This window comes from Bacillus sp. AFS015802 (assembly GCF_002561455.1).
GTDB lineage: Bacteria > Bacillota > Bacilli > Bacillales > Bacillaceae_B > Rossellomorea.
In genome coordinates, this window is the sequence record NZ_NTUP01000007.1 from 1 (window position 1) to 57,671 (window position 57,671).

The following is a 57,671-nucleotide window of genomic DNA, read 5'->3' on the forward strand; positions in this document are numbered from 1 at the left end:
AATTCTTTTCACAGAAAAAGAGCTATGGTCACATAGCCCTCTGATGTCATCAGAAATTTTCCAACGCATGACTATTCATTTTTTCCAAGCGGTGAGGCGGACAAACCTTGATGGTCCCGTTAATGACCTTCTCATCCTCTTCATTTGTGGCCGATACTTGAATGGTTACCAAGTGTTTATCGGGATGTACTTCTGTCACTTCGAACAGGAACTGAACCGTAGCGTAATGGAAGACCGGCTTCGGAAATTCGATGTTTTGCTCTACGATATGGGAACCAGGGCCCGGTAGATACTTGGAAACGGCCGACGTAATGATCCCCGTCAACATGATGGACGGCACGATCGGCTTTTTAAACGGTGTCTGCGAAGCATAGTCGTGCTGGATGTATAATGGATTGGCATCGTTTGTGAGCCCAAGGTATAGAAGCAGTTCATTGTCTTCGATCTTTTCTGTCAGGGTCAGCTTTTCACCAACCGTCATTTCCTCGATTTTTCTTCCCAGTTTTCTCTTTTTCCCCAATAACATAAGAAGCACCTCCACGTATGTAAACGATTACAATTTTAAATAATAAAAATTGTTTTTATTGTCTGTCTATTAGTATTTTATCATTTTTAGGTTTTCCATACAAAGAATTTTTACGCGTGGGGAGGTAATTTCATTTTCTCTTTGAAATCTTTTTTTGATTTGGATGGTAGTGGTTGAATCTATAGTTGATTTTAACGGAGCGAGTGCTGGTTGATTTCCGCTGCAGGTGCTCGCTTTCCGCGGGGCTGGCCGTGAGCCTCCTCGGCAAGCCTGCGGGGTCTCAACTTTCTGAGCATGTTTTTTAAAGAAGCAATTAAAAATCAAAGTCTTTTATCAAACAAACTTAAATTAAGATGTTTGAGAAACCTATTTCTAATTTGTTGATAATCATTTCTTAATATTTAATTACCCAAACAATCATTACGAAAAAAACTGACCTCCCATATGGAAGCCAGTTCTGAAAACATTCTATCTATTAAGCCAATGAAGACATGACGTTTTTGACTGCGTCGGCTGAATTGGAGAGTGCCGCTTTTTCGTCTTCGGTCAGTTCGAGTTCGATGATTTTTTCGAGGCCGTTTCCTCCGAGGATGGTCGGGACACCGAGGTAGATGCCTTCGAATCCGTATTCGCCTTCCAGGTAGGCAATGGCCGGGATGACGCGGCGCTGGTCTTTCAAGATGGCTTCGACCATTTGGACGAGTGAGGCTGCAGGAGCATAGTAGGCACTTCCGTTACCGAGAAGTCCTACGATCTCGCCCCCTCCTTTACGGGTGCGCTCAACGATGGCGTCAAGACGGTCTTTAGGGATCAACGTCTCTAGCGGGATGCCTCCTGCATAAGAGTAGCGAATAAGAGGAACCATGTCGTCTCCATGGCCGCCGAGGACGAATCCAGTGATATCCTTGACGGACAGATTTAATTCCTGTGCGACAAACGTACGGAAGCGTGCTGTATCCAATACGCCGGACTGGCCGATTACGCGCTCTTTAGGAAAGCCGGATTCTTTGAATACGGTATACGTCATGGCATCCACGGGATTTGTCAGCACGATGATATAGCAATCAGGTGAATGCTTGACGATTTGCTGGGTGACTGATTTCATGACCTTTTGATTGGTCTGTACCAGGTCATCACGGCTCATCCCAGGTTTCCGGGCAATCCCTGCAGTGATGACAACGATATCCGAATCCTTTGTATCCTCGTAACTGGATGTGCCGATGATGTTTGCATCAAACCCTTGGACAGGGCTCGCCTCAAGCATATCCAGCGCCTTCCCTTTCGTTGGATCCTCGTTTTGCGGAATATCAACCAATACCACATCTCCAAGTTCTTTCTGAGCGAGCATCAGTGCCGTTGTCGCCCCGGTGAAACCCCCACCAATCACAGATACTTTTCTACGTTTAATGGCCATCATGATTCCTCCTATTCATGTCTTTATGTAAAGGAAGGAGTGCCTCTGTCAGAAGCACCCCATCCTTAGTCAAAATTATTATGCTTCCATGTTTTCGATTAAAGCAGAACCGAACTCAGAGCATTTCACTTCTGTTGCTCCATCCATCAGACGGGCAAAGTCATATGTTACCACTTTAGAAGCGATTGTTTTTTCCATTGATTTCGTGATCAGGTTGGCCGCTTCCGTCCAACCAAGGTGCTCAAGCATTAGTACACCTGAAAGGATGACAGAAGATGGATTTACTTTATCCATACCTGCATATTTAGGAGCCGTACCATGAGTCGCCTCAAAGATGGCATGTCCTGTTTCGTAGTTGATGTTTGCTCCTGGAGCGATACCGATTCCACCTACTTGAGCAGCAAGTGCATCAGAGATGTAATCTCCGTTTAGGTTCATTGTTGCGACAACATCGAACTCAGCTGGACGAGTAAGGATTTGTTGTAGGAAGATATCAGCGATTGAATCCTTCACGATGATTTTACCTGCTGCTTCAGCATCGGATTGAGCTTTATTAGCCGCTTCCAATCCGTCAGCTTCCTTGATCTTGTCATATTGAGCCCAAGTGAATACTTTATCGCCGAATTCTTTCTCAGCAAGCTCGTAACCCCAGTTTTTGAATGCTCCTTCAGTGAACTTCATGATGTTCCCTTTGTGAACAAGCGTTACGGATTTACGGCCTTCAGTGATTGCGTAATTGATCGCAGCACGTACAAGGCGGTTTGTTCCTTCTTCAGAAACAGGCTTGATTCCGATACCTGATGTTTCAGGGAAACGGATTTTGTTAACGCCCATTTCGTCTTGCAGGAAGCTGATTAATTTTTTCACTTCATCAGAACCTTTAGCGTACTCGATCCCTGCATAGATATCTTCTGTGTTTTCACGGAAGATGACCATGTCAGTATCTTCAGGACGCTTAACTGGTGAAGGAACACCTTCGAAGTAGCGTACTGGACGAAGGCATGTGAATAGATCCAATTCCTGGCGAAGCGCAACGTTCAATGAACGGATTCCGCCGCCGACAGGAGTCGTAAGTGGACCCTTGATCGCGATGAAGTATTCACGGATTGCTTCAAGCGTATCGTTTGGAAGCCATTCGCCTGTTTTGTTGAATGCCTTTTCCCCAGCATATACTTCTTTCCATGAAATCTTGCGTTCGCCTTTGTATGCTTTCTCTACAGAAGCATCCAGGACGCGTTGAGCCGCTGCCCAAATATCTGGACCCGTTCCGTCACCTTCAATGAATGGGACGATTGGATTGTTAGGCACATTAAGTTGGCCATTCTGGTTTGTAATTTTTTCACCTTGTGTCATTATGTAACCTCCATTTTTTCATTATCAAAGGGGATGACCCATAAGTTATGCATGTTGAGTCATTCCCCTTCTCTTATTATTACACCAATATTTTTACTATTTGTAAATATTGATGATTAACCTCTTTGATCAACCGGCACATATTCCTGCTTGCCAGGTCCCACATAATCAGCACGAGGACGGATTAAACGGTTGTTTGAATACTGCTCTAAAATGTGTGCCAACCAGCCGGATACACGGCTTACCGCAAAGATCGGCGTGAACAGGTCATGATCGATGCCTAAGCTATGGTATACGGATGCCGAGTAGAAATCAACATTTGGCGGCAGGCCTTTATTGGACGTAAATACGTCTTCTACCTTAACGGACATTTCGTAGTATTTACTTTGTCCCGTTAATTCAGTTAATTTCTTGGACATTTCTTTAAGATGCTTCGCACGTGGATCCCCTTGACGGTAAACACGGTGACCGAAGCCCATGATTTTTTCCTTCTTCTCTAACTTGTCCAGGATATATTCTTCTGCTTTATCGACAGAACCGATTTCAGTAAGCATCTTCATAACCTGCTCGTTTGCCCCACCGTGAAGAGGTCCTTTTAGAGCACCAATCGCAGCAGTGACACCTGAATAGACATCTGATAGAGTCGCGACGCAAACACGCGCTGTGAACGTGGAAGCGTTTAATTCATGGTCCGCATGAAGCACAAGTGCTTTATTGAATGCTTCAACTTCAACAGGCTCAGGATCTTTCCCTGTCAGCATATATAAGAAGTTAGCGGCAAAGCCAAGGTCCTTACGGGGTGCAACCGGTTCCTGACCGTTGCGGATGCGGGCAAAGCTTGTAACGATCGTCGGGATCTTCGCTTGAAGGCGAACGGCTTTCAAGTAGTTTTCCTTCTCTTCCATCACGTCTGCTTTGTCATCATATAATCCAAGTAAGGATACAGCTGAACGTAAAGCGGCCATTGGATGAACTTCTTTGATGTTATACATCTTGAAGTGCTCAAGGACTTCTTTAGGCAGTTCAGCGTTGGCTGCTAACAGCTCTGTAAATTCCTGAAGTTCCGATGCGTTAGGTAATTTCAGATGCCATAATAGGTAGATTACCTCTTCGAAGCTTGCATTGTTTGCTAAATCATCAATGTTGTAGCCAACATATGTAAGAGTGTCGTCAATGATCGAACTGATGGACGATGTCGTTGCTACAACTCCTTCTAATCCGCGAGTTGCTGTCATAATAACCTCTCCTTTTGTTAAGTATTTCTCTTTTACCCATTTTCATATGAGTATAAAACCCTACAAAACGATCAAGTAGTCTAGTAGGCTTGTTTAAAAAGAACGTAAAAAGAACGCTGAGCGATTGCTCAATTCCTATACAAAAAATGATTCCCGGCCCTTCCTATGATATCACGAGAGCTTGGGATGCGCTTACATTTCCTATTATAAACAATTATCTGACTTTTGTGAATGAAAACGCATCAATTTCTATAAAAATTATTTTTCTAGAAAAATAAACCATCGGATAAATAGGGATCGAACGCGGCGACCCCAGGTCATTCTTTACAGAAAGAATTCATAAACTTTCATGGCGAGATACGCGATGCCTGCGCCGATCAGAGGCCCCACGGCAACCCCTTTGAATAACGCAACAGCCAAGACGGTTCCAAGGACCAGTGCCGTCGTGAGATGAGGATCATCCTCCAATAGGATCAACCCGCTCTTTGCGATTAATGCGACTGCCATACCGGAAGCGAGGGCGATCCACGCATAAGGGGATTTCAATGAATCAAACAGATCCCTGAAGCCGATTTCACCCGTTGCAATCGGTGCGAGTACCGCGATCGTAATGATGGTGACCCCCCAATTGATGCCTTTCGACTGGATCGTGGCGAATACTTTTTCGTCAAGGCCCACTAGCCTCAGTACGATTAAAAATGCTACAGCTATAATAATGGATTGATTTTTCGCAATCATACCGATTCCGAGTAAAAGCAGTAAAAACATGAATGGCTGTGTCATATCTTTTTCCTGCCTCCTTCTTATGTACTCCAATCATTATCCTACCATATCAACCTTTCAAATCTTTTATAAAAACCACCTCAAATTAATCTTCCTTTCATTTCCTGTCTCCTATAAAATAGAATTACTAGACCCGGTAGGAGGGAAGCCCTTGAATTTAGACTATGTTTATCGAACGATCCGTTTTCTGGTCGTTGTAGCGATCATCATTCTCTCATTGATTTCACTCTATTACATATGGAAGCTTGCATACCCATTCATCATTGCCGTTGCCATTGCATTGCTGATCAATCCACTGGTGAACGGGCTTGAAAAATGGCTTCCGAGGATATGGGCAGTGACCCTTTCCCTCATTCTGATCGTCGCCATATTTGCCGGACTCATCACATTATTGATTGCCGAAATCGTTTCCGGTGCCAATTACTTAGCAGAAGAACTGCCTAAGCATGTTCAAACCCTTGTTACATATGCAGAGGACATCATCGTCGGCCAGGTCATCCCGCTTTATAATCAACTCGCCGGTATATTTAAAAACCTTGAAGCCGGACAACAGGATACGATACTCGAAAATATCCAGACTGCCGGAACCAAGATTGCCACATCCGCAGGCGATTTCCTGCAAAACTTTTTCACCAAATTACCTCAGCTGATCTCGTGGATCCCAAATGCCGCATCCGTCCTGATATTCGCCGCATTGGCGACATTTTTTATCAGTAAGGATTGGTATACATTATCTGCTAAAGCAGAGAAAATCATTCCCGGGAAAGCCATGAGCAGCGGAAGGAAAGTATTCATCGACTTGAAACGGGCCCTGTTCGGTTTCATCCGGGCCCAATTCACGCTCATCTCGATCACAGCGATCATCGTCCTGATCGGGTTGATCATCCTGAGAGTAGATTACGCAATCACCATTGCCCTTGTGACAGGTCTCGTTGACATCCTGCCGTATCTCGGGACCGGAGCGGTATTTGTGCCATGGATTGCCTATGAATTCATCACAGGAAACGTCGGCCTTGGAATCGGGTTGTCGGTTCTCTACTTGGTCGTCGTCGTCCAACGGCAGATCATGGAGCCGAAAGTGTTATCATCAAGCATCGGGCTCGACCCCCTCGCCACATTGATCGCGCTGTTTGTCGGTTTTAAATTAATTGGATTTTTAGGTTTGATTGTTGGACCCGTGGTACTCGTGATCCTTTCCACTTTAAAGCGTGCAGGTGTGTTTGAGGATACGTGGAAGTTCATAATGGGAGTAAAATAGCATGAAGCACTGCTCATCATTGGTAACGAGTTTAAATTAGAGGTGCAAACATCGTAGATCAATGCACAAGGTGTGGAATAATGATTAGAAAGCGTGTGCATGCTTGGTGATTTCGTTAGTGGCTTATTTCGAGAGATAGAATAAGCGGAGTTATTACGGTTAACCTTCAGAAATGAGATTGAATCGAGGTAAATAGGCGGAGTTTTTCCGTTTAAGTAAAGGAAAATCCCACTTTTCCGTATTTTATGAGTAAATAGACGGAATATTTCCGTCTATTCAACTTATATTCAGGACTATTTTCTCAATAAGCGGAATTTCTCCGCTTATTTATCGGACATGCTTTAGAATCTCCCAATTTTGTACAACTTACAGGTGGTTTCTATAAAAAAGGCTTAGAGATACTAGTATCTCTAAGCCTTTTTGGATTGTGAATTTTACCGTATTGCACCTCACAAATAAACCCGTTATCTTCACTGTGCAGTGCTTTGTCACTATCTGTATATAATGACATTCCCATTATTGATCCAGCGTTTGAATAACCGGTAGATGAATGGTTTGAACATTTTCCTTGTGGCAGGCAGCAGTAATAAGAAACCAAGAGCATCCGTAATGAAGCCTGGCGTCAATAGAACGACCCCTCCGACAAGGATGCACAGTCCATCCATGATGGCATCTCCCGGAAGCTGACCATACTGCATATCCCGCTGGGCCTTCCGTATCGTCTCGATTCCCTGCTTCTTCGCAAGGTACGCTCCGAGGATACCGGTCGTAATGATCAATAACACGGTCGGAACAAGACCAATGGCCTGTCCGGAAAGAACCAATAAGCCGATTTCAAGGGCCGGTATAATAATCAAAAGTAATAGCATATATCTCATGATGGATTCCTCCATTTGATTTAGAGTGCTTGCTTCAATCTATTATAGCATATTAGAGAGTTTGTGTATTATGTGAGGGAATTTAGGTGAGGCAGCGTCAGCTTTGTTTGCGGCAGTTGGAGTCCATGTTCCGGCACTTTCGCCATCCGTTAAAACTGATTATCATCAAACTTGTGCCATAGCCTTAAATCCACACCCAACCGAAACACCATACCACTAAATATATACAAAAAAACCAGAGCCCGCAAAAGGCTCTGGTTCCCCTCAACTATCTACTTACAATACACTTGCATACCCGTTATAAATCACGCCATGTGTCGCATCCACCGTGATTTCCTGGCCATTCTTGAATAGGGAAGTGGCATGGTCAACACCGACCACGACAGGAATTCCAAGGTTGATTCCGACTACTGCTGCATGACTTGTCAGTCCGCCTTCTTCCACGATCAGTGCAGAACACTTCTCCAGGGCAGGCATCATTTCTTTATCCGTGCCGATTGTCACGAGGACAGAGCCTTCAGTCGTATTCTTCACGGCTTCTTCAGCAGAAGTCGCGACAACAGCTTTCCCGTAAGCCGATTTACGTCCGATTCCTTGACCTTTAGCAACGATGTCACCGACTACATGAATTTTCATGAGGTTCGTCGTGCCTGATTCACCGATTGGAACACCAGCTGTGATGACAATGCGGTCTCCGTGCTTTGTCATGCCTGAGTTGACGCTCTCTTCTACTGCCATATCAAGCATTTCATCCGTAGTCGTCACTTTGCGGCCGACAGTCGGGTAAACGCCCCATACAAGTGCCAGGCGGCGTGATACAGAGTCTGTACCCGTCACAGCTACGATTGGTGCTTTTGGACGGTATTTAGAGATCATGCGTGCCGTGTGACCACTCTCAGTTGGAGCCACAATCGCATTCACATCAAGATTAAGAGCTGTATAAGCAACGGATTGACCGATGGCATCCGTCATGTTGTGCTCGCTGTCTTTGCTGCGTGAAGATAAGATCGCGTTGTAATCAAGGGCCGTTTCTGCTCTTGATGCGATGTTATGCATTGTTTGCACCGCTTCTACAGGGTACGAACCTGCTGCCGTCTCACCAGAAAGCATGATCGCATCCGTACCATCAAAGATGGCGTTGGCTACGTCACTTGCCTCCGCTCTTGTCGGTCTTGGGTTGCGCTGCATAGAATCAAGCATTTGAGTCGCTGTGATGACAGGCTTACCAAGTGAATTACATTTCTTAATCAGCATCTTCTGTACAAGTGGTACTTCCTCCGCAGGGATCTCAACACCAAGGTCTCCACGTGCAACCATCAAACCATCGGATACTTCAAGGATTTCATCGATATTGTCTACACCCTCTTGGTTCTCGATCTTAGGGATGATTTGGATATGAGACGCATTGTGCTCTTCCAATAATTGACGGATTTCCAGAACGTCTGATGCACGACGTACGAATGAAGCGGCAATAAAGTCTACACCTTGTCCAATACCGAATACGATATCACTTGCATCTTTATCCGTGATCCCCGGCAGGTTTACCGATACCCCAGGTACGTTTACACCTTTTTTGTTCTTAAGTGTTCCACTGTTGGCAACATATGTGTGGATTTCACCGTTCGCTTTGTCGATTTCCGTTACTTCCAAACCGATTAAACCGTCATCAAGAAGAATTTTAGAACCAACGTGAACATCATCGATCAATCCTTCGTATGTAACGGAGAATTTTTCAGTTGTTCCCAGTACTTCCTTCATGGAAACGATGATGTTTGAACCTTGAGTTAGTTCGATGGCACCATCTTCCATATTGTTCGTACGGATTTCCGGACCTTTAGTATCAAGAAGGATTCCGACTGTTTTTCCGGCTTTTTCCGCTGCTTCACGGATATTGACGATACGCTGACCGTGCTCTTCATGGTCTCCATGTGAAAAGTTCAAGCGGGAAACGTTCATTCCGGCTTCGATCAGTTGTGATAACTTCTCTACACTTTCACTGGCAGGACCGATCGTACATACTATTTTCGTTTTTCTCATTTTCTTTACCTCCTGAAATCTTACAACAATTTAGATTGAAAGCTCTTTGGAAAGTCTGTACATGTTCAAGTCAATTTGATGTGGCTTGGCAAGTGCTTCAATGATATCGTAATCAACTAGTTGATTTTTCTCAATTCCTACCGCTCTGCCGCCTTTTCCGGCTGACAATAACTCAACGGCATGCGCCCCTAAGCGGCTCGCTAATACACGGTCTGCAGCAGTCGGCGTTCCACCCCGCTGAATATGACCAAGAACGGAAACACGTGTATCCATTCCCGTCGCTTCAGTGAAGCGGTTCGCGAATTCATTTCCTGACATGACCCCTTCTGCGACAATGATGACGCTGTGCTTCTTCCCGCGTTCCTGACCTTTTTTCAAGCGGTTCACGACATCGTCAAGGTCGAATTTCTCTTCAGGAATCAGGATCGTTTCAGCTCCACCGGCAAGTCCCGCCCATAAAGCGATATCCCCTGCATTGCGTCCCATAACCTCGATGATGAATGTTCTCTCATGGGAAGTCGCCGTATCGCGGATTTTATCGATCGCATCGATGACAGTATTCAGGGCCGTATCGAATCCGATGGTATATTCTGTACCCGGGATATCATTATCGATTGTACCCGGTACACCGACACATGGGTAACCCCATTCCGTTAAGGCTTTTGCCCCTTGGTAAGAACCGTCTCCACCAATGACAACCAAGCCTTCGATACCGTGTTTCTCTAATTGCTCGATACCTTTTTTCTGTCCTTCTTTTGTCTTGAATTCTTCACAGCGGGCAGTATACAGCATCGTTCCGCCGCGGTGGATGATATCGCCGACGGAACCGAGCTCAAGCTTCTTGATGTTCCCGTTGATCAATCCATTATACCCTTGATAAATGCCGTACACTTCTATGTCCATGAAGATAGCTTTACGCACAACTGCACGGACCGCTGCATTCATCCCTGGTGAATCTCCACCACTTGTTAATACACCAATCTTTTTCACTTCGATCACCTCATTAAGAAATATGCCTTTATATGTAACTGAATGGTTCAACTTGTTAATCGTTTCACATACATCAAAGAAAAGGAAAATTCCAGGTTTCATTCATTACATTATTATGGACCAATAGACTTTGGATTATTTCTAAAATAACACGAAGATTCAAGGTTCTCAACAAGTTACCAGCAGGAAACGCAAAAGACGAAATAATCTATTAAATGGAAGCGTTTTAATTGTTAAAACCTTCAAAATATCGTCACAAAGCCCTTCATTTGTGCGAAAGAATGAAAAAGACTGACAAAAGGTTTTTCCTATTTGTCAGTCCATCGTCTGTTATGATTTTACCCCGATTAAATCATTTAAAACGGAATATTCACCCATCGCTTTGAATTTTTCATAACGATGCTGGATCAATTCGTCCTTTTTCATCGGAATCAGCTCTTTCAGAGAGGCTTTCAGGACATCATTGATATACTTCGCCTGTTCCTCCACACCCTTATGTGCGCCGCCTTTGACTTCCGTAATGATTTCATCGATGATTCCAAGCTCCTTTAAATCCGGAGCTGTGATCTTCATGGATTCAGCCGCGCGTTTTGCCTGGGTCGAATCCTTCCATAGGATCGCCGCTGCCCCTTCAGGTGAGATGACAGAGTACGTGGAGTTTTCAAGCATATGAATATGATTTCCCACTCCAAGTGCCAGGGCACCACCACTACCGCCTTCACCGATGACGATGCAGATGACCGGGACAGTCAACCCAGCCATTTCAACAAGATTCCGGGCAATGGCTTCACTCTGACCGCGCTCCTCGGCCGCTTTCCCAGGATACGCACCCTTTGTGTCGATAAAGCAGATTATCGGACGGTTGAACTTGTCCGCCTGCTTCATCAAGCGTAACGCTTTCCGGTATCCTTCAGGATGAGGCATCCCGAAGTTCCGGCGGATGTTTTCTTTCGTATCTTTCCCTCTTTGGTGACCGATGATCGTCACTGGGACATCATGAAATTTCCCTACTCCCGATACAATCGCTTCGTCATCCCCATATAGGCGGTCTCCGTGCATTTCGATGAAGTCCGTAAAGAGATACTTGATATAATCAAGGGTCGTCGGACGCTCCGGATGACGGGCAACCTGGACCCTTTCCCACGGCTTCATGTTTTCGTAGATATCATCTTGAAGCTTTGTGAGACGGTTCTCGAGCTTCTCGATTTCCTTTGATAAATCGACGTCTGAATTCTGGGTGAACTCCTTCAGCTCGGCAATTTTCTTCTTGAGCTCATATACAGGCTTTTCAAATTCCATCTCATTTACCATGGCAGATCACCGTCCCACTGATGTATATCAAGTACTGTCCCGATCTTCTCTTTTAGTTCGAGTCTCGAGATGACTCCGTCAAGTTGTCCGTGTTTGAGTAAAAATTCGGATGTCTGGAAGTCTTCCGGCAGGTCTTCCCGGATCGTCTGCTCGATGATCCTTCTGCCTGCGAAGCCAATCAGTGCTCCCGGCTCGGCAAAATTATAGTCACCGACGGATGCGAAACTCGCCGATACCCCGCCTGTCGTCGGGTGCGTCATGATCGAGATGAAGAGTCCACCGTTCTCGCTCAAGCGGTTCAGGGCTACGCTGGTCTTCGCCATCTGCATCAAGCTAAGGACGCCTTCCTGCATCCTTGCCCCGCCTGAAGCGGTGAAGATAATGAACGGGACCTTCCGTTTGTCGGCTTCTTCGATGGCTCTCGTGATTTTCTCTCCGACCACGGATCCCATGCTTCCCATTCTGAATCGGGAATCCATGATGGCTGTCACCACTTCGATTCCATTCACCTTCCCGGATCCGGTCAGAACGGCTTCATTCATCCCCGTCTTCTTCCGGTCCTTTTCCACTTTACTCTCATAATCAGGAAAGTTCAGGGGGTTACCTGAGGTCAACTCCTGGTCAAGCTCCTTGAAGGTGCCTTCATCTATAAAACTATCGACTCTCTCAGGTGAGCTCATGCCATGATGATATCCGCAGTGGATGCACACCTTTAAGTTTTTTTGAAGTTCTTTCGTGTACATGATTTTTTTGCAATCAGGACATTTCGTCATGATGCCTTCCGGAACGTCATGTTTGGCCGCTTCAGAAGGAATCGTTGCATATTTTTTCTTTTTTGATTTGTTAAAAAGTTCCTTTAGCAAGGTGAAACCTCCTTACCGAATGACAGTATCTACCTTCAGCAGGGAATATTCCCTTCCATGACAGCTGCCCATTCGCTTCTCTATAGTAAATGCATGATATAAAACTGCTTGACTATCAGTTTAATGGAAGTGTTTAAAAAAAGATGTTGGAAATTGTCGCGTCTTCATCGACAATTTTCCTGACCCTTTTATACGTCTCTTGCACAGTCTCTTTCTCTTGTTGATCGATGCCGTGAAGCATCCCGATCACCTCTTCTTTCATAGGTGCCGTCAGCTTCTTCTCACCGCAGATCAAGGTTTCGAAATCATTCAGGATATTCCAGATGCGCTGGGATAAGAAATTGGAGCTCATCATCACGATTTCCCTGAACACATCGTCCAGGTTCTCACTTTCAGAGAGTTTCTCCCGTAAGGCATCCATTTTCTTTTTCTCTGAAAACAGGGCCTTCAACGCTTCTTTTTCTATCATCATCTTCGTCTGAAGAATGTCTTCCTGGGCCATATCGTCCTGCAGGATGAACATGCCGAGAAGGTCGATCAGATGATGATCCCTGAAATCCCTCAAAAAGGTACCTTCCCCCCGGCGTGTTTCAATCAGTCCCAACAGTTCCAGTGCCCGTAGTGCCTCCCTGACCGAAGAGCGCCCGACATTCAACCGCTCGGACAGCTCCCTTTCGGATGGGATCTTATCTCCAGGCTGAAGCCCGTCTTTTGTTATCATTTCTCGCAATTGGTGAACAATTCCAATATATACCTTAGCGTGAGTATGGAGAGAGTTCACTTCTGTCATCATTCACTCTTCCCGATTACCGCTAAATCTTCTGTCTTCTTACGGATTTCTTCCGGGTCCACCTTTAAGCGGGCAACCCCGGTTTCCATGGCCGTTTTCGCTACGGCAGCTGCAACGGCTGGTGCTACACGCTTATCAAACGGAGCGGGGATGACATAATCAGCGTTCAATTCGTCTTCCGTGATCAAATCAGCGATCGCTTCAACGGCAGCCTGCTTCATTTTTTCATTGATGTGAGTCGCACGTACATCCAGTGCCCCCCTGAAGATCCCGGGGAACGCCAGGACATTATTGACCTGGTTAGGGAAATCAGAACGTCCTGTCCCGATTACCTTGGCTCCCGCCGCTTTCGCAAGCTCCGGCATGATTTCCGGTACCGGGTTCGCCATGGCAAAGATGATTGGATCCTGTTTCATGGAAGAAACCATCTCTTCCGTCAGAGCACCGGCAACGGATACACCGATGAATACGTCGGCATCCTTCAATACTTCCCCTAAGCCGCCCTTGATATGGTCACGATTCGTAAACTTCGCCACTTCATCTTTCGTGCTGTTCATCCCTTCAGGACGCCCTTCATAAATCGCACCCTTGGAATCACACATGATGATATCTCTCACACCGTAACGGTAGAGAAGCTTAATGATGGCCATGCCGGCTGCACCGGCTCCGTTCGCCACGACCTTGATTTCGGACATTTTCTTGCCGACGATCTTAAGGGCGTTCACAAGTCCTGCTACGGTCACGATGGCCGTACCATGCTGATCATCGTGGAAAACAGGGATATTCGTTTCTTTCTTCAAGCGCTCTTCGATTTCAAAGCAGTTCGGAGCAGCGATATCTTCAAGGTTCACGCCACCGAACGTTGGCTCTAGAAGCTTGACGGTTTCAACGATCTTGTCCACATCAGTCGTGTTCAAACAGATCGGGAATGCGTCGACTCCTGCAAAGCTCTTGAACAGCACCGCTTTTCCTTCCATGACAGGGAGAGCCGCTTCCGGTCCGATATTCCCAAGACCCAGAACAGCGGTACCATCTGAAACGACGGCGACCATATTCCCTTTCATCGTATAATCATAAACCGTTTCAGGCTTGTCATAGATCACCTTACAAGGCTCCGCCACCCCGGGGGAGTAAGCCAGACTCAAGTCATCGGCGTTCCGGACTTCCACCTTGGATTTAGACTCTAATTTCCCTTTATTCACTCGATGCATATGCAGAGCTTCTTCACGTAATGACAAATTGACTCACTCCTTCTGATTCTTTTACATGCTATGGTTCGATCCGTTCTCAGACGAATCCTCTAAATGTAAAAATATATAGTAAAAATAATAAGTTCAGAGGTGGTCAGACCACCTTTTTCTATTAAACAATAATATAAATATGGATTTTAGTAAAGTATGTTATTGTAATATGACATTTGCCTCACCAAGAATTCGGTACAATTCCCTAAGAGCCTCCTGTGACGGACTGATGCGCAGATGGTCCGATAGTCTTACACTCTTTTTTTCCTGCTCATAGTAAACGATGACCGGGTTCTTCCCTATGAATCGCTTGATCGTTTCATGGATCCTCTCCATACAGGCTTCCTCATCCTGATCCACGGCAATTTTCAAATAAAGCTTCTGGCTGCTCTCTTTAACCCTGGCCTGCACGTCCTCCATCGTCTCCAGCTGGTTCACGATGAACTGCAGCTTATCATTTCGATCTTCTACATTACCCCCAAATAGGAGGATATTCCCTTCTTTTAAAAGAGGCATGTGGTTTCGATACACATTCGGAAACACCACCGCTTCCATCTCTCCGCTTTCATCACCGATCTCAAGGAAGGCCATCACTTCCCCTTTTTTGGTCCGGATGGATTTCACGCTGGTGATATAACCGCCCAACGTGATTTTCAATCCCTTCTGAAGATCGGCTATTTGCTGCAATCCGAGTTCCTTAAACAGGGGCCGATAGGAAGAAACCGGATGATCCGATAAGTAAAGACCAAGGACTTGCTTCTCAAACTGAAGCTTCGTATCAATCGTCATCTCTTCCACTTCGACGTATTTAGGCTTCAACATAAACGCCTCTTCTTCATGAAACAAGTCAGGATCATCTTCAGGATTTACAAGCTCTGCATGCTGAGCTGCGACATCGAGACTCGCAAGCAATGTAGCACGATCAATCCCGAATTCATCAAACGCCCCTGAAAGGACCAGATTCTCAAGGATCTTCCGATTGATTGTTTTCGACGACACCCTCATGCAAAAATCAAACAGATCCTGAAACGGCTTTTCTTTTCTCGCACGGATGATCTCCTTCAATGCTGCCGCTCCGATTCCTTTAATCGCGCCTATGCTGTAGCGGATCCGATCTTTTCCTTCCACTGTAAACACAAACTGACTGTTATTGATGGACGGAGGCAGGATCTCAATATCATACTGTACGGCTTCCCTTATGTATTGAGCCACCTTCGTTTCATTCCCTACGACGGACGTCAGGAGTGACGATAAGAAAAACGCCGGATAATGGGCTTTCAAGTAAGCCAGCTGGTAGGCGATCATGCTGTACGCAACGGCATGTGACCGGTTGAAACCATAATCGGCGAATCGGACGATCAAATCATAAATCGTATGGGCGACGTCTTCCCTATAGCCTTTCCCGATGGAGCCGGAAACAAAATGCTCCCGCTCCTGATCGAGGACATCCTTCTTCTTCTTGGAAACGGCCCTTCTTAGGAGATCCGCTTCCCCTAGGGAGAATCCCGCCATTTTCGAAGCGATCTGCATGATCTGCTCCTGATACACAATGACGCCATAGGTCATTTCCAGAATCGGTTTCAGATCCGGATGAGGGTACTGCACCTGTTCTTTCCCGTGCTTCCGGTTGATATACGTCGGGATATTCTCCATCGGACCCGGACGATACAAGGCGTTCACTGCCACGATGTCTTCAAAGGAGTTGGGCTTTAGCCGTTTTAATACATTCCGCATCCCTTCCGATTCAAGCTGGAAGATTCCATTCGTCTGCCCTTTACTCAACAGCTCGAACGTTTGGGCATCATTCATGGGAATCGATTCGATGGAGAACGATTTATCCGTCCCAAGCTGCACGTTCTTCACGATCCGTTCCAATATACTCAAATTGCGGAGTCCAAGGAAATCCATTTTCAACAAGCCGATTTCTTCCAGAATATCCATAGAGAACTGGGTGAGATGAATGCCGGATGAACTTCCCTGTATCGGTACCCACTGTACTAATGGTCCTTCACTCATCACGACTCCCGCCGCATGGGTGGAGGTATGCCTTGGAAGACCTTCGAGCTTGCAGGCCGTCTGAAACAATTTCTTATAATGATCAGAGCCCGTCACAAAGTCGCGGAACCCCTTCGACTTTTCATACGCTTCTTTCAAGGTGATCCCCAGCTGATTCGGCACAAGCTTGGATAATTGCTCCTGCTCCTTCATATTGAGTCCGAACACCCGTCCCGTATCCCGGAGCGCCGCTTTGGCTGCAAACGTTCCGAACGTGATGATCTGGGCGACGTGAAGACTGCCATATTTCCCTTCCACATATTCAATCACTTCGTCGCGCCGGTGATCCGGGAAATCGATATCGATATCCGGCATGGTCACCCGTTCAGGATTCAGGAATCGTTCAAACAGCAGATGATGCTCCAGGGGATCCACGTCTGTAATCCTGAGGGCGTAGGATACGAGGGAACCAGCGGCCGACCCCCGTCCCGGTCCGGTCAGGATCTTTTTTTCCTTCGCGTATTTCATAAAATCCCACACGATCAGGAAGTAGTCGCTGAACCCCATCCTGCCGATGACTTCAAGCTCATAATCGAGCCGCTCGATGTACTCATCAGTTACCGTTTCGACCCGCTCGCTTAACCCTTTTTCACAAAGATGGGTCAATTCCTCGAGGGCGGTGACTCCTTCAGGCAGAGGATATTTTGGAAGGAGCTGTTGATGAAAAGGAATGGTCAAGTGGCAGCGGTCCGCGATCTTCATCGTATTTTCAAGGGCCGTGACGTGATCAGAGAATAATTCCACCATCTGATCTTTGTGTTTAAAATAATACTCCTGTGACCCCAGCACATCCCGGTCATCCTCTGACAGTTTCACTCCGTCGCGGATCGCCCCCATGCACTCATGGGCAAAATGATCTTCCTGATCGAGGTACTGCACATCATTGGTCGCTACCACTTCCGTCCCAGTCTCTTCTGCCACCTGCTGGAGTAAGGGGATAAGGGTATCCTCTGCCGGAATCCCGTGCTTTTGAATACTTAAATAAAAGGAGTCCCGTCCGAACACCTGCTGATAGGTGCGGATACATTCTGTTGCTTTTTCTCTTTCATCATTCAATAGGTGGGTTTCAATCTCCCCCACGACTCCAGGAGTGATGGCAATCAGACCCTCGCTATAAGAAGCGAGCCACTTCAACGGAAGCCCGTCCTTCGACTTCGCCCCGATGGCACTCGAGATTTTTAATAGATTCTGATAGCCCGTTTGATTTTTCACAAGGAGAACAAGGGGATGGGAGCCTTCCTCTGAGGCAATATCTGCGGTCAATCCGATGATAGGCTTAATGCCTTCTTTTAAACACGCCTTATAAAAAGGGATGGCGGCATACATCATATTTTTATCGGTTAAGGCAAGCGCCTTATACCCTGAATTCTTCGCTTTATGTACAAGTCCATTTATCGAAATCGTGCTAGACAAGAGACTATAGGCACTCGCTACTTGTAAATGAACAAATGACATGTTATGCACAACCTTTTTCTCAATATACCTTTATTATAGGTAAGAAACCGAAAAAAAGAAAATATGTTCTCCCTCATATCTTGTCCCCGAATCCCATATAGTTATCGTAAAGACACGTAATAGATGGAGATGATGAAATGGCGGAAGCTTTCTTTCCGGAATTATTCAAAAGCTTCTTTATCGCTATGGGGGTACTGCTCGGCGGTTCACTGCTCGGTGGATTGGCCTCGTTTGCCATGGGGCAGCCCCTGTTCATTGAAATGAGAAGACTATCCGATTTCCTGCGCATCTGGGCCATCATCGCAGCGATCGGCGGCACATTCGATACAGTGTACAGCTTTGAAAAAGGCTTTCTGAACGGGGAGACGAAAGAGCTCTTCAAACAATTCCTCTGGATCCTGTCTGCTCTCGGCGGGGCCAACACGGCTGCCATGATCATCACCTGGCTCACCCAGGAGCATATGCCATCATGAGGATCCCGCCCTTTTACAGGCTTCCCTCCTGGCAGCGGTTCTTTGCAGGGATGGTCGTGGGAGGCATCATCAGCTGGATGATCTTCCTCTTCATGTTCGGCACCATGCATGAAAAACAGGCCCTGAAGATTGCCGAACAGAAGAACGATATCAGCAAACTCAAAAATACCCTGTCCTACTTACAGGAAGAATACAAACAACTGAACAAAGAAAACGAAAACGAACTCACCATCCAGGAAGTCAAAGTGAAAATCATCAACAACACGAAAACAAAAGTGGAATTGCTCAGTATACACGAAACCGAGGACCGGCTGAGCGAAGACTTGCGGAGCCTGTTGACCAAAGACCTGGAAACAGTGTACGGAAATAAGGAACTCATCAAGAAGATCATCGAAAATAAAACCGTCAAATTGAATGATAAAAACTTTCGGTTGAAAGTGAAGGAAATGTACTTCTATACGACCACGCAGATTACGTTGGAGTTGAGGTATGAGGAGTGAAGAGATTAGTTTTGTTGTGAACCTGTCGAGTGGCAGGTTCTTTTTTGTTCGATTGGTGCACTATTTTATTGAAAACGACATTTGAAGCTTACAATTTCCTTTTACCTCCCGTCTGAATCCCTCTTTTAACAGGGATTTTGGGTTAGACTTTATCTACTCTTTCACCGTGATTGCGTCATTTTCCACCACAATTGCGTCAAAATTTTATTTATTGCGTAATTATTTTGATAATTGCGTCAAAAATCATTTTAATTGCGTCATTTACCATAATAATCCATTTCCTCTCTATGCCTTCCAATGAAGTGATCGAAACTCCACGTGCCTATCCCAATGATGAAGACGGGCTCTATTCACAGGGATCACCTGACCTTGTATTGGTACCAAATAGAAAAATAGACTTTCACTTTATGACTTTCGCTAGTCCTAAAGCTAGATGCTCCCAAAGGATTTTCTCGACGATCTGAGATTTTGTTTCGTCACACTCCACAATGAGAATGACTTCAGATTGTTTTCCCTTTAATCTATCCGTTTCCCGATTGTTGACAAAGACAAGGAACAACCGAATCACCAATCCAACCACAAAGCCTCCGATTGCACCAATTAACCCCCAATAGATGGGACCCCACTTCAGTTCAAAGCCGATGCTAGCCGTGACGACCGCAGATGCCGTGGCCAGAGGCATCGCAATATCAATAAGGGATAATCCGTCGGACCGGTGCAACGTATCAAATAGTTTCCTGCTTTCTTTCCGATTATCAAGCGGGACTGCATATATATCTTCCTTTTTGATCCCTATTTTCTCTAAATTTGCGATAGCGATTTCTAAAAAGATATGATTTTCGAAAGTTGAAAACAATTGCATCGTCATATACGTTTTTTTCCTTTCAGAATGTGAAATGTTCTTTTTTGATAATGTTCTTTTAAAAAACGCCTCTGTTCTTTCTCGTAAAGTTTATTATTTTCGACTGTATTCATATAGGCATCGACTATAGCAAACCCATACAGGGAGGGAAACATCAGCAACCACTCAGGATTCAATACCTCAGTCGCTCTTTCGATTTCCCCCATAAAAAGCAGTGATACTCCTTCCAACATGTGAGAGTAATAAAAGAACACAACACTCCAAACGATCACGACAAGGGCCGTCACGATCCGATGAATGTAAAGCTGTCCTAACCCAGGCATAAATAAGGACCATAATGCTGCTAATAAGGGGTTTCTTTTATCTAAATAATTCATTTCCAATGCCCCGATACTAAAGGTGTTTATTTTGTGATCCTCTCGTTCAGAGAGAATATACACGTTATTCAAATCCACGGTCGTGCGGTAGCTATCCCAGATTGCAAAGATGTAAACAGGAATATATATCAAGAGCCAACGGGTATCCAATACCTCTTTTGCCATAGGTACGTTCCCCTGGAAAGAATAAATCATGGCCAGGTTGACGTGGGCTTTCAGATTTATCACCACTTCCCAAGTCAACAAAAGGTATCCCCTTATATACTTAGAAAGCAATAAATGGCCAAACCCCGGAAAAGACACTGACCACCATGCAATAATATACGGGTTCCTTAAATGTATTTGGGTAGTTCCAAGTATACTGACATGAGCGGTGTATCTCCTTGCAGTGTTATCGTTCGAATAATTATCCAATAAGAGCCCATCCCCAAAGTTCAATGATACTTTTATTTTTCCATACTTTTGAAGATTTATGATAAATGTTTCCTTAAGTCCTGGATTCTAGACGAGCCCAACCGCCATAAATACATATATACTGATCATAGTAAACTATTCTTTCTTATTTCCCCATCACTCAAAAAAAACATGAGAATAACTCCAACATCCATTCGTTGTACATCATGTAAAGGCCTTTCAACCATATAAGGAGCGAAGTAAATGAAAAGTTCACCCACCAATTTCATTAAAAGGTTAAAAAAGAAAAAAGAAGATGCATTGGAATATGTGATTGACGCTTATATGCCGCTTGTGAAAACCATTGCTATGAAAATACTGCACAATCGAAATCGCCTGGATGTCGATGAATGTATCAACGACGTATTCCTGACCGTCTGGCAAAATGCCCATCAGTTTAAAGGAGAGCCTGAGGACTTCAAAAAATGGATCGGGATGATCACGAAATACAAAGCAATCGACCGATACCGGCAGGCAGAAAAACGCCACACCCGTGAGCAGTCGGACAAATCCCTTCTTCAAACAGAAAGTCCTCTCGAAACCGATACCTCTGTACTGCGGTGGGAAGAAAAAAATGAATTATTAGCTGCGATCAGTCAGCTTGAGGAACTGGACCGGGATATTTTCGTGATGAAGTATTATTTAGATCTAACCAATAAGGAAATTGCGGACCAACTAAACCTTTCAAAAGCGGCGGTGGATAACAGTTTATACCGTGGAAAGAAAAAGTTAGCGTCAAACGTGAAATTAAAGGAGCGACTGGTATGAGCATGAAGGAATGGATGGAGTTGGATATAGATTCACTTGAGCTCGAAGAAGTGACAGATTTGGAAAAAAAGCGTGTGAAACAGCATGTACTGAAGAAACGCGAAAAGAAGCACGTATGGAGAAATATCGGGGTGGCATCCGTTATGCTGATCGGTATCTCCACTGCTGCAGGTTATGCCTACCCTTCCCTGGCATCGCAGGTTCCTTTCATGGATGATGTTATACAGTATTTCAGTAATGACGAGACATACAAAGAATTTGACGAATTCTCAACTGACATCGGTCTGACAGAAACGAGTAACGGTGTGACCATCCTGATCGATGATGCCGTATATGACGGCACGAATATTACCGTCTCCTATGCGATCGAAACAGATAAAGACTTCGGGGAAGACATTCACAGTGGAGGTCATTGGTTTGACATCAAAGGGGCGAATGGAAGCGGCGGAAGCAGTCAACTTACGAAGATCAGCGATAACCGGTATGTCGGTCTGGCCACCATCACCCCAAGCTTTAAACGCGGTGAATTTCCGGAAAAGGTGGAGATTACATGGGAACCAGAGAAGCTTTACAGCACGTCCAATGATGTAGAGGTCGAGGGGGATTGGTCCTTCGCCTTTTCACTGAAACGTCTGGAGGGAGACGTAAGGCTGGTAAACGAAACAACGAAAACAGAAGACATTCAATTCACTTTAAAATCCGTTGAGGTCACTGATGTTTCAACGGTGATCGCATATGAGCAGGGAGTATCAGACTCACTTCTCGAAGAGTGGTCGGAAGTATCACCCGTGTTCAAGGTGACGGATGACCTCGGTCATGTTTACTTGGATGGAACGGGTGGCGGCGGATTCTCAAAGGATGACGGAAAAACGCTGGAAGGAACAACGGCTTTCGGCACCATACAGGAAGGAGCCACTAAGCTCATTATCGAGCCCGTTGAAATCGCCAGTTTTGGGTCCGGAAAAGGACACACCGAAATTCAACTCGACAGAATCGTTATTGATTTAGAAGAATAAATGATCACTCCCCTATTCAAGTTGAAGTTCGGACTTTTATAGGGGATTTATTTATTCATCCACTCACGAATTTCTCTCGCCACTCGTTCAGGAAAATCCCAATGCACATTATGTTTCGTATTCTCGATCCCAACTACCTTAACCTTCATGATGGAATTCTGCATTTTCTCAATGGCTTTCTGCCTTGCAGGATCTGAGACGGGAATCGTAGCATGAAAGAATAACACAGGGCACTCAATCTCTTGATAGGTTGTGGAGCACGGTTCATGATAAAAAGCTTTGATCGTCGCCAAAAGACTGTCCCGGTCCGCTCTCAACTGGTAATGGCCATCCATCACTACAAAGTTTGAAGAAATAATCCCTTCTAGCTGAGGATCCCAAGGTCTTGTCGTGTACTCCTGATAAATCTTCACTACATCAGCCCAGGACTGATACCTGCTGAAATCTATGTATTCTGCCCAATCCGAAAGAGCTGTTTCCTCCGTGTATCCCTCAACCATTTCAGGGAACACATACCCTCCGTCTATTAAAATAAGTCCCTTTATTTGATGAGGGTATTGCTTGGCGATATGAAGTGACAGATCAGCTCCCCAGGAATGCCCCAATACATATACGGGTTCAGTCGTAAATTTGGTGATGACGCCCATGATCCGTTTTGCAAGTGATGAAAAAAGGTAGTCTTCATCGCTTTCCAAAGGCTCAGTTTCTCCGTGCCCCGGTAGGTCCAAAAGAATGAGATGAAAATCGTTGCGGAGATATCCTGCAAGTTCAATGAAACTATTGGAGTCTCCTGTCATTCCATGCAGGCATACAAGAGTGGGTAGGTGTTGGTCACCTATTTCATATGTTGTAAAAGTGTGGTGGTCTAACGTAAATCTTACTAGATCCATATTCACCCCTCCCATATCCTTTCACACCTAAACCGCTCGACCCCCGGATACTTCTCCCCTAAACTCTCAACCTCAAACCCTATCTTTTTATAAAACAACACCGCATCCCGATCCGTTTCAGCAACCATGCTCGATATGGAATAATTCTGGATGGTATTATCCAGCATCTTTTTACCAACACCCGCACCACGGTGGCCTGGCATTACGGCTACGAGTTTAATTTCACACCTGCCATCTTCCAAGAACTCGACCCCAATACATGCAACGATTCCCTCACCTCTCCTGAATCCAAATAGCTTACGCCTGTTAGAGTGAAGGTAAGAAGCATACTCTTCGTTTACTTTCACATGGGAGGTTGCGAAGGACAATAATGTCTTGATGTCAGGGTGAATACATCTCGAGACGATTTCTTCCATGAGCTCATTCCTCATAAAATATCCCCTTCTCTATTTTCCATTGCCAATATGTTTTTTTCATCTATACCCCTTCATCCCATTCTCAAATGCTTCCGGATCATCATTCTCAATTCCGTGGAGTGCTTCCTGCAATGCAAAAGTCCCCCGGTAAAAGTTTATTCTGTCAAAAATTCTATCCCCATTAGGATACATTTCCAGGCAACTTCTGACGAAGTGTTCGCCGTAACTGGATAATAGTCCGGCAAAGTCATAGGCGGGATCCCCCACTTCCGATTCACCAAAATCGATGATTCCGGCTACTTCATTCCGCTCCCTATCCCAGAGAATATTCGATGCGCCAAAGTCTCCATGTGTGAGGACCGGTTCGAAATCCAGAAGTTCACTTTGAGATAAAAACGAATCAAAATGCCTGCTGACTTCAAGCTTAGCTTTCTCATTCATATGGGGAAAGAGTTTTTCTATGAATCTTTCGTATAAGTCTTCAATCGAGCTCCGAATATCAGCGATGCTTTTCTTTTCAATCTCTAAATCTTCGACAGACCGGGAGTGCAATTCAGTTAGAAATTTCACCAATTGGGTAGCAATTTTCAGACTATGTTCTTCATTGTCTTTAAAGACTCCTGACCATAAAGGTTCCCCTTCAATCAGCCTGTATCCCGTAAATACTTTTCCCACTTCTTCGGGCTCCATGGATTGGTAAAGGGGGTATGGGACCGGCAATGAGAGGTTTCCCTTAATACTTTCCAATACGCTCGTTTCTTTCTTCAACTTCCTGATCCCTTCCACATACTTCGGAAATCTGAACACGAGGGAATCGTTAACGATCAGAACATCATTATTCTGCCCGATTTCATTCACTTCACATGAGGTGATCTCAAACTCAGGGTAGACTTCTCTAATTCTTTTTTCATGAATGGACACTGCATTTCTACCTCCTCTATTTCCTATTCTTTAAAAACAACCCGTACTCCTCTGCAAACCGGTATGCCTCTTCAAGGAACGGGTAGTGGTTACTCTCCTCAAAGACGACCAGTCTGGAGTCCGGTATCCCCTCAGCCATTTCAATTGAGTACTTCAATGGACATTGCACATCAAAGCGGCCACACATAATTAGCGCCGGGACCCCAATAAATTCCAGTTTTCTCGTCACATCATATATTTGCAGTTCTCGGATAAAGAAGTTCATTCGTGTTGCGGACATCCCTTTATGAATATCGAGGGAAAATAACTCACTATATCTTTCAGGTTTATGTAGAGAAAACTTTGTCCTTTCCACTGATAGCTCTTTTCTTTCTTCAAGTGATAAATCCGATTTTTTCAACGCTTCAATCAAATCCTGCATTCTGCTAAAATCAGGGTGCGCTTCGTTATATATGCAGTCCTCCGAAAAGGTCATATACTCTCTCGCAGCACCTCCGACAATCACAGCGAAATCCAGACTTATTGAGAAGTGAATCCCGTAAAGGATCCCTAACATCCCACCAGTGGAATGTCCGGCAAATCCCCAATGAGGTAACCCTAATGCTTCCCGGATCGCCTCCAGGTCAAATACGGTTTCCAGCATACTCAGATGATACGATTCATTTGCTTTGTCAGAGCCCCCTGCTTCCCGTAAGTTAATCAAGAAGACTTGGTTGGTACCTGTGAACGTCTCTGCGAAATAGTCCCCGGTCTCATTGAACTCGGAATAATGGTGGGTGACACATAGAGGATTACCCACTCCCTTCATGAATATCTCAAATACTCCTCGTGCTGTATGCAGTAACTTTCTTTCCCACACCTTCATCCTTACACCCCTTTTCACCTGTAAAAAAGGCTTCCCGAAATGGGAAACCTGATAAATCACGATTCTTCAAATCGAACGCTTAAAGGCTTGTTTAAATTTCTCAACTTAGGATTCACCCTGAAATACAGGGCAAAGACCAGGTAACCCACACCTGATATCACCAAGAGGAATCTTCCCGAAGTGAACTCTCCGATCACACCGCCGAGCAGGTATCCTAAAGGACTCAGTGACCCGAGCAGCGACGAAGTGAAGGCAAAACCGATTCCTATATATCCTTTTGGAAGATTGACCTGAATCAACGTTTGCACATATATCCCTATGATGCCGATCCCCATCCAGGATAAAGCAAACAATAGATAAGGCATAATCGACGAGTCCTTTAATGCAAACGCCAGCATCCAACACAAACCGGACCAAAGAGACAGTAGCGGCAGAATGCGATTTAGCGCTATTTTCTCTAACTTACTGGATATGGCGGTCCCTGTCAGAGTGCCTAAAGACATGGCGGTCAACCAGAATCCGTATTCCGCAGAAGAATCGGAAATGACCGGAAGCATAGCCATCCCCATCGTCGCCATCACATTCATAACGATGATGCCGAATACCATGCTTAGAAGTGTATGACGTCTTTTCACAACCAGGAATCCTTCTTTGAAATCTTCCCTGTACTGCCTTATTAAACGGACGGTCCGTACTTCCGTTTCCTTTTTCGACCTTGGGACGCTTAAATAGAATAAAAACAGCATTCCCGTCCCGATCAATAAAACGCTATTCGTCACATAAATCAAACCCAACCCAACAAAAGCGATCAAGATCCCCGATGCAGCATCACATAAAATATCGAGGGTTTGATAAGAAAAGGCAAAAATAGAGTTCACCTTTGTAAGCTGTTCACGTGGGGTCAGGCTTTCAATCAGGGCACTTTCCGTCGGATACGTGCATTCTGATAACGAAAGAGCTACGAACATCATTGTGAACAGCAGTGGCAGCCATAAGAGATTCGTATAATACAAGATAGAAATGGCACTGACCAGCACACCCTGCCCGAGCATAGCGACATAAAGAATCTTCTTCTTTGAAAACCGGTCAATAATGGGACCGTATAGAAATTGAATGGTGACGGGCAGGATGGCCACTGCACTTGTCAATCCGATTAACAAAGGCGAAGACGTAGTCGATTTCACGTACCAGATCGTTGCAATCATGTAAAAGCTGTCAGCAAAATTAGTGATGATCCTGCCTGTCAACAGAATCATTAATTGTTTATTCATATATGAAAATCCTCCTTTCATCATCAGCAAATAACACGTGGTCATTCGCTAACCTTAAGGCGGTTTCCACACAATGAATGAGTTCTAATGATCGAATGGATTTTGAAAGCGTATGAGAATCATAGACTCTTTCCTTTCTTATACTAGTATTGGTAATTATTTCATAAACATTCCGAATCTTCAAGCTAAAAAAACATCCCTGCAATGGCAGGACTTCTCCGCTGCAAGAATGTTTTACTATATACCTTATCTATTCATTTATCTTTTTAATATCACTTGCCCTTACCCTTCCAGGAGAACCTTCCTCCAACACCTCATCGACTTTCATGACAATTTTGTCTCCCTCTGAAAATTCTTCGGCGTCTTCCGTTTCTACATATAAAAAGGTAATGTTAAAATTCGCTAAATCTTCCCCTTTTACTCTTTCCAGGGACACTAAATCAGCAGCCGTCAAATCTTCTCCAATCAGGATCTGATTTTCCTTCACCTCCAAGATGTAACCGTAGACGACATTTTCACTGGTTTTTGTAGGATGTTTGGATGCATAAATAATGTACTCAGCAATATCAGTGAACGGTTTCGAGCTTTCATGAGATCCGCAGGCATTCCAGTTAAGCGTGCGGCCTCCTCCATTTATCTTCACTTTCATCAGATAGTTGTCCGCCTGTTTTCCTTTAGGGCACTCATCACTCGTAGGCTTGGAGTTTAGATAATTCGCCAACACCAACTGCTTATAGACCTCCTGCTTATCCTCATCATTCAGTTGAATCGTTTGTTTTTCTCCTTCTTTGGCGCCGTACCTTAACTCCACTTCAAAAACATCCTGGCGCATTACGTCATAAGAAGTCTCGAGAACCCCCCAGGTTTCACCCTTTACACCCTCACAACCTGTCAGATAATAGGACAGATTGGTAGGATTCTCTTCCCTTTTCAATTTTCCGCATTGAAAGGACTTCACCCCGCCATTGCCATACTGGTCTCTTGTGTAGTCGAATGTCACATCGATGTGTTTCCCATCGTAAGCTAAATCCGTGAGTATGGGATCTCCCTCGATCGTGTAGGATACGACTCTCAAATCTCCTTTTTTCTGCTTCTTTATCTCCTGAAAATAGTTCTCCATTTTATCCAATCCTGAAATTCCACCATGCATGTCCACCACATCCGCATTCAGTTCAGAATCGTTTTCTTCAGTAGGTTTTGCGGTAGGTTCTGCGGTCTGATTTGATTCATTGCATGCTGTGAGAAAGACCAAGATAATGGCAAGTATCCATAACCATTTTGAATGTTGCATCGAATCCCCCCTATATATTCTAAAATTGACTTACATACAGTTTCCTGCTTTAAACGGTTTGCTATTACACAAAAAACTGAGACATCCAGGCAATATAATATGAACCCGGGATAAAGATCAGTTGAGCGAGAAGTGTCCCGAACAGCCTGGAGGTGACCATCATGATAGAAAGGCCTTTTAGCTCTTGGTAATTCCCCTTCCCATTTGCCACATCATCCGCCAGGACGGAAATCTTTGGATCTATGAACAAGGTTAATAGAATGGTTGCAATCCCGTTGATTAAGCCCGAGGCCATGGTGGCACTGTGGCCTCTATCAGGAACAATGATAGCAGCATACAGCGCAGATAGAACGCCAATCGTGTAAACCGCTGTAATCATCATATTGATGAAAAACAATCTTTTTGGAATGGCCCTGAAATTAATTCCCTCTAAATATCTTCTACCAGGCTTAGCTAGATGATTGACCCCTCTTTTATAAAGGTCATTTTTAAATCCAAGCTTGATTAACCGGGGTACGGAACCCCCTTGCTCTGAAAGATGGATAATTCCTCTGGAAAACAGAGCGACAAACGTAGGTAATAACACGATTCCTATGATTGTTCCAAGAGTCGATGCACCAATCAACACCCTGAACTGTCCTTCTATCACTTCTAATTCCCTGCCCTCAGGCGCAGCATCAATGAGACCGCCTGTAAAAGGCTGCTGCATCATATTCGACATCCTTGAAACAATGACCATCATATTAAACAGGGAAAGACCGGAAGCAATTAACTTCACCCTTGCCCCGGACAACCTGACTGCATAAGCAAGCGTTTCAATGCTATGTATAATCAGAATGAATAGTGCAATCGATATGACCGGTAACGAAATAAACTCCACCACGACAACTCCCTTTTTTATCCAAACATATTATAGCATTTAAAAAAGGAACATTTCGTATTTTTGAAATGTTCCTTTAATTTACTTTCTATAGGCTTCATACCAATGAAAGGGCTGTACTTCTTTTAACGTTTTAAATTGGAGATCGTGTTCTGGATGGTAAATACCCACTTGAACTTGTGGTCCCCAATAGAAGAGTCGTTCCTGGCAAATTCCACAAGGTGTTAATACTTTGTACTCGGAGTTTTCATCATCACGTACGACACAAATCGAATGAGTCACTTCTGTATCCAATTTGTGCGCCTCCAATATGGCTCCCGTTTCAATACAAAGCTCTGTGGACGCATTGATGATTTCCGGGGAAACGCTGGTCAGGATTTTCCCGCTTTTTGTATACATGGCTGCAGCACCGCCCCAGCCTGTTGGATATCGTTTTTCAATTAAATCCACTGCAGCTTTGAATAGTGTTTGTTCAATGTTCATGTACCGGCCCCCATAATCAATACTATGATTTTCATAATACTGCGAAACCTTTCATAATACCAGATGTATTCAAGAGAAAGCTCGCTCCCGTTATGAAGACAAAAAAACCTCAAGTCATTAAATCAATGGCTTGAGGTCTTACTTAATTCACTTTTGACTATTCATACGTTTTTTCAGACTGTCTTCCGTTCAATTCCGCGAAGCCAAGCGGTTAACAGAACAGCTCCTGCCACCATGATGGCACCGATCCAAGGGGTATGAATCAAACCGATTCCATCCACAATGAGTCCTCCGACGAAGGAACCGATGGCGATCCCGACGTTGAATGCGGCGATGTTCAGGGCAGATGCGACATTGACCGCTGAAGGGACATATTTCTCTGCCAGGTTCACTACAAGGATCTGCAGTCCAGGCACGTTCATGAAGGCGAATAATCCCATCAGGAAGATCGCGATAAGTCCTGCTACTTTAAATGGTGCTGCAAATGTAAGAGCTACTAGAATGATGGCTTGCAGAACAAACATCCAGAATAACGCTTTTAACGGATTCTTGTCAGATGCTTTCCCTCCGACAACATTTCCGATCGCAACGGCAATTCCGTAAACTAGAAGGATGATACTCACCCATTTCGCGCTGAATCCTGTTACATCTTGCAATAAAGGTGTTAAATATGTGAACGCGACGAATGTTCCGCCATATCCAAGGGCTGTGATGGCAAAAGCTAATAATAATCGACCGTTTGTAAGAATCTTCAATTGTTCACTGAACTTGGCTGGTGGTGCTTCTTTCAGGTTTTTCGGTACAAGAATGGAACTGGCAATGATTCCGACAATACCGAGAAGAGCAACTCCCCAGAATGTGGCTCTCCATCCGAAAGCCTGTCCGATGAATGTTCCAAGTGGTACTCCTGTAACGGTCGCAACCGTTAATCCTGTAAACATAAAGGCAATGGCACTCGCCCGCTTGTGGGCAGGCACTAGATCGGCCGCAATGGTCGATCCGATGGAGAAGAAAATCCCGTGTGAAAAGGCTGTGATAAAACGGGCTACAAGCAACAGTCCAAAGCTTGTGGACATAGCCGCAACCGAGTTTCCGACAATGAATAAGAGCATCAAGGACATGAGCAGCGATTTCCGGCTCATCTTACTGGTGAGTGCTGTCAACACCGGTGCCCCGATGGCCACTCCAATGGCATAGCCTGAAATCAATAATCCTGCTAGTGTGATCGATATCGATAAATCATCTGCAATCGATGATAATAATCCAACGGGAACAAATTCTGTCGTTCCGATTCCAAAGGCACTAATGGCAAGGGCAAGTAACGCCGGTGTGCCGCCTTTCGTTTTTGACTGATGTATAGTAGCTGAAGTTGAACTCATAACATAACTTCCTCCTTAAATGATTGAATGAAATGAGAAACGAAGGCGCCTTCCGTTTCTCTGTACACATATGATAATGGGTACAACTTTTTATGAGAAGTACGCACTTTAAAGTCATGTAGGTACTTTTTTGTAACCTAGGGACTTTCGAGTGCCTATACGCCTTTCAAACCTCTTCGATGAAAATAGGCAGGTACTGTTTGAAAAGCTAAATTGAATTATGAGGGCTGGCTACCTTTTTGGGAAGAACGCACTTTGAAGTGGCATAGGCACCTGGAAGTACCCTAGTTTTAAAGTGAAAACTTTAAATTAGCATTGCTTCTCGCACAGTGAAATTCAGTAGAATCAGTAGAACATTTCAGGAGTGAAATGAACACGTAAAAAAGCTCGGAGCCTTATGCTTCGAGCTTTTTTTATCAGTTCTAAAGATCAGCGGAGAACCGCTCCCCTGGCGTTTGAAAATAAGCGGAAAAATTCCGTCTAAACCGGAAAATCTGGCTATTTCACGATAATTAGCCGGAGTTTTTCCGCTTATGGAACGATATTCGTTGAATATTGTTCCATATAGAGCCCGTTAAGCGGAATTTTTCCGCTTAAATCAGCGTTGTAACCCTCCTCCAGCTGCCTTAACCGGAATTTCTCCGCTTATAAATCTGTCGCCATTATCTAAGCATTATGCTTTATTGAATTTAGATACATTACTGATCTACTTGTTTTTCATTTACTTTTCTAAGTACATGTTGAGCTTCTAAAAAAATTTCTCTTTGATCATCAGAAAGTTTATCGATTTCATCGGATTCTTTCATTCCACTTTTGGCCATGGTTTGCTCATATATCATGATTGCTTCGATATATTCTTCATATTCGCCGGATGACAATACCTCATTGCTTGATTTCTGTCCATTAAGTCGATCAAAGAAAGGTTGTATCTCATATAAAGTATTTTTCAGTTCATTCAGCTGTTTAGCAGGAACTTCTGAATAATCAATGTTTCCATTTTCATCTCCATATTCTAACTTAGCGCTTGTTACGGTTTTTAATAATTCTTTAAAGCGCTTGAACTCTTCTTTTTTCATATCCCCTTGGGCTTGCGTCAATTTTGCATCCAGAAGCAGGTATCCTTCCATTGTGGCACTGGATAGGTGAGCCTTCACATTTTCAAATGAGCCATAGAACTCATCGGCAAGAAAGGTTTGATAAGCAATGGCTCCTGTTGGAAGAATGAAAGAAGCTGCAATAATAGCTGATACAATGTTTTTCTTGATAAACCTGTTAACTCTTCCACCTTTTTCGAGGCATGCTTTTCTCACTCCCATTTTTGATCGTTCGTACAGTGTTGGTGGAATGACAATTTTGTTTATCTCCTGCTTGATATTACTCACACGTATCAGCCTCCCTCATGTGCATTCGAAGTTTTCCTAACGCACGGTACAAGATCGTTTTTGCAGTGCCTAAGGGTATCTCTACTATCTCTGCAATTTCTTTAAAGGAATACCCTTCATAGAATCTCAGGGTAACGACGCTTTTCTCCTCTTCACTTAATTTCTCCAATAGCTCATGAAGAGTGATGCTAAGAAGAGTATCCTGGTCTTCCAATCCGATCACTTCCTCATATTCCGCTTTAAGTTGAACCACTTTTTTATTTTTTTTCAATATATTTAATGCAGTAGTTATCGCAATTTTAATTAACCAGGTTTTAAAATACGCAGGATTCTTTAACGTTTCAATATTCTTAAAAGCACGGTATGCGACCTCTTGTACTACATCTAACGCATCATTTTCATTTTTCACATACACATAGGCCATTCTGTAAATATCTTCTTCATATTGTTTAAAAAGTTTTAAAAACGCCTTATCATCGCCTTTTTGAGCTTTCTTAACTAATCGATCGATTTTCTTCACCCCTTATTATCTTCTTTCATCAATTAGACAACTGAAAAGACGAATTGGCTTTCATTTTTTTATAAAAGTTAAAACAATAGAGAACTATGAATTGCTGTAGATTATTAAACCAACGCTCTATTCCAGTATTATACATTACATCCCATTAGTCTTGGGCTTTGTATCAATAAGCTCTTCCCTAGTCAAAAACCAAACAACTGGTTACACTAAAAGAGAATGATGTTAAAGAGGAGAGTACATAATGAAAGCACTTGTATTTGAAAAGTTTGGCGGACCGGATGTCCTCCACTATCAGGAGATTGATTCTCCCCAAATAGGACCGGATGAAATGGTAGTGGAAATGAAGGCAATCGGTCTGAATTTCGCTGATGTATATAGAAGAAAAGGAAATTATCACTTAGCAGGAGATCCACCGTACATTTGTGGATATGAAGGAGCGGGAATCGTCAAACAGGTAGGAGCAAACGTGAAGGGAATGGATGTTGGGGACCGCATCGCTTTTGCCGATGTACCTTATGCAAATGCTGAACTGGTGGCCGTCCCAAAGGATAAAGCCATCCCATTGCCGGATGACATATCGTATGAAACGGCTGCATCCCTACTGTTACAAGGACTTACAGCTCATTACTTAACGAAAGACAGCTATAGCATTAAGAGCGGGGATACCGTTTTAGTCCATGCAGCTGCAGGCGGAGTCGGGCAGCTGCTTGTCCAGATCATCAAGATATTGGGCGGCACAGTCATCGGGTTAACGTCTACGGAAGAAAAAAGACAGGCAGCGCTGGCTGTTGGAGCGGACCATATGTTTTTATACAGTGAAGACTGGAAACAGAGCGTGCAGGATGTGACAGATGGTAACGGCGTGGACGTGGTATATGAATCAGTCGGTTCGACTCTGATGGACAGTTTCGAATCAACTCGCATCGGAGGGACCGTCGTCTTCTTCGGTATGGCGGGAGGCGATCCGGTTTCCGTTGATCCCCGTATGCTGATGGATACTTCTAAAACCCTGACTGGCGGGGAGTTATGGAATGTATTGACGTCTCACGAAGAACGGGTGAACCGCTCCCACGAATTGTTCGGTTGGATTCAAGAAGGAAAGTTAAAGGTCTCTGAACCAACGGTCTTTCCTTTAAGCGAGGGAGCAAAAGCTCATGAGTATTTAGAAAGCAGGAAAAGCACAGGGAAGATACTATTGATCCCTTAAACAAATTGAAAGAGACCCTTTCCAACTCGGAAGGGGTCTCTTCTTATAAATCCTGCGACAACCGGATCATATCCCTGCACTGAATTCCATTTTCATAAATTTCTTCAGGATAATGCCTTACGAAAAAATCCACATCCACTCCAACCATCCTGAAACCACATTTTTGATAAAGGGCCAATTGGCCAACACCTGAATTCCCGGTCCCCACTTCGATGGTTTTGTACCCTTTCTCCCTTGCAACCTTCACAGCATCCATGACCAGCTGTTTTCCAATCCCCTGACCATGCCTTTCTTCTGCAACGGCCACATTTACGAGCTCGATGGTTTCCGGTCTTGTTGGGAGCAGAACATATACTCCAATTATGCGCTCTTCAAGCTCCGCTACATAGCATTCTCCCCTGTAAGTATATTCTTTTACCATCTTCTCTGAAGGATCTGCCAACAGAAGCAGCTCCATTGGAAGTCGTTCATCTGGTTTTTGTTTTCTGATGATCATGTCTATACCTCCTTTCAAATATGGTTGGCACCACAACAGGGGAAGAAAAAATATTCATCTAAGCATAACCCCTTTACTCACCTTGATTAAGTAGTATACTAAGCATATATTCTTCATCTTGAAGATAGTGGTTTAGGCAGGACCCCTTAGTAAATTGAAAAATTCCTTGTAGGGCTTACCGATTTTGTGGGTAAGCTATTTTTTTTGGTGTTTAACAGCCTAAGGAAGAAACTTAGTATAAGGCTTCAAACTCTTTTTCGCTCATTAAGAATTCCGAAACAACTTTTTCGGTTGTATCTTCCATTTTATTCGCTAAACCTACTAACTTCAGACCGGAATATTCTATTCCATCATGACGATAGTCGAATACAAGCTCCCCATTCTCTACGTCGCTCAACTTATCTCCCCTTTTACCAACCACTTTCTTAATGGACTCCCTTTGTAGATGAGGATAAAGCATAACCTTGACGATATATTCTTTATCTCTTTGAAGCCGGTCAGTTGCAAACTGAAAATAGCCGTCTGAATCTGTCGTTACTTTTTCTCTCCTAATAAGCGTGACACCATCTCTTTTGTATTGCTCAATCATGAGCATTGCCCCTTCAGGTAATGAGGTCTCTCCCTTTATAACGACTTGGTTAGGGAAATTGTACACCTTACCTGACATCTCGTAACTTTCTTCATGATCCTCCAAGGACTGAGCCGATCGTGTATCCTCTCCTGGACTGATGAAGTAGTAACCTGCAAGAGGGGTGATTATTAGAAGGATCATAAGGAAGGCCATATTAGGAACAGCCGATTGGTAGACTCGTCGTTTCCAGTCCCTTCTATGCGCTTTCCTCCATACTGTTTGAAATTCCACTGTTGACTTTTCCTGTTCATCTATATGATCAAATAATGTCTTTAACTTAGCTTTCTTCATATAATCCCGCCTTGGTTAGGTCAATTTCCCCCTTCGATTCGAGACGCCTCAATTGCTTCAGTGCAGTATTCAACCTGGATTTCGCTGTCCCGATTGGTATCCGGAGAATCTGAGAACATTCTTTCAACGTGAACTCCGAGTAAAAGTGGAGGACAATGATCTCTTTACTTTTCCATGAAAGAGAATGAACGATCTTCCACAGTTCTCTGTTACCATCTGATTTCAAGAAACTCTGTTCGACCGAATCAACTTGATCATGTAGGTTGTCATCAGAAAAGAACGAAAAACATTTTATGATTCTTTGTTTGTTCATAACCGTCTTGGCCACATTCATGGTGATGGTGTAGATCCAAGGTTTGATCGGTTTTGTGTCGTCGTACTTATCGTAATGACTTAAGAGTCTGATGAACGTCTCTTGGGTGACATCATCCGCTAAACTCCTGGACTTCGTCAAAAGCAGCGCTGCTCGGTAAACATACTCTCTATATGTTTTGAAAATCTCTTCTGCTTTTGCCTCTTCAATAAACACTGACGTCACTCCCCTCCACTGTTGGGGTGATCAAAGTAATCCAGCAGGAAGGTACTTTGTCTCGGACTCCCTTTCTCAACCTTATAAATAAAATCAAACATTTGGATACGTGCATATTCCTCTCCGTCTTTACGATTCTTTATCAAGCCTGGTGAACCTTCCCGGATGTTTTCACCACTGGAACCGTATATTTTTTGTATAGCGTCAGGTTGCTCATCTGGATTAAACGTGACAACTAATTTATGTTCTTCGTCTTTTTCATCTCTTTTGAAACTTGCACTGTAAGTATGGTCCTTATTCACTTTTGCCACAGCTTCCTCCAGAACGGCATCCGTTTCAATATCCTTCAGCTCTATCTTAATCTTTGAGTCTGCTTCCAGTGTGCTAGTCCCGTTAACTGAAACGGTATTGCCGACCGTCTTCACATCGCCTGCGATTTTCACCTCTTTTTTTGAAGCAGCACATCCACTGAGCACTAGAGCCAAAAGTCCAAACATGATTAGTAAATTATACTTATTCAACTCTTCTCCCCCTTTATCTATTAATGATTTACTATTATTACTAGCAAACCAGCAAAAGGGTTCGATGTTTTTTAAAAATTGTAAAAAAATAGAACTCGCACCAGTTGCGAGTTTCTTTATGAGGAATGCACAATCTTTCAGCGCACTCTTTTATTGAAGAACCTCTAACAGAAATAAGCGGAATTACTCCGGTTAAAATTAGAATGGAACGTGTTTTGAGGTAATTAACCGGAGTTTTTCCGCTTATGGACAGAAAAATTTCCGATATTTTGTATTTTCAAGTAAATAGGCGGAATTTTTCCGTCTATTTACTCCTTTTTTTACCGCGATGACTAATTAAGCGGAATTATTCCGTCTATTGATCAACTCTAGGACTTAACCTGATCTCCCGAACTCTTACTGTCTGTCATCATAAATTTGTCCCTTAAAAAAATGCAGCCGAAAACTGAGCCTCTGCTGTAAATGGGGGAACCTCTCAGCTCATTTCCTCTACCCTAAATCCTTCTTCCCATCAGAACTCTTAATGAACCTGACCAGAAACACAGTCCCCGTACAATTTAGTACGATACTTGCACTCAGGACGACCGCCCACAGTGGAGTCGGGAGCGGGAGAATAAAAGATAATAACATGAAGACAATCCCTCCTAATACGAATAGGAGACCTTTTGAAACATTGTTCATGATTGTTCCTCCAAAAAATAATAAGTGCATTCATTTTAACATAAATACCCATTATTGGCGGGTACTTTTTTATCTGGAATCACCCTGTTTTCCAAATAATCTAACCCCCATATCGACTTTTCTTTATGTAACACAAAAAGGTCAAGCACCCTGCTTTAGGATGCTTGACCCACCATTTCCCGCTTTCTAACAAGATTAGTACTCCTCATTCACAACCGAAAATTCATCAATCACATCACCCTCTGATGTACGGGTAGTAAATGTGATGGTATCCTTCTCTACCTTTGCACTCATATACACCGCGATGTTTTCCATATTAACGTATTCAAATTTTTCGTCTGCCACTGCATCATAGTGCTTTCTGCCGGTGGTGCCCGCCACTACATAGACGGTTCCATTTTCATCTTCTTGGCCATCTTTAAGTTTCTTTGTCCGGCCGTACGCATGGTCGTGCCCGGAGAAGACGATGTCGATCCCGAGTTCATCGGCCACTGGAGGCAGCTTTTCCTTCATGATTTCATTGCCTCCAAATGGATTGGTGTAATAAGGAGGTTTATGGGTCACAAGGATTTTCCAAGGTTTATCCGAGTTCTTCATGTCTGTCTTCAGCCATTCAAGTTGCTGATTCAGTACCTCGGTTTCACTGGTAAAGCCAAGCACACTGATGTGCATGTTTTGGTAATCAACCGAATACGTACCGCCTTTGTCTGCATCAGGACCATTGTCGGGTGAGCCAAGAATCGCTTTGGCCAGACTTGCGTCATTGTCTCCCATGTATTCATGATTCCCGAGAGCCGCAATGAGATTCGTGGTTCGGATGTTTTCATACTGACTCATGATTCCTAATGTGTCATCCCATTGATTGAATTTAGACGCTTCATCGATAATGTCGCCAACGTGGATCATAAACGCCGGTTCCTGGTCGTTGACCTTCGATAGAATCTGATCAAACAAACTCAAGTCCGACGGCGACTGTGTGTCACCCAGGACGGCAAACTCGAAGGAATGGCTTCGTTTTAACGTGGTGAATTCCTGCATGTCACTCCAGGTTTCTCCGTTTCCTACCCGGTACACATATGTCGTGTCCTGTTTAAGTTTCTTCAGTGTGACTTGATTGACCCGAGCGATGCCATTTTTCGTAATGTCCAGTTCTCCATTGAACACCTCATCGCTCCACGAGCCTTTTTCCGTTTTTAGGCTCTTGTCACCCTTTTTATCATAATCCTTTTTCCTGGCGTATTGGATGATAGGAGCTTCTTCTTTGCCCAGGGGACTGGACATCCAAGTGAACGTCTTGTCTTTATAAGGATCATCTGTTGTGGGCGAGATGATATTTTTCAGCTCTTCTCCTTCCACGAGTGCCGGATAGGATTGTGTATCAAGCTTAAATGAATAGTGACCGTCTTTTACAGAGTAAAGGGTGATGTCACTTATATCATTTGTAATGGAATCCACAACGAGTGATCCGTCTTCCCCCGTTTTCCCAAGCGAGAAAGGCTCGTCTCCGGTAGAGGCAAAGATTTCAGCCCCACTTACAGAATTCCCCTCCTGATCCAATACCATCATCGTTGCAGGCTTTCCTATTAATATCGGATCTGCTTCCACTTCTAATGCTGCGTCCACTTCAACACTTAGAGGCTTCATTGAATAGGTGGAGATGAACGTCTCTTCAACAGGCTGGGCATAGGTGATTTCCCCCTGTGTCATGTCTACGTTCAGCTTGCTGCCTTCACCTGTTGATGGTGGAATGGAAATGTGGATCTTTGCCGCATCGGCTGTATTTTCTGTTTCCCCACTATTCACCAGATGGATGGTAAGAAGTCCCGACTCACTGTCATAGTTAAATGTACTTCCCGTGAATCCTTCTCCGAATGTAACGTCAGCCACTGGGAACGTTTTATCCACTTGCAGTTTCAACGTAGATTCAGAGATATCACCTGGATTGGCCGCTTTTACCGTCAGTTCGAATGCATCCCCTAAGAGTGCTTTTTCTTGATCCTGCATGATCTCAATCTTGGCAGCTCCAGTATTCACTGTAAAAAAGCCTGTTTTCACTGTCTGATTTCCAAATTTATCAGGCACCATCAGGGTAAATTGGTGCGTACCATCTGCCCACTGTAATCCGCTCAGGGACACAGAGCCGTCCATGTCATAAGAGAAATGGCCCTCTCGCTTGGAGTAATCCTTACCATCCACAAACCATTTGATTTTATCCCAATCGATACCTGTTTTGAATGGATCGTCTTCATACTCATGCACGTTTGCTTTTAAATTCACTGAGCTCGTTGTATATTCCTTGTCTTCTGCATTTACGGACTCGATGACCGGTGGATATAAGTCATCCACTTTTTCGCCGTAAACCGCACGGATATTATCGACATAAAGAGATCCCTTTGTCATTGGTCCTGTTATGCCGGACTTCGTGGACATCATTCGGATTGCCTGCGTGCCTGATAGTTTAAAAGGCCCTGTAAAAGAGTCCGGGATATCGGCTTCGATATATTTCCATCCGACCCAGTCGATCCCCGGTTTCTCACCGGTCAGGTTAATCGTTTGATTCTTATTGTTTCCATCCACAATCATCATTCTAAGCCAGTACCCCTCGGCTTCAGGTGTTCCATACACCCACATTCCTATGCTCTGTGGATCTCCTTCAATTTCCCTATTCACTCCCGGTCCGGCATATACTCCAAGGGTCGTTCCGGTTTGGGCATCAGTGAAATCAAAGTCAAGCTTTAAGGAATGATCTCCAAATCGGACCGGAGCAGGATAGGTTGATCGATTCAATGTCGCCTTCTCTCCCCGATTCGCCGTCGAAGTCTTCCACGTACCTAAATCATTCTCAAAGTCAAACAACACTTTTGGAAGAGTTCCTACTGAAATTTTCACCTGAGCTGACAGGTCGGTATTTTTCAGTCGGGCTGTAATCGTTCCTTTTGCACTTTGGTCTTTCGTGTGAAGGACACCTTCCTCATCAATCGTACCCAGTCCTTCCGGAATATCAAACTCGATGTCCTTAAGGTTCCAATCGACTACCCGCTTTTCAAATGTGGTGATCAGTCCCAATGGAATCTCACTGTTTCTGGCTGCTGTCAGTTCCGGTGAAGAAAAAGAGATGGCATCAGGTGTGGCCATTTCAATGATGCTTTTACCGACCTCTTTTCCTTGATGCTTTAACACGACGTGCAACTGACCTGTTTTTCCGTTTGATTGGAAGACCCCATTTTCATCAATGGTCCCAAATGACGGATCTGATAGTTCCCACGTCAGCCCGGAGTCTGGCAGAGGAGCCGAGGCCATTGCCTTATCTCTCCCTTTTGCACTGAACTGGACGGTAGATCCAGGAGTGAAGGATGTGTCATAAGGGGAGACGTAGGCTGAATCAAAGACATGATCAGAAGGCTCCTTTGACACTACCAGCCATGAGTTGGCCACACTTCTCTCACCGCGGTCAGAAGGCATATTATCAACCTCGAGATCATCCCCTCCTAGTGTACGGGTGGTAAAAGTAGAGGATCCTCCACCATCCAGGTTAAGAGCCGAAACCGCCCCTAAATCAATCATCAGTTGAGCTAGATCAGGCATGGAGATGCCGCTGGAATACGGCTCCTGCCTGCCGTCGATCACTGCGAAGAACACATCTCCATCAGCCTTGATTCCGACAGCTGTCCGAGGCTCTTTTTCCTCTCCCGTTTGGGGAGTTTGGTAGACTTGACTGTTCTTGACGAGAATCGCATTCCCACCGAGGGCTTCCTGCAAATCATCCTTGACCCCATCATACTCGGCCGTGCTTCCGATGACGGCTTCACCGGACTTTTTCACACCAAAGAATCCCCACCCCTGACGAAGCTGAGCTTTGACAGCATTTCCATCCTTGAACACAATCCCGGTCGGTTCCCCTGTCGCCATGTTATAAAAATCGGCATTCACGGCAGACACCACTTTATGGTTTTCGCCATCTGCGGCACTTGCCTGCTGCCTGACAGGCTGCAGTCCAAACGCCGTCCCGTCATTCGGAGTTCCCGCTTCAATCGAGACACTTGGGTTCTGTACATCTACATCCACTACGAAACTCTCAATCTTCTTCCCGTCACTGCCTTCAAAGCTGTAATGCTTCTCCATGACACCCGGAGCAAGATCAGCACGGTACTCGTTAATAGGAATCTGCACTACCTGTGACTGGAGGTCAAACTCCCCCAACGCTTCTGCCATATTCGGTAAAATGACGCTTCCCGCGACGGCAATGGATAAAACCACAGGCCAAACCTTCTTCTTGAATCTCCTCATCTTTAAGCCTCCCAATCTCGTATTCGCTAAAATCCATCAGCATTAGACAGGTTTATCATAACGGAAAATGTTTAATGAAAAGTAAATTATTTGTAATTTTTAGATAATGAAACAAAAAGGGGAAATAGGGCCCATTACTTTCATAACAATAGAAAAGAAGCTGAAAATCCGGTTCGCGATTTTCAGCTTCATAAAATTGAAAAAATCCCCATATCTATCCGTAAAGATAAATAAGGGGGAGATAAGTATGAAGAAACTAGCTATAACATTATTATAAGGTGGATGTGGAAAACAGTAAGAATGGTGAAACGAGCACGGCGACCGTAGCGGCAAGAATAAATCTAAATGAAGACGGGAAGATTGTCTCCATTCGAAATATGGATGTGGGTGGATTATTGGAAAAATTAAATCAGTAAACTCTTGGACACAATCATGGGAACTTCTAATCTAAGAAGTTCCCATTCGTTTATTAAATAAAATAATAAGAGCCTGCTAAATTAATGCCTTTCCACCTTCAATACATCCTCAGAAGGAGACAGATACTCTTTATCCCCCAGTGTGAAATCCCCTTTTTGACGATTGATTTCAGCATACTGAACAGCTTTACCCTCGTTAAGAAAAACAAGTAAGTAAATATCATCTCTACTACTGATATTGCTCCGATCTTCATATTCAACCCCCAACTGCTTTTCAATATGCTCTTCGGGTGAATAGGGTTCAAACAGGTAAGCTTTGTCCCACTTGAAGTCTGCTATTGAATTGACCTCAATTTCCCTGTTGTTACGATCTTTAACCATAGAATATACGGACTTCTCGAAGTCTTTATTATGCTTAACATCATTGTTATTACAGCCAACTACCATAACTACTACGAGAAAGAGGGAGAAAGGCAGGCTTCTCACGGCAAACATCTCACTTTCTTTTCATGAAAATTAAGCTGATGGCCCCCCACCACCACCTGTTTGATGATTGGCATTCGTGGCTTGTTGAGAATGTTGAGCCGACTTTTGATAAGCTTCATCTCTTGGATCTGACGAATTCTTTTTGATGCTGTCTCCATAAAACTCCATTTTCCTTGAACCGATGAAAATACGGATGGCAAAATATAAGATGACGATCCCCAGAAAAATCAAGAAATACATGATCACACCTCCAGCATTTAGGACTTTCCTTATATTTACTGTAACATAAATGATTTATGAGTTTTTAATTAACTCATGTTTCAAATACTCGATCTTCCCCAAATCCTTATGATTATTCTGATCTGCCCGATAACTGTCTTGGGAGGAAGCTTCGTACACACGTAAATACTGCTCCGGATTTAACAGATAATAGTTCACTTCTCCTATTCGATGAATCTCTAAATCTTCTATTCTCACCCCAGAGAAGTCCGGCAACGTGTCAATGATACCGAATTCCACAGATTGTCCCTCCTTCCAAAATTCATGTTCATGCAGATCAATCAGTGTATAGTCCATTGACTCCATGATCTCTACAATCTCACTCCAGTTATGTATGGAAGTTTCAGCCGGCACTTCCCAGCCCCTCTTATCACCAGGCACGTGAATGTCCAGATCCTGTGCATCCCAGCTTCTGCCGGTGACCACTTCCAATCCCACCGAGCCCATTAGCAGTGGCGTAATTCCAATCCCATTTAGTTTCCCGGCAATCTCAATAAACTCATTAAACTTTTGATTCATAGACAAACTCCTCTCTAAGAATACTCATCCGCAGACGGTCTACGAACTCTCCGTTTCTCAATCGATCCTGCCTTAAAATGCCTTCTTCCACATATCCCATTTTTCTGTACGATTTGATGGCTTTTTCATTATCGATCTCCACCCTGAGCCAAATCTTGTTCAGCCCGAGCTCCTCGAATCCCCATTGAAGCATCTCGCGCATGGCGGCTAACCCATAGCCTTTGCCCCAGTAGGCTTTATCCCCGATCGCAATCCCCATTTCTGCATGCTTATTTAAGCGGTCAATATTTTTCAAATCGATCCAGCCGATGTGTTTGCCATCATCAGTCATGATTGCCTTTTGTTCATATCCATTGGTTTTATTGATGCACATGTCGATCCAGGCACGGGTTTCTTCCAAGCTGAAGGGAGGATATTTTTCCGGCATATTCAAATGCTTGGTTACTTCTCTGTCCAGACACCACTGATAACGGTCTTCTGCATCGTCATACGTTAATTCTCTTAATGATACGGTTGGCCTTTGAGGTGTTTTCATTGTCGTTTTCTCCTTCATGCTTGAATGCTTCTGTAATGCTTTAATATTTCGATTAGAATTGCTTCGTTGTATCCCGTTTTCCCATGAATCCTTTCAGCCCACTCGGACACCGTTTCAAGCTTCGAGTCTTTCATCAAACCTTTTGTTGTACTGAGAAAGCTTTCCCAATTATAAAACTCCCAATGGGCCGTTTCGGATTGGTACGGGATTCTGCACTCCAATAATGGATGGTTCTTTATCATATGTTGAGAATGCTCAGCAGCCTTAAGAAAAGTATCCATCTCGATTCGTTCAGTCTGAAAAACTTGTTTGGATACTTTTCCATTCGGTCGATGGTACAGAATTTCAGTCCCTTCTGCATGAGCTTGAACCTGCACCCCTGCAGCAGGAAAGAAACCATCTAATTTTTCGTTCGAGTAATCGGGACTCTGCGTATCTATTAATATCGGATTCAACCATTGATCGCCCAGGTCACAAAGAAACCGTTCCCCTTTTTCATTCAGAGCGATGACGGCCGCATGAGCCTCCTCCGTTCCAAGGTTATGACCGATGGGATACGCCTCGATTCCATCCCTTTTAAACTCATCCAGTAGCCAGAGTGCCAAATCGAAGCAATTCCCCGACATGCCAAATTGTTCCCGATGCTCCCGCATGAGAGATACATCCCGCTGTTTCTTCACGCTTCCCTGGTGATAAAACCAGACTTTCGTTAGCGTCTCCATTGGGAAATCATTAAACCTGTTCCATGTGTTTAAAATGCTATCTGAAGCAATCATACTTTCACCCCGGATTCTATGTATGACATGATATATCTTTTATATTCATCCGTCAGCCCATCCGGCAGTTCATTCAGTTTGAAATATTGGACTGCAACCGATTCGGATTCATCCACTTCCATTTGTCCGCCCACGTCCTTTGTGACGTAGACAGCCGTGACAGAATATAACTCATCCCCATTTGATACTTTGAAGTAATAGTCCTGTCCTGAGAAGATATTTACCAGGGTCAGTTCCCCAATATCAAATCCGGTTTCTTCCTTCACTTCTCTCCTTGCCGTCTCCTCTAAACTTTCACCAAGCTCCATCAATCCTCCGGGAAGTCCCCAGCCACCGTCTGTCCGATGTTGCAATAGCAGTTCATTGTTTCCGTTTAGGATGATGACGACAGAACCAGGGAGAATTAAAGGTCTGGTGCCGACGAGTTTTCGCAGATCTTTGACGTAGTTCATTATCTTTCCTCCCTTGACACGTGTCTCAATCATATTTTCATGCGATATGAATACAATCCAGCCTTTTTTTAATCTTTTGCCAGAGTAAATGTTTCCTCCTGATCATCCCACTTCACCGTGACCTCGACCTCAGTATCTTCACTCATTTGGGCATTAGTGGGATCGGATTCACTGCTATGACGAATCACACCATTCTCCTCGAGGGTCACACCTGTTCTGCCAAATCCGCCAACTTCTTCTACGGCATAGGCAACGTTACCCACAGAATCAATGTCCTCCCCTTTATACTTCAGGACAAAATCCTTCTTTTCAAAGTCACTGGACTGTTTGACGTTTAGTTCGGCATGCCAGTGATCGGATTCTCCCGAGAAGGAGAAATCTTTGGTGTTGCAGGCTGTTAAAAGAAGTATCGTTCCAACTAAGAAAAGCATTTTCTTCAGCATGTACTCATCCCCTTAACTTGATTTTTCCCGATGTGTTAAATCCCCCTCCATCACAATCTTGCATCCATCTTCAAATAATTCAACAACCGTAAGACTGGTATCATGAATAAATGGTGGATCCCATAATCTCTCCATTTAAGCGGGTATAAACTAAATAACACTAAATTTCTCCAACGCAAATGAGATCCCATCTTCCCCAGATGTTTTCGTGACATAATCAGCAACCCTTTTCAATCTGTCACTTCCATTCCCCATCGCAACCCCCAGGCCGGCCAATTCCAGCATATCCACATCATTATCCCCGTCACCGAAAGCGATGGCTTCTGATGGATGAAGACCGTAGTATGCTAATACTTTCTTTATGGCCAATGACTTTGATACGTCTTCTTGTAACACGTTTAAAACGTATGGGTGCCATCTTCTGAAGGTTAAGTGTGGAAACTTCTGCTGATAGGATTTCACCACTTCATCACGTGCAAATAAACACATCAGGTAGACATCCTGTTCACCAATAAGATCGTCCCTCTCTGGATATTCATCCAACGACAACGTTTCCTTCAATGCCCTGGCTATTTCTTCTTCCTCTACCCCATTCATACTGAAACGTTCTGTATAGAAAGAAAGGCCATGCTTGCCATGGGCAAACCCCACAATCTCCTTCACCAGGTTCCGGTCCATGGGAACCTTATGAATGACTTCTTCTCCATGTTTCACATATCCGCCATTTGCTGTGATGAACGTATCGATTCCTAAATCTTTTATTTCCTGGCACATGGATAATGGCCGGCCTGTTGCCGCCACCAGTTTGAACCCTTTGTTCTTTAGTGTGCCTATGGCAGCTTTTGTTTTATCGGGTATACTTCCATTTTCGTGGTGTGTAATCGTTCCATCGATGTCAAAGAAAACGATTTTGTATCTCATTTGTTTCCTCCTGTACCAACAGTCTTATTACTGACAATTCCAATTATTCCATTTTATTGACAGTAACTCAATAACTAGTTATAAAAAAAGAAGCTTCTCCTTCGAAAGGGATAAGCTTCTCCACTCCTCACACTTGATGAATGTTCCTTGTTTCTTCAATCTGTTCAAGATGACCTTTAGCATGACCTGCCACCATTTTGATCATTCTCCTGACGGTCAGTTCACCCTGGTCTTCGGTTTGGATCTTTCTATTAAGGGAGTCCGGTATACTCTCGCAAAGATTGAGTATGTGTTGCCTTATCAATTTAAATAGAGCAACTTCCGTCTCAATGGATCGATGTGTATAATGGGTACCCGATTCCCATTCGTTCGGATCATATGGATTGTTCTTATAATTCCTGCCATCTTCAGCAAGGGCGAACTTCATGCGATGGAACATGGTGAGATCCGAATCAATGAAGTGCAGCACAGTTTGGCGGATCGACCATTTCCCTTCAGCCCTAACCAGATCTAAATCAGCTTCAGATACTCCCTTTAGCACGGTATCGATTCGATCAATCCCACTTTTATAAAGTGACAGTATCTCTTCATCTGTCATAAACAGCTCTTCCCAATGGGAGACAATGTAGCCATCTGGATCCTTTACCATGATTAATTGACCAAACCCAGGATCTACTTCCAGGTCAAAATCAAGCTCTTCTCCCTTGAATGTCTCCTTCAGTTTCTCCACTTCCTCACCCATCACATAAAATCGCTGGCCGGGATCAGGTTTGACAAACGCAACATCCGTATACTGCTTGAAATCCCCATTGTCACCCTCTGTGAATAATACAGCTCCCCCACTTGGAAGATTACACTGGGCAATAGACCCCTTTCGCCACTCCTCAGTCCAACCAAATACGTGACGATAGAATGAAAGAGACCGTTCAAGATCATCCACCTTTAAAACCAATCTTGGCTTTGCACGTTGCATATTTTCACCCCTATAAAAAAATTAACGTTCATTCATTACTAACCCTGGTACCTTGATGAAAAACCATCTGCCATCTTTCATCTATCACTTTCCAAATGGAACTCCTTAATGAATACTGCTGCGTTTCCTCATTGAAAATTCTATAGGTAGCCAATACGATTTCATCGGATAAGGGATGGATGACGAAGTGGTCCATTGTCATCCGTACTGACCCTATGCCTCCATCACTGATTTCCTCGTCTTTATAAAGAATCTTACCCGAGCTGCCTACTTCAAAAAAATCTGTTGCAAGAAGCCGGGTAAGCTCTGTTTTGGATGCACGGATTTCAGGTTTTAAAAGATCCAATTCCAGTTGATGAAGTTTCTTTTTTAGTTCTTCATTTACCACTATCTATTTCTCCTTTCGACTTGTCTAATTGAATCTCATACTTACCTAGAATCTCCTTTATAACGTCGTGATCCGAGACAACAATGTGATAAATCCATCTATAATGATCTCTCTGCAAAAAATTCACTACTTCTTCGTACTCGCTTTTCTCCAAAAATACAGAAAGAGCATTAAGCTCGAGCCAATTGATGATGATATGAAGATAGGTGGAAAACTCGTCCCTTGCACCATTTGGATACCCAACTGGAACTTTTGGATATATAATTTTCAGCTCTTCTATTGCTAATTTAATTCTATGAAAATGCTGAACGGCAAACCAATGGATTTGTTCATGGATAAATGTAGAAAGTAGAATATTTTCTTTCCCAAAGTGTCTGGTATTTAATGATAACACCGGGTGGCTATGAGGATAATCGGCAGATTCGTTAATGATTACAACATCTGTAAAGAAATAATTCTTTAAATTGTACTTTCTTATTAAGAAGTCCAACTCTGTTCTAACCCGAATCTCATTAACCGTGTTGTTTTTACAAGTTATTTGAATGCTCACTGAACTATTTCCCACTGCTACCCACCAAAATCTCTCTTATTTCCATAATGGAAGACACAATGGCATACGGAGTATGATCCGTTGGTTTTTCTTCCTCTCTAACATTGACCCATATCGCTTCCATTCCTGCTTCGATGGGGCCCACTACATCATGCGTCCACGAGTCACCTATGAATATCGTCTCTTCAGGTTTCTTATTAAATGCTTCTAGAGCAATAGTATATATTCTTGAATCAGGCTTTCTAATACCTAATGGTTCTGCATGAATGATCTTATCTTGGCTGAATATATCCCCTAATCCCATGTTGTTTACTTTTTGTTGAGGGTCATAAAGTCCGTTTGTAACAATTCCAACTTCAAAATGTTTATTCAGTTCATTCATTAAATGTAATACGGATTCATCGGCAGTAATAAAGTTCATACTTGTGTTAAGAAAGAGTGATTCAAGCTGATCGATTTCCTCAATGTCTGCTTTCACTTCAAAGGAATCAAGAGCACTCTTCCACCTTTCTCTTTTGAATTCAAATGTATTTAGTTCACCACTTACAAGTTTATCTATTAGAAATCTTGGAGGTTGTTTTATTTTCTTCAAAAATTGTTGTTCATCCATTCCCATTGTCAACGGATGCTCCGCTAGCGTCTGTACCAGTCCATCATCAAACCAGGACGAATTTTCAAGCAGCGTGTCATCCAGGTCAAATAAAAGAAGGCTGAACTTTTTCATTGGCTTATATGTCAGTTTCATAGTAATCACTCCTTACGAATGAAACCGTCCCATCACCACGGTATCGTAGTAACGTCCATCCGCTAATAATTTATCTCTTTTCAAAACTCCCTCAACTTCAAAACCATTGTTTTTATAAAGCATGATGGCTTTTTCATTGGTTTCGAGCACATTCAATGTCATTTTCTTAATGTCGTTGCTGTCTGCCCAGCGTATGCTCTCTTTTAGTAGATTTTTCCCGATGCCGTATCCCCAGAATTCCCTTAATATGCATACCCCGAACTCCACCTTATGAGCGGCACGCTTTAATGATGTCCCCTCACATCTGGAGAAACCGGCAATCCTGTCATCGACTTCACAAACGAGGAAGAGATTTCTCGGACTCTCTGAATCTTCTTTGATGATTTGAATGAAGCCCTCTTTATCTATGTACGCCTCTCCTCTATCCCTGTCCATGTTTTCCGTTTCCCCATCGACCTGCAGCCGGACTTCTGACAGTTTCTGTGCATCACCAACGTTAGCCGCTCTGATGACATAGGTTAGATGACGAATATGAAATTCTTTTGGATGAATGATAATATCGATCCACTCCCCGCTCTGGTGCTTATTATTCTCCAAAACTATTATCCATTAATTTCTAATTCCTAACAATAGTGAACTTCAAGAAGTAGCACTCGAATACCTCCCCAGCCCTTTCCTCCACAAGAATCTCGTAAATAGCGAGATCATTAAAGTCACCAACAACATTCCCACCATCTGCACCCATGAAACCCCATGAAACAGAGCATACGTCGGAACCGCCGCCACAATTCCAACGGGAACGAGTGTATAGAGTAGCCACTTAATCATAGGTGGATACAGATCAACCGGATACTTCCCCATCGTTCAAATACTCGAAAACAGGATGAAGCCACCGCCAGTTCTTCCGAGCCAGAATGATAATGTTCCGATCCACATCCTGAAGGAGTAGCTGATGATAAGAGAGCACGATAACAAAAGGAGAAACTGAATAAAATGAAGAAGCACCACCTCATCCAAATGGAAAAAGATTGCTCCCGCTACTACCGTGAACCCGAGTATGATGTCTGTGAGTGCCCATACATTGCAGCTCCCGAAGCTCGACAAGAACTGGGCATTCTCCGGTAGTAAAAGCGTTTCATCCAAGTGACCGTCCACGACCTTGTCTGGTAGGGATTCAATATTACTCATGACGAAAAGGGAAAGGACACCTGCCACCAATTGGTAGACTCCTAATAACGTGATGATTTCTAAAAATGTCCATCCTGCCAGTGAATCTGTAAACTGAAACACAATGCGGAGGCCAAATACCCCGCTTGCGAAATAGAAGAGTGTTGAGACTGCCTGAGTGAGAAAATTCACCCGGTAAGGCAGCTGGGTCATGAGCGACGTTCTAAAGAAAAGAAATACTAAAGCAAGCTTTTTTCTCATCTTATCAACCTCCAAGAGCAGAATATCTCTTAATGCCTTTATTATATAAAAAGGTACTGAAAAGATTCAGAATGATAATCCAACCATACTGCAGAGAGAGCCCGTGAATGATAGAGATACCCCTGGTCCCGGTCAGGACTTCAGCAGGGAAGCCCAACATCCCATAAAAAGGAAGGGAGTATAACCAATCACTGAAACCTCCCTGTATGAGAAACAGCGGAGCCACTTCTCCCCCGATAAAAAAGATGGCCACTTCACCTGCATTGACTACTGATTGTGTTTTTTCTGTCCAGAAGGCAGCAAGGGTCAACAAGTAAAGCCATAGAAAACGAAGGATGCAGGCATTGATCACAGTCAGGATAAAAAGACATACCCTTGTAAAAGACGGTGTATTGTCAGGGGCTAACCAGACCCAAAGGGCGATGATCAGGGGGATGGAAACCGTATAGGACACCATTTTCACAGCGAGGTTTTCCCCAATGACGACATACAGCAGGTGATGGTGCTTCAAAAGCAGGTTGGTCAATTCACCGTTGTAAATCTGCATGCCAAGCATATGGTGTTCATACGAGACCGTCAGCTGTCGCACCATGACAATCGCTAAATAATAGATCAGAAACTGACTGGATCCCCAGCCTCCAACCTCCTGCCCTTCTGCTGTGACCGTTTGCCACACAAATAACGAAACCAACGGTGTGATCAAATGAGAAAATACGAGAAGGTAAATGAATGACCTCCAGCTAAACACATCCATCGTCTTCCATATCGTGTAGCCTTTAAGGAGACGCACTGAGTTGAGAACTCCGATTCTATTCATCGATCACACCACCTCATTTGCATATAATTGCTGGATCGTATGTTCAAAAGGCGGATGCTCGACAGTTAAGTCAAGAATAGAATAATCCGCCAGTAAGCGGGCGGTCACGGAAGGAACGTGTTGATTTGAAACGCGCATGGTGTATTTACCATCCTTTCTCTCTACGATCATCTGAGATAAGTCAACAGGCAACACGCTGGATTGATTGAGACTAAACACAATAAATTTATAGGGTGTCAAACGGGCGACTAAGTGGGCGATCCCCCCATCGAATAACAGCCTTCCTTTATCAATGACCAACATTCTTTTACAAAGCTGAGTCACATCCTCCATGTAATGAGAGGTCAACAGGATCGTTGCATTGGTTTCCCGGTTATATTCTTTCAAGAAATGCCGGATGCGCTGCTGGGCATTGGAATCAAGACCGATCGTCGGTTCATCCAGAAAAAGGACCTCGGGATTGTACACGAGTGAACAGGCTAAACCACAGCGCATTCTCTCCCCTAACGAAAGAGTTCTAAGCGGCTTTTTATAATAAGGCTCGATCTGTAACCAATCGACGATTTTATATAAATCCCTGGTGAATTCCCTATAATCGATATCATAGATAATCCTCTGCATGTGAAGTGCGTCCAATGCCGTCAAATCAGCCGGTGCAAAGAGAGGCTTGCTTCCCCTGATCAGGGCGATTTTCTTCAAATAATCATGTTGTCGCTGATGAGGTTTGTATCCAAGAACCTTCACTTCTCCATGTGATGGATGCAGAATCCCGCTGAGCATCTTCAAGGTGGTGCTCTTCCCTGCTCCGTTCGGCCCGATAAAACCCACCATTTCCCCTCTCTGAATGTCAAACGAAAGATCCTTTACAGCACTAACCTCCTTTTTTTCTCGTTTAATAAAACTGGATATGGCTCCTTTGAGTCCTGATTCCCTGACAGGGACTTCATAGACCTTCCCTACATTTTGAACCTGCAGCATCGTATCTCTCCTTTTTTATCGATTGAAAATTCCCCATTATTTACCTATACTTTAATGGTAGCACTCTGTTGCAAGGTTCGAGGGTTAAGTAAAATAGACGTTGAAAGAGCATTGAATAATCATCATAAAGTCGGATTGAGACTTTCATGTTTTACATCAATGTTTTGAGGGGGATCTGATGAACTCGCGGATTTATAGAGGAATCGAAATCACCAGGCCATTTAACTTAAGTGCAGACCTGCTGAGAAAATATGAAACGTGGGGATTCATCCCCGATGCCCCAAGAGGCAAAAACAATTATCGCCAATACACCGAAATACATAAACGATTTTTTGAAGCATCACGTCTTATGATGGCTGGCTACTCATGGACAGAAGTAGCGAAAATAATGAGGCTCGTTGTAAACAAGGACCGGGAAGCAGCCATCATCCTAGCAGTGGAGTTCCAGGCAGAACTGGTTAAAAACTATAAAGAAAGCACGTTGGTCTTAGAGCAGCTGCAATCAACGTTAAGCAGTCAGGAAACCATCTCAATCGTGCAAGCAGACGGCCCCGTTACGTACAAAGAGGTGTCAAAGCGATTGAGCCTTCCGATTTCCACGTTAAGGGTGTGGGAACAGCAAGAATTATTTGAAGCCAGCAGAGGAGAAAATAATTACCGCTATTTCAATGGAGCATTGATAAACAAGCTGTTTATCATAAAACTACTTCGATTATCGGGTATGGGATTCGATCAGTGCAGAGAGGTCCTGAAAGGAATGGAAACGAGAAACTATCGAGATATTCTTCCCATCCTTCAAGGACGGATCGTGGACATGAGAGAACAAATGAATAAGGGGTTGAAATCGTTGGGGACGTTGAATGAGTTGGTGATTTATTTAGAGGGGGTAGATTATTTCAGTAAAATGTCTGAGTAAAAAAAGCTGGAGATCAGTATCCGATCTCCAGCTTCTATTCTTCTTATCCCATTCAGCGACGCGACGGCCACGAACCCTGCATCTTCCTCAACTGCATGATTTGCCCCGTGTGATACGCATCATGAAGCATGATATCCAGAAGCTTTTCCTCAAGAGAATCTTCTTCAATCTTCTCCGCAGTTGTTTTACTTATCGCCTCTCTTAAACCGCGATGAGCGTTCTCCGCACGTTCAACGATGGCGTTCCATTCCTCATCATCATTTACTTGTTCTGTCAGGTAAAAGGTATCATTCCCGTCAAGAGGATTCGGCCATTCACGCCCTTCTAATCTGGCCGTCGTTCTCTCTTTGTAGTAAATCAGGTGGTTCACATTTTCCCAAATGGTCTTGGTCGCTTCCCCATCCGGTTTCCAACAAGCTTGTTCTGCCGTGAGCCCTTCAATAGAAGATTTGAGAGGTGCATACCAGCTTTCCTGGTCGTAAGTCGTGTCGAGCATTCGTAAGAGTAAGTCTTTTCGATTCATCATCATATTCCTCCTTCAAAATGATGTTCCACAAATAGTACTTCACCATGGAGGAAAAAACTCCTCTATTTTACGCTACACATAAAGTAAGCAATCCTGGAAAATAGTAAGAGCATATCAGTAAAGGAGAATCACAATGAAAAATGCCCTCATCTTCAGTATCATCCTTACTCTTTTATTCCCAGCAACCTCTTTAGCATCCGTGGAAAATCAGGCAAAAGCTGCTTTTATCAGAAATGGGGATGTGTGGATCTTACAAAATAACCACGAAACACAAATAACGAATTCAGGAAACATTCACTCTCTTCCGCAATGGTCAACCGACGGAACGTTAATCGCCTACCAAGTGGAAGCATCAGCCGAAGGGCAGAATGAGCTGTGGACATACAATCTCAACACACGTGATAAGAAGAAAATTTCATATAACGGTCATGTACCGATATGGGCTCCCCATAAAAACCATCTAGCCTATATAAACAACGGAATTTTAGATATTTCAGACCTCAACCGATTCTACAACATCGCCACCGGGGTCAGTGATTACGCGTGGCTTCCGGACGGCAGTGGATTCCTTCTATCATCATCTGGAACCCTCAACCCGGATGGATGGTCAAGCGCATCTTTGTTTATCAAAAAAGTTGGAGACAACTATGAAGATATTGTTCTTTTTGGGGGAGTGAAGGCTTTTTTCACACTTCCAAGGGAAATCGGGACAAGTGATCAAAACAAACTGATCGCCGTCTATGCCGAAGAGCTGACCTATTCCCCGAGCGGCAAGTGGATTTCTTTTGTTGTGTCCCCGACTGCGTCCTGGTCCATGGACAGTAATATGGTGTGTGTCATTGATAAGGAAGGGAAAAATTTCGAGGTACTGGACGAGATGATCCTGGATGTTGGCCAACCCAAGTGGTCACCATCTACAGATACTTTAGCCTATATCGCAGGCGGCGGGAGAATCGTGTTCGGTTTTAAAAACAAGGATCTTAAGGTAAAGGAAATGCCGGTTTCAGGAACTTATACACCAGCCCACTACGCTGATCTTGATTTTGACTGGATGAACGACAAAGCACTTGTGGTTTCAAGGATTAAGGAACAGGAGTGGACGAACGATTTTAGCAAACATCCTTTACCTGTTCTATACACTCTGAATTTGACTTCGAATAGACAAATTAAAATTACTAGTCCCCCTGAAGGATTCGGCGACTATGCCCCGCAGTACATTCCTTCCATTGATAAGCTCATATGGTTGAGGGGGAGATCCATTATTGACTCGAAAAAGGATTTATGGTTAGGGAATACAGATGGGACTGGAGCTAGTGAATGGCTGCGGAATATCGAGGAGATTGTTTTTTACACAAGCTAATAAGATTTGTGATCTCATGCCTGGGATGTGTCCCCTCTTTCGGAGGATAAAGAATTTCGACATCCCGGCACGATTATTTGAAATCTCGCATGAAAAGTCCAGATCCCGCTTGATTATCTACCATCCGGCATGATTCCTTTCATTTCCCGCATGATTCTGCCGCGAAGGAGATTCGTGAAGCAGAAATCAACTCTCGAACCGGCTATGAGACATGTCCTGGACCCAGCTCCCAATAAAACAGACAATTTTAAGGTCTAAAAAGGGAGTGTTGCATCCAAAATACACCTTAAAATAGGGATATCTCTCCCCTCACACTCAATTTGCTATCTTCATGACCACCAAATCGAACAACTCCCCATAAGCATAGCGGTGTATCCTTTCATTAATCCAGAAAATAACATATACTTTTAATAGATTAGAAGGAGGGGGTTGTTACATGGCTATTTACCATAAAATCATCGGAGAAGGCTTTCCCATCGTGATGGTCCATGGCTGGACGCTCGATCATCAGGCGATGATGCATGCGATGGAACCAAATTTCGAAGACAGAAGCGGATGGAAGAGGATATACATAGACTTACCGGGCATGGGAAAATCGGACGCCGAGCCCTCCATCAAGAATTCCGACGACATGCTGGAAGCAGTTCTTGTATTACTGGACGAGCTGATTCCCGATCAACCTTTCATTGTTTGCGGGTATTCGTATGGCGGCTATATGGCGAGGGGAATCGTAGAGGCTAGACGTGATAGCGTTCGAGGCTTAATGCTCCTGGCCCCTATGGTCATACCCGAAACAGATCAAAGAGAGCTTCCGAAGCAGATCGTCTTGAAAAAGGATCCTGATTTACTATCGAACCTCTCTGCACTGGAAGCGGAAGCCTTTTCGGCGATGGGCGTCGTGCAAGGTCAGAGAGAATGGGAAAGGTTCCGGGATGACATCCTGATGCCTTCCACTCAGACGAATGAAGAGTTTGTAAACAGGATCAGGGAAAATGGATATGGGTTCACTTTTGAATTTTCACATAAACTGGACTATCCAACGTTGATTATAACTGGACGGCAAGACCATGTAGTGGGATATCAGGATGCGTGGCGATTGATTGAGGATTATTCGAGGGCAACATTTGCCGTGCTGGATATGGGGGGGCATAATGTGCAGATTGAGCAGGAGGGTGTGTTCAATTCTTTGGTGCAGAACTGGCTGGACAAGTTTGAATCTGATAAGTCGCTACTGTCGCATGTTCTTCAAAAAGGATGTTAGTGAAGTGGGTTTACCACATAATCACCTATATTCCGCGTAAAGTAATTTATTGTAAATTAATCCCTTTGGTGTATAATTACACCAAAGGGATTTCTGTTCTGAAACACCCTTTATGTTTCAAAACAAAAGGGGTGTGCTTTGATGCAAGCATTTTTTAAAAGAGATTTCATAATTGCCCTTACACTCTTTACCGTTTTTCTTGCTTACTTTTCATACTACGTCTATGTAGATACAGGTAAAAAAGAGCGATATGATGCATTATTCAGCTATTTGACCATGGAAAAAGGATATAAAAAAGCGGATATAGTAAAAATGGAAGCCAGCCATTCCATAGGCGCTCATTTCCTTTCCTATGACCCTTGGAGTATATCAGTCATATTTCAAGATGAGCCAAAGGCCATTTACTATTACCATTATCAAAACGGGGTGGTCAGTCAGGGTGGGATTTCAGGTTATACAAAGAATGAAAGATATAATCATTTTGAGAATGGTCCGTTAGATAAAAGGGAGTGAGTCCTTCGCTTAACGGAAGCGGTCCCAGAACAAGCCCATCACACAAAATAGATCAATAGATCATAAAGGGAAACACAGTAATAAACACTCCTATTAAAAAAAATCTCAAAGAAAGAGCCCACATGTTTTCACATTGGACTCTCGAAACAATTCCCTTTTCACTCGTTGCAGACCGTAGATTAGCGCGCAGTCACCTCGAATTTATCATCAGCAGGATTGGAACTGTACTGTCCTGCATTTTGATACCACCTGTTACTCGAGTTCATCATGGTTTGGATGCGAGTGGTGGCCGTCGCAGCTGATGGGCCGGTCAGGCCTGTGGCCACACCATTCTTAGTTTCCAACGGGGCGGCAGAGCCCATGGAATAGAAATACCAATCACGTGCTGCGCCGTGCTTGCCGACTTGGTCGAGGGCAGAAATATACCAGGGCTTCAGCTCGGCGAACGCCGTCAGCTGGGTCATACCGTTATTACTGTCGCCAATTCCCACATCGGTGATGGCACTTGACTTGTATTGTTCAAATACCACCCCTTTTGTTTTCAGTTGCGTCACGTATTCACGGGAGATTTCCCCGGTCCATTTACCGCCTAAGTAGCTTTTCCCATCTTTTGACCAAAACGGATCCAGGAGAGCCACACGCTTCGGTCTCAAGTTTGATGCCATATTACCGCTATCCACCTGGTCGCTGATTAATTTAGCACCATTTGTCACCATTTGGCTTCCAAGTGAATGTCCTGCAAGTCGGACCTCGTTACCGGTGAAGCCCTGCATGGCTTGTTTATACGTATTAACAAACAACTGAGCCGCT

The 57,671-nt window shown here is 43.9% G+C and carries 60 protein-coding genes and 1 pseudogene (1 of these 61 running past the window's edge); 11 read left to right on the plus strand and 50 right to left on the minus strand.

The window, feature by feature from the left end:
* Positions 1–49 precede the first annotated feature (49 nt).
* The 5 genes from CN378_RS04220 to CN378_RS04240 all read right to left on the minus strand — a co-directional run bounded on the left by CN378_RS04220 (position 50) and on the right by CN378_RS04240 (position 5,311).
* Positions 50–526: a MaoC/PaaZ C-terminal domain-containing protein gene (locus CN378_RS04220; RefSeq protein WP_098350687.1), complete on the minus strand. Its 477-nt coding sequence runs from the start codon at positions 524–526 to the stop codon at positions 50–52.
* 475 nt (positions 527–1,001) lie between these two features.
* Entirely contained in the window at positions 1,002–1,940 is a 939-nt protein-coding gene (mdh, locus tag CN378_RS04225; protein ID WP_098350688.1) for a malate dehydrogenase, read from the minus strand.
* 78 nt (positions 1,941–2,018) lie between these two features.
* The gene (gene icd / locus CN378_RS04230) at positions 2,019–3,293 is read right to left on the minus strand and encodes an NADP-dependent isocitrate dehydrogenase (protein WP_098350689.1); all 1,275 of its coding nucleotides are present in this window, start codon (positions 3,291–3,293) and stop codon (positions 2,019–2,021) included.
* 116 nt (positions 3,294–3,409) lie between these two features.
* On the minus strand, positions 3,410–4,528 hold the full coding sequence (gene citZ / locus CN378_RS04235) for a citrate synthase (protein WP_098350690.1): 1,119 nt from the start codon (positions 4,526–4,528) through the stop codon (positions 3,410–3,412).
* 324 nt (positions 4,529–4,852) lie between these two features.
* Positions 4,853–5,311 (minus strand): DUF441 domain-containing protein, encoded by a 459-nt coding sequence (locus CN378_RS04240; RefSeq protein ID WP_098350691.1) that lies wholly within the window; start codon positions 5,309–5,311, stop codon positions 4,853–4,855.
* A gap of 151 nt (positions 5,312–5,462) precedes the next feature.
* Here CN378_RS04240 and ytvI point away from each other — a divergent pair, with 151 nt between their 5' ends.
* Positions 5,463–6,569 carry a sporulation integral membrane protein YtvI gene (gene ytvI / locus CN378_RS04245; protein ID WP_098350692.1) on the plus strand — a complete coding sequence of 369 codons (1,107 nt, stop codon included), beginning with the start codon at positions 5,463–5,465 and terminating at the stop codon, positions 6,567–6,569.
* Between the two features lie 491 nt (positions 6,570–7,060).
* On the opposite strand, the gene CN378_RS04250 is transcribed toward ytvI, so the two are convergent.
* The 8 genes from CN378_RS04250 to dnaE form a co-directional block, all read right to left on the minus strand.
* Positions 7,061–7,447, minus strand: coding sequence for an FxsA family protein (locus tag CN378_RS04250; protein ID WP_098350693.1), 387 nt, complete (start codon positions 7,445–7,447; stop codon positions 7,061–7,063).
* 276 nt (positions 7,448–7,723) lie between these two features.
* The gene (gene pyk / locus CN378_RS04255) at positions 7,724–9,484 is read right to left on the minus strand and encodes a pyruvate kinase (RefSeq protein WP_098350694.1); all 1,761 of its coding nucleotides are present in this window, start codon (positions 9,482–9,484) and stop codon (positions 7,724–7,726) included.
* A 30-nt stretch (positions 9,485–9,514) separates the two neighbouring features.
* Positions 9,515–10,474, minus strand: a complete 960-nt coding sequence (gene pfkA / locus CN378_RS04260; protein ID WP_098350839.1) for a 6-phosphofructokinase — start codon at positions 10,472–10,474, stop codon at positions 9,515–9,517.
* A 330-nt stretch (positions 10,475–10,804) separates the two neighbouring features.
* A complete protein-coding gene (gene accA / locus CN378_RS04265) occupies positions 10,805–11,785 on the minus strand; it encodes an acetyl-CoA carboxylase carboxyl transferase subunit alpha (RefSeq protein WP_098350695.1) in 981 nt (326 codons plus the stop codon).
* Entirely contained in the window at positions 11,779–12,648 is an 870-nt protein-coding gene (gene accD, locus CN378_RS04270) for an acetyl-CoA carboxylase, carboxyltransferase subunit beta (protein WP_098350696.1), read from the minus strand. Before accD ends, accA begins: the two co-directional genes overlap by 7 nt.
* 133 nt (positions 12,649–12,781) lie before the next feature.
* Positions 12,782–13,369, minus strand: a complete 588-nt coding sequence (locus tag CN378_RS04275; RefSeq protein WP_483295051.1) for a FadR/GntR family transcriptional regulator — start codon at positions 13,367–13,369, stop codon at positions 12,782–12,784.
* Between the two features lie 68 nt (positions 13,370–13,437).
* A complete protein-coding gene (gene ystJ, locus CN378_RS04280; RefSeq protein WP_098350698.1) occupies positions 13,438–14,676 on the minus strand; it encodes an NADP-dependent malic enzyme in 1,239 nt (412 codons plus the stop codon).
* A gap of 162 nt (positions 14,677–14,838) precedes the next feature.
* A complete protein-coding gene (gene dnaE, locus CN378_RS04285; protein ID WP_098350699.1) occupies positions 14,839–18,189 on the minus strand; it encodes a DNA polymerase III subunit alpha in 3,351 nt (1,116 codons plus the stop codon).
* A gap of 137 nt (positions 18,190–18,326) precedes the next feature.
* On the opposite strand from dnaE, the gene ytrH reads away from it, so the two are divergent.
* Positions 18,327–18,662, plus strand: a complete 336-nt coding sequence (gene ytrH / locus CN378_RS04290; RefSeq protein WP_034756917.1) for a sporulation membrane protein YtrH — start codon at positions 18,327–18,329, stop codon at positions 18,660–18,662.
* Entirely contained in the window at positions 18,659–19,162 is a 504-nt protein-coding gene (gene ytrI / locus CN378_RS04295; RefSeq protein ID WP_098350700.1) for a sporulation membrane protein YtrI, read from the plus strand. The genes ytrH and ytrI overlap by 4 nt, the downstream gene beginning before the upstream one ends.
* Positions 19,163–19,562: 400 nt before the next feature.
* Here ytrI and CN378_RS04300 read toward each other — a convergent pair whose 3' ends face one another.
* Together CN378_RS04300 and CN378_RS04305 are read right to left on the minus strand one after the other, a co-directional pair.
* Positions 19,563–20,024: a hypothetical protein gene (locus CN378_RS04300; RefSeq protein WP_098350840.1), complete on the minus strand. Its 462-nt coding sequence runs from the start codon at positions 20,022–20,024 to the stop codon at positions 19,563–19,565.
* A gap of 2 nt (positions 20,025–20,026) precedes the next feature.
* On the minus strand, positions 20,027–20,815 hold the full coding sequence (locus CN378_RS04305; protein ID WP_098350701.1) for a hypothetical protein: 789 nt from the start codon (positions 20,813–20,815) through the stop codon (positions 20,027–20,029).
* Positions 20,816–21,058: 243 nt separating this feature from the next.
* Between CN378_RS04305 and CN378_RS04310 the strand changes: the two genes are divergently transcribed.
* Both CN378_RS04310 and CN378_RS04315 read left to right on the plus strand, forming a co-directional pair.
* Positions 21,059–21,622 (plus strand): sigma-70 family RNA polymerase sigma factor, encoded by a 564-nt coding sequence (locus CN378_RS04310; RefSeq protein ID WP_098350702.1) that lies wholly within the window; start codon positions 21,059–21,061, stop codon positions 21,620–21,622.
* A complete protein-coding gene (locus CN378_RS04315; RefSeq protein ID WP_098350703.1) occupies positions 21,619–22,638 on the plus strand; it encodes a DUF4179 domain-containing protein in 1,020 nt (339 codons plus the stop codon). Before CN378_RS04310 ends, CN378_RS04315 begins: the two co-directional genes overlap by 4 nt.
* Before the next feature lie 47 nt (positions 22,639–22,685).
* Here the strand turns inward: CN378_RS04315 and CN378_RS04320 are convergent, their stop codons facing one another.
* The 11 genes from CN378_RS04320 to CN378_RS04370 form a co-directional block, all read right to left on the minus strand.
* Positions 22,686–23,528 carry an alpha/beta fold hydrolase gene (locus CN378_RS04320; RefSeq protein WP_179884810.1) on the minus strand — a complete coding sequence of 281 codons (843 nt, stop codon included), beginning with the start codon at positions 23,526–23,528 and terminating at the stop codon, positions 22,686–22,688.
* A 2-nt stretch (positions 23,529–23,530) separates the two neighbouring features.
* Positions 23,531–23,944, minus strand: a complete 414-nt coding sequence (locus CN378_RS04325) for a GNAT family N-acetyltransferase (protein WP_098350841.1) — start codon at positions 23,942–23,944, stop codon at positions 23,531–23,533.
* Positions 23,945–24,001: 57 nt separating this feature from the next.
* Positions 24,002–24,865: a phosphotransferase family protein gene (locus CN378_RS04330; RefSeq protein ID WP_098350705.1), complete on the minus strand. Its 864-nt coding sequence runs from the start codon at positions 24,863–24,865 to the stop codon at positions 24,002–24,004.
* 16 nt (positions 24,866–24,881) lie between these two features.
* Positions 24,882–25,730, minus strand: coding sequence for an alpha/beta fold hydrolase (locus tag CN378_RS04335; protein ID WP_098350706.1), 849 nt, complete (start codon positions 25,728–25,730; stop codon positions 24,882–24,884).
* Positions 25,731–25,786: 56 nt separating this feature from the next.
* Positions 25,787–27,001 carry an MFS transporter gene (locus CN378_RS04340; protein ID WP_179884811.1) on the minus strand — a complete coding sequence of 405 codons (1,215 nt, stop codon included), beginning with the start codon at positions 26,999–27,001 and terminating at the stop codon, positions 25,787–25,789.
* A gap of 250 nt (positions 27,002–27,251) precedes the next feature.
* On the minus strand, positions 27,252–28,292 hold the full coding sequence (locus tag CN378_RS04345) for a DUF4362 domain-containing protein (protein ID WP_098350708.1): 1,041 nt from the start codon (positions 28,290–28,292) through the stop codon (positions 27,252–27,254).
* A gap of 64 nt (positions 28,293–28,356) precedes the next feature.
* The gene (locus CN378_RS04350; protein ID WP_098350709.1) at positions 28,357–29,172 is read right to left on the minus strand and encodes a lipid II flippase Amj family protein; all 816 of its coding nucleotides are present in this window, start codon (positions 29,170–29,172) and stop codon (positions 28,357–28,359) included.
* Positions 29,173–29,253: 81 nt separating this feature from the next.
* Positions 29,254–29,655: a cytidine deaminase gene (locus CN378_RS04355; RefSeq protein ID WP_098350710.1), complete on the minus strand. Its 402-nt coding sequence runs from the start codon at positions 29,653–29,655 to the stop codon at positions 29,254–29,256.
* Positions 29,656–29,828: 173 nt separating this feature from the next.
* Complete coding sequence (locus CN378_RS04360; RefSeq protein WP_098350711.1) at positions 29,829–31,034, minus strand: MFS transporter; 1,206 nt, start codon at positions 31,032–31,034, stop codon at positions 29,829–29,831.
* A gap of 698 nt (positions 31,035–31,732) precedes the next feature.
* A complete protein-coding gene (locus CN378_RS04365) occupies positions 31,733–32,416 on the minus strand; it encodes a DUF3600 domain-containing protein (protein WP_257140998.1) in 684 nt (227 codons plus the stop codon).
* On the minus strand, positions 32,409–32,936 hold the full coding sequence (locus tag CN378_RS04370; protein WP_257140999.1) for a sigma-70 family RNA polymerase sigma factor: 528 nt from the start codon (positions 32,934–32,936) through the stop codon (positions 32,409–32,411). Before CN378_RS04370 ends, CN378_RS04365 begins: the two co-directional genes overlap by 8 nt.
* A gap of 241 nt (positions 32,937–33,177) precedes the next feature.
* On the opposite strand from CN378_RS04370, the gene CN378_RS04375 reads away from it, so the two are divergent.
* Positions 33,178–34,143, plus strand: a complete 966-nt coding sequence (locus CN378_RS04375; RefSeq protein ID WP_098350712.1) for a quinone oxidoreductase family protein — start codon at positions 33,178–33,180, stop codon at positions 34,141–34,143.
* 43 nt (positions 34,144–34,186) lie between these two features.
* Here the strand turns inward: CN378_RS04375 and CN378_RS04380 are convergent, their stop codons facing one another.
* The 6 genes from CN378_RS04380 to CN378_RS04405 all read right to left on the minus strand — a co-directional run bounded on the left by CN378_RS04380 (position 34,187) and on the right by CN378_RS04405 (position 41,579).
* Positions 34,187–34,639, minus strand: coding sequence for a GNAT family N-acetyltransferase (locus CN378_RS04380; protein ID WP_098350713.1), 453 nt, complete (start codon positions 34,637–34,639; stop codon positions 34,187–34,189).
* A gap of 232 nt (positions 34,640–34,871) precedes the next feature.
* On the minus strand, positions 34,872–35,561 hold the full coding sequence (locus CN378_RS04385; protein ID WP_098350714.1) for a hypothetical protein: 690 nt from the start codon (positions 35,559–35,561) through the stop codon (positions 34,872–34,874).
* The gene (locus CN378_RS04390; protein WP_098350715.1) at positions 35,548–36,090 is read right to left on the minus strand and encodes an RNA polymerase sigma factor; all 543 of its coding nucleotides are present in this window, start codon (positions 36,088–36,090) and stop codon (positions 35,548–35,550) included. The genes CN378_RS04385 and CN378_RS04390 overlap by 14 nt, the downstream gene beginning before the upstream one ends.
* Positions 36,091–36,095: 5 nt before the next feature.
* Positions 36,096–36,611 carry a hypothetical protein gene (locus CN378_RS04395; RefSeq protein WP_098350716.1) on the minus strand — a complete coding sequence of 172 codons (516 nt, stop codon included), beginning with the start codon at positions 36,609–36,611 and terminating at the stop codon, positions 36,096–36,098.
* 489 nt (positions 36,612–37,100) lie between these two features.
* Positions 37,101–37,292, minus strand: coding sequence for a hypothetical protein (locus CN378_RS04400; protein ID WP_098350717.1), 192 nt, complete (start codon positions 37,290–37,292; stop codon positions 37,101–37,103).
* 195 nt (positions 37,293–37,487) lie between these two features.
* Positions 37,488–41,579, minus strand: coding sequence for a phosphodiester glycosidase family protein (locus CN378_RS04405; RefSeq protein WP_098350718.1), 4,092 nt, complete (start codon positions 41,577–41,579; stop codon positions 37,488–37,490).
* A 284-nt stretch (positions 41,580–41,863) separates the two neighbouring features.
* On the opposite strand from CN378_RS04405, the gene CN378_RS22850 reads away from it, so the two are divergent.
* Positions 41,864–41,995 carry a hypothetical protein gene (locus CN378_RS22850; protein WP_257141000.1) on the plus strand — a complete coding sequence of 44 codons (132 nt, stop codon included), beginning with the start codon at positions 41,864–41,866 and terminating at the stop codon, positions 41,993–41,995.
* An 81-nt stretch (positions 41,996–42,076) separates the two neighbouring features.
* Here CN378_RS22850 and CN378_RS04410 read toward each other — a convergent pair whose 3' ends face one another.
* The 16 genes and pseudogenes from CN378_RS04410 to CN378_RS04490 form a co-directional block, all read right to left on the minus strand.
* The gene (locus tag CN378_RS04410) at positions 42,077–42,376 is read right to left on the minus strand and encodes a hypothetical protein (RefSeq protein WP_257141001.1); all 300 of its coding nucleotides are present in this window, start codon (positions 42,374–42,376) and stop codon (positions 42,077–42,079) included.
* A 135-nt stretch (positions 42,377–42,511) separates the two neighbouring features.
* Complete coding sequence (locus CN378_RS04415; protein ID WP_098350720.1) at positions 42,512–42,721, minus strand: hypothetical protein; 210 nt, start codon at positions 42,719–42,721, stop codon at positions 42,512–42,514.
* A gap of 54 nt (positions 42,722–42,775) precedes the next feature.
* Entirely contained in the window at positions 42,776–43,279 is a 504-nt protein-coding gene (locus CN378_RS04420; RefSeq protein ID WP_098350721.1) for a phosphoribosylanthranilate isomerase, read from the minus strand.
* Positions 43,263–43,814: a GNAT family N-acetyltransferase gene (locus CN378_RS04425; protein WP_098350722.1), complete on the minus strand. Its 552-nt coding sequence runs from the start codon at positions 43,812–43,814 to the stop codon at positions 43,263–43,265. Before CN378_RS04425 ends, CN378_RS04420 begins: the two co-directional genes overlap by 17 nt.
* Before the next feature lie 14 nt (positions 43,815–43,828).
* Positions 43,829–44,590, minus strand: coding sequence for a hypothetical protein (locus tag CN378_RS04430; protein WP_098350723.1), 762 nt, complete (start codon positions 44,588–44,590; stop codon positions 43,829–43,831).
* Positions 44,587–45,042, minus strand: a complete 456-nt coding sequence (locus tag CN378_RS04435) for an NUDIX hydrolase (protein WP_098350724.1) — start codon at positions 45,040–45,042, stop codon at positions 44,587–44,589. Before CN378_RS04435 ends, CN378_RS04430 begins: the two co-directional genes overlap by 4 nt.
* A 68-nt stretch (positions 45,043–45,110) precedes the next feature.
* A complete protein-coding gene (locus tag CN378_RS04440; protein WP_098350725.1) occupies positions 45,111–45,485 on the minus strand; it encodes a hypothetical protein in 375 nt (124 codons plus the stop codon).
* Between the two features lie 150 nt (positions 45,486–45,635).
* Complete coding sequence (locus CN378_RS04445; protein ID WP_098350726.1) at positions 45,636–46,406, minus strand: Cof-type HAD-IIB family hydrolase; 771 nt, start codon at positions 46,404–46,406, stop codon at positions 45,636–45,638.
* A 127-nt stretch (positions 46,407–46,533) separates the two neighbouring features.
* Entirely contained in the window at positions 46,534–47,379 is an 846-nt protein-coding gene (locus CN378_RS04450; RefSeq protein ID WP_098350727.1) for a DinB family protein, read from the minus strand.
* Positions 47,380–47,407: 28 nt separating this feature from the next.
* On the minus strand, positions 47,408–47,767 hold the full coding sequence (locus CN378_RS04455; RefSeq protein ID WP_098350728.1) for a nuclear transport factor 2 family protein: 360 nt from the start codon (positions 47,765–47,767) through the stop codon (positions 47,408–47,410).
* Positions 47,757–48,332 (minus strand): hypothetical protein, encoded by a 576-nt coding sequence (locus CN378_RS04460; protein ID WP_098350729.1) that lies wholly within the window; start codon positions 48,330–48,332, stop codon positions 47,757–47,759. Before CN378_RS04460 ends, CN378_RS04455 begins: the two co-directional genes overlap by 11 nt.
* Positions 48,322–49,062: an HAD family hydrolase gene (locus CN378_RS04465; protein ID WP_257141002.1), complete on the minus strand. Its 741-nt coding sequence runs from the start codon at positions 49,060–49,062 to the stop codon at positions 48,322–48,324. Before CN378_RS04465 ends, CN378_RS04460 begins: the two co-directional genes overlap by 11 nt.
* Positions 49,063–49,074: 12 nt before the next feature.
* Positions 49,075–49,620, minus strand: a complete 546-nt coding sequence (locus CN378_RS04470) for a GNAT family N-acetyltransferase (RefSeq protein ID WP_098350845.1) — start codon at positions 49,618–49,620, stop codon at positions 49,075–49,077.
* An 81-nt stretch (positions 49,621–49,701) separates the two neighbouring features.
* Positions 49,702–50,490: pseudogene (locus CN378_RS04480) on the minus strand (ABC transporter permease).
* A 4-nt stretch (positions 50,491–50,494) separates the two neighbouring features.
* A complete protein-coding gene (locus tag CN378_RS04485; RefSeq protein WP_098350732.1) occupies positions 50,495–51,307 on the minus strand; it encodes an ABC-2 family transporter protein in 813 nt (270 codons plus the stop codon).
* Between the two features lie 3 nt (positions 51,308–51,310).
* A complete protein-coding gene (locus tag CN378_RS04490) occupies positions 51,311–52,285 on the minus strand; it encodes an ABC transporter ATP-binding protein (protein WP_098350733.1) in 975 nt (324 codons plus the stop codon).
* Positions 52,286–52,463: 178 nt separating this feature from the next.
* Between CN378_RS04490 and CN378_RS04495 the strand changes: the two genes are divergently transcribed.
* A complete protein-coding gene (locus tag CN378_RS04495; protein ID WP_098350734.1) occupies positions 52,464–53,201 on the plus strand; it encodes a MerR family transcriptional regulator in 738 nt (245 codons plus the stop codon).
* 52 nt (positions 53,202–53,253) lie between these two features.
* Here the strand turns inward: CN378_RS04495 and CN378_RS04500 are convergent, their stop codons facing one another.
* Positions 53,254–53,724 (minus strand): DinB family protein, encoded by a 471-nt coding sequence (locus tag CN378_RS04500; RefSeq protein ID WP_098350846.1) that lies wholly within the window; start codon positions 53,722–53,724, stop codon positions 53,254–53,256.
* A gap of 136 nt (positions 53,725–53,860) precedes the next feature.
* Here CN378_RS04500 and CN378_RS04505 point away from each other — a divergent pair, with 136 nt between their 5' ends.
* The 3 genes from CN378_RS04505 to CN378_RS04515 all read left to right on the plus strand — a co-directional run bounded on the left by CN378_RS04505 (position 53,861) and on the right by CN378_RS04515 (position 56,861).
* Positions 53,861–55,087 (plus strand): hypothetical protein, encoded by a 1,227-nt coding sequence (locus tag CN378_RS04505; RefSeq protein ID WP_098350735.1) that lies wholly within the window; start codon positions 53,861–53,863, stop codon positions 55,085–55,087.
* 436 nt (positions 55,088–55,523) lie between these two features.
* Positions 55,524–56,348: an alpha/beta fold hydrolase gene (locus CN378_RS04510; RefSeq protein ID WP_098350736.1), complete on the plus strand. Its 825-nt coding sequence runs from the start codon at positions 55,524–55,526 to the stop codon at positions 56,346–56,348.
* Positions 56,349–56,489: 141 nt separating this feature from the next.
* Positions 56,490–56,861, plus strand: a complete 372-nt coding sequence (locus CN378_RS04515; protein WP_098350737.1) for a hypothetical protein — start codon at positions 56,490–56,492, stop codon at positions 56,859–56,861.
* 179 nt (positions 56,862–57,040) lie between these two features.
* On the opposite strand, the gene CN378_RS04520 is transcribed toward CN378_RS04515, so the two are convergent.
* Positions 57,041–57,671, minus strand: the 3' portion of a protein-coding gene (locus CN378_RS04520; RefSeq protein WP_142323569.1) for a cell adhesion domain-containing protein. The gene runs 440 nt beyond the window's last position; 631 of the gene's 1,071 nt are visible here — the last part of the coding sequence; the start codon falls outside the window, past its right edge — the gene reads right to left on this strand; it ends in the stop codon at positions 57,041–57,043.

Coding starts and splice junctions, on each gene's coding strand:
- CN378_RS04220 (WP_098350687.1), bottom strand. CDS start 526: ATGTTATTGGGGAAAAAGAGAAAACTGGGAAGAAAAATCGAGGAAATG.
- mdh (WP_098350688.1), bottom strand. CDS start 1,940: ATGGCCATTAAACGTAGAAAAGTATCTGTGATTGGTGGGGGTTTCACC.
- icd (WP_098350689.1), bottom strand. CDS start 3,293: ATGACACAAGGTGAAAAAATTACAAACCAGAATGGCCAACTTAATGTG.
- citZ (WP_098350690.1), bottom strand. CDS start 4,528: ATGACAGCAACTCGCGGATTAGAAGGAGTTGTAGCAACGACATCGTCC.
- CN378_RS04240 (WP_098350691.1), bottom strand. CDS start 5,311: ATGACACAGCCATTCATGTTTTTACTGCTTTTACTCGGAATCGGTATG.
- CN378_RS04250 (WP_098350693.1), bottom strand. CDS start 7,447: ATGAGATATATGCTATTACTTTTGATTATTATACCGGCCCTTGAAATC.
- pyk (WP_098350694.1), bottom strand. CDS start 9,484: ATGAGAAAAACGAAAATAGTATGTACGATCGGTCCTGCCAGTGAAAGT.
- accA (WP_098350695.1), bottom strand. CDS start 11,785: ATGGTAAATGAGATGGAATTTGAAAAGCCTGTATATGAGCTCAAGAAG.
- CN378_RS04275 (WP_483295051.1), bottom strand. CDS start 13,369: ATGATAACAAAAGACGGGCTTCAGCCTGGAGATAAGATCCCATCCGAA.
- dnaE (WP_098350699.1), bottom strand. CDS start 18,189: ATGTCATTTGTTCATTTACAAGTAGCGAGTGCCTATAGTCTCTTGTCT.
- ytrH (WP_034756917.1), top strand. CDS start 18,327: ATGGCGGAAGCTTTCTTTCCGGAATTATTCAAAAGCTTCTTTATCGCT.
- ytrI (WP_098350700.1), top strand. CDS start 18,659: ATGAGGATCCCGCCCTTTTACAGGCTTCCCTCCTGGCAGCGGTTCTTT.
- CN378_RS04300 (WP_098350840.1), bottom strand. CDS start 20,024: ATGCAATTGTTTTCAACTTTCGAAAATCATATCTTTTTAGAAATCGCT.
- CN378_RS04310 (WP_098350702.1), top strand. CDS start 21,059: ATGAAAAGTTCACCCACCAATTTCATTAAAAGGTTAAAAAAGAAAAAA.
- CN378_RS04315 (WP_098350703.1), top strand. CDS start 21,619: ATGAGCATGAAGGAATGGATGGAGTTGGATATAGATTCACTTGAGCTC.
- CN378_RS04320 (WP_179884810.1), bottom strand. CDS start 23,528: ATGGATCTAGTAAGATTTACGTTAGACCACCACACTTTTACAACATAT.
- CN378_RS04325 (WP_098350841.1), bottom strand. CDS start 23,944: ATGGAAGAAATCGTCTCGAGATGTATTCACCCTGACATCAAGACATTA.
- CN378_RS04335 (WP_098350706.1), bottom strand. CDS start 25,730: ATGAAGGTGTGGGAAAGAAAGTTACTGCATACAGCACGAGGAGTATTT.
- CN378_RS04340 (WP_179884811.1), bottom strand. CDS start 27,001: ATGAATAAACAATTAATGATTCTGTTGACAGGCAGGATCATCACTAAT.
- CN378_RS04345 (WP_098350708.1), bottom strand. CDS start 28,292: ATGCAACATTCAAAATGGTTATGGATACTTGCCATTATCTTGGTCTTT.
- CN378_RS04355 (WP_098350710.1), bottom strand. CDS start 29,655: ATGAACATTGAACAAACACTATTCAAAGCTGCAGTGGATTTAATTGAA.
- CN378_RS04360 (WP_098350711.1), bottom strand. CDS start 31,034: ATGAGTTCAACTTCAGCTACTATACATCAGTCAAAAACGAAAGGCGGC.
- CN378_RS04375 (WP_098350712.1), top strand. CDS start 33,178: ATGAAAGCACTTGTATTTGAAAAGTTTGGCGGACCGGATGTCCTCCAC.
- CN378_RS04380 (WP_098350713.1), bottom strand. CDS start 34,639: ATGATCATCAGAAAACAAAAACCAGATGAACGACTTCCAATGGAGCTG.
- CN378_RS04385 (WP_098350714.1), bottom strand. CDS start 35,561: ATGAAGAAAGCTAAGTTAAAGACATTATTTGATCATATAGATGAACAG.
- CN378_RS04400 (WP_098350717.1), bottom strand. CDS start 37,292: ATGAACAATGTTTCAAAAGGTCTCCTATTCGTATTAGGAGGGATTGTC.
- CN378_RS04405 (WP_098350718.1), bottom strand. CDS start 41,579: ATGAGGAGATTCAAGAAGAAGGTTTGGCCTGTGGTTTTATCCATTGCC.
- CN378_RS04410 (WP_257141001.1), bottom strand. CDS start 42,376: ATGGTTAAAGATCGTAACAACAGGGAAATTGAGGTCAATTCAATAGCA.
- CN378_RS04415 (WP_098350720.1), bottom strand. CDS start 42,721: ATGTATTTCTTGATTTTTCTGGGGATCGTCATCTTATATTTTGCCATC.
- CN378_RS04420 (WP_098350721.1), bottom strand. CDS start 43,279: ATGAATCAAAAGTTTAATGAGTTTATTGAGATTGCCGGGAAACTAAAT.
- CN378_RS04425 (WP_098350722.1), bottom strand. CDS start 43,814: ATGAAAACACCTCAAAGGCCAACCGTATCATTAAGAGAATTAACGTAT.
- CN378_RS04430 (WP_098350723.1), bottom strand. CDS start 44,590: ATGATTGCTTCAGATAGCATTTTAAACACATGGAACAGGTTTAATGAT.
- CN378_RS04435 (WP_098350724.1), bottom strand. CDS start 45,042: ATGAACTACGTCAAAGATCTGCGAAAACTCGTCGGCACCAGACCTTTA.
- CN378_RS04440 (WP_098350725.1), bottom strand. CDS start 45,485: ATGCTGAAGAAAATGCTTTTCTTAGTTGGAACGATACTTCTTTTAACA.
- CN378_RS04445 (WP_098350726.1), bottom strand. CDS start 46,406: ATGAGATACAAAATCGTTTTCTTTGACATCGATGGAACGATTACACAC.
- CN378_RS04450 (WP_098350727.1), bottom strand. CDS start 47,379: ATGCAACGTGCAAAGCCAAGATTGGTTTTAAAGGTGGATGATCTTGAA.
- CN378_RS04465 (WP_257141002.1), bottom strand. CDS start 49,062: ATGAAACTGACATATAAGCCAATGAAAAAGTTCAGCCTTCTTTTATTT.
- CN378_RS04485 (WP_098350732.1), bottom strand. CDS start 51,307: ATGAATAGAATCGGAGTTCTCAACTCAGTGCGTCTCCTTAAAGGCTAC.
- CN378_RS04490 (WP_098350733.1), bottom strand. CDS start 52,285: ATGCTGCAGGTTCAAAATGTAGGGAAGGTCTATGAAGTCCCTGTCAGG.
- CN378_RS04495 (WP_098350734.1), top strand. CDS start 52,464: ATGAACTCGCGGATTTATAGAGGAATCGAAATCACCAGGCCATTTAAC.
- CN378_RS04500 (WP_098350846.1), bottom strand. CDS start 53,724: ATGAATCGAAAAGACTTACTCTTACGAATGCTCGACACGACTTACGAC.
- CN378_RS04505 (WP_098350735.1), top strand. CDS start 53,861: ATGAAAAATGCCCTCATCTTCAGTATCATCCTTACTCTTTTATTCCCA.
- CN378_RS04510 (WP_098350736.1), top strand. CDS start 55,524: ATGGCTATTTACCATAAAATCATCGGAGAAGGCTTTCCCATCGTGATG.
- CN378_RS04515 (WP_098350737.1), top strand. CDS start 56,490: ATGCAAGCATTTTTTAAAAGAGATTTCATAATTGCCCTTACACTCTTT.